Source organism: Promicromonospora sp. NPDC050880 (genome assembly GCF_044456525.1).
GTDB lineage: Bacteria > Actinomycetota > Actinomycetes > Actinomycetales > Cellulomonadaceae > Promicromonospora.
Genome location: NZ_JBITFV010000004.1, coordinates 228,062 through 285,011, shown reverse-complemented (window position 1 = coordinate 285,011; position 56,950 = coordinate 228,062). Strand labels below are relative to the sequence as shown.

Genomic DNA, 56,950 nt, shown 5'->3' with positions numbered 1-56,950 from the left:
TCCTGGTGGATGATCACCACGCCCCGCGCCTCGGAGTCGTTGATCGTGCCGAACTGGGCGATCTCGCCGTCGAGCACGATGTCGCCCTCGTAGGAGCCGAACGGGTAGACGCCCGACAGCACCTTCATCAGGGTCGACTTGCCCGCCCCGTTCTCGCCGCAGATCGCGTGGATCTCGCCCCGGCGGACGGTGAGGTTGACGTCCTGGAGCGCTTTGACCCCAGGGAATGTCTTGGTGATGCCGCGCATCTCGAGGATGTCGGTCGGCGCCGAATCGGCCATGCCAGTCCTTGTCGCGTACTTGTCGCCAATAGTGATGGTGCGGAGGGTCGACCTCCGCGTGGTCCTGGCCGACGGCCGGTGGCCGGGCTCGTGGAGACGGATCTCTGGGAGCGCGACCACCGACCGGCGGACGGGACGTCAGCGGTGTCGACCGGACCTACGAGGCGTCAGGCCTACTCGTCGACCTGACCCGAGGCGACCTCTTCCTCGGTGAGGTAGCCGGTGTCGATCAGTTCCTTCTGCAGGTTGTCCTTGGTGACGATCACCGTGGGCAGCAGGTACGACGGCACGACCTTGTTGCCGTTGTCGTACGTCTCGGTGTCGTTCGCCTCGGGCTCGTCGCCCTCGAGGAAGGACGTGGCCGCGACGACGGCCTGCTCGGCCAGCAGGCGCGTGTCCTTGAAGATGGTCGAGTACTGCACGTCGTCCTGGATCAGCTTGGCCGACGCCGCCTCGGCGTCCTGCCCGGTGATCACCGGCATCGGGAGGTCACCCTCGCCGTAGCCGACGTTCTGCAGGGCGGTGATGATGCCGCGCGAGAGCACGTCGGCCGGAGCCAGCACGCCGTCGACGGTCTTGTCACCCTTGGTGTACGTCGAGGTCAGCAGGTCGTCCATGCGGCTCTGGGCACGCTCCTGCTCCCAGCGCTGGATCGCGACCGTGCCGAACTCGGTCTGGCCCGACGGCACCTCGAGGGTCTTGTCGTCGATGTACGGCTGGAGCACCGACATCGCGCCGTCGAAGAAGAACCCGGCGTTGTTGTCGTCGGGCGAGCCGGCGAACAGCTCGATGTTGAACGGGCCCTCGGGCGCGTCCGCGGCCTCCTCGCCGTTCTCGTCGAGGATGCCCAGGCCGGTCAGCAGCGAGGTGCCCTGCTGCACGCCGACCTCATAGTTGTCGAACGTGACGTAGAAGTCGACGTTGTCCGAGTCGCGGATCAGGCGGTCGTAGGAGATCACCGGGATGTCCGCGGCAGCGGCGGCCTCGAGCTGGCTGCCCAGGGCGGTGCCGTCGATCGAGGCGATGATGAGCGCCTCGGCGCCCTTGTTGATCATCGCGTCGATCTGCTGCTGCTGGGTCGGGATGTTGTCGCCCGCGAACTGCAGGTCGACCTCGTAGCCGGCCTCCTTCAGCCCGTCCTCGACGGCAGCACCGTCGACCTTCCAGCGCTCGTAGGTCTCGGTCGGCATCGCGACGCCGACGAGACCGCCCGCCTCACCGTCCCCGCCACCGTTCCCGCCGGCACCGCCACCGCCGGCGCCGCCACCGCCGCACGCGGCGAGCGACACGGCCACAGCGCCCGTTGCCAGCGCGGCCAGACCACGCGTAGCCCACAGCTTCCTTGCCATGACTTCTCCTCTTCGAGTGTGTGCCCGGGCACGTCTCTGCAACCCCGGCCGACTTCACTTTGTGAACGCAACAGATTGTGAACGCTCACAAGCCCGTTGGTCAAAACCGCGTCGGCTGAAAACCGCCACGGCCGTTGGTGACGGGGATCACGGTAGCCGTGGTAGGGCCTGAGTATGGAGAACTTCCTGGATGGTTACGGCATCGATACAGTCAACTCTTGGATCAACTCTTGAATCCGGCGCACCGGTGCCGGACGGTCAGGCCCAGGTGAGGTCGGCGACGACCGGCTCGGTGCCGCCCTTCTGCACGCCCACCACCTCGCCGCCCTCGCCGGTGGACTCCCGGCCCACGATCCGCGAGTCCGGCACCACCCTGCGGAACGGCGCGGGCTCGCCCGTCGCGGCGATGCGCTCCAGCAGCAGCTCGACGGCGGTGTGCGCGATCTGGTCACGCCCCGGGTCCACCGACGAGAGCGCGGGCACCGAGTAGCGGGCGTCGTCGACGTCGTCGAACCCGATGAGCGCGACCTGCCCCGGCACGTCGATCCGGTGCGCGTGCAGGGCGTGCAGGGCGCCGAGCGCGAGCGCGTCGTTGAGAGCGAAGACGGCGTCGATCTCCACGCCGTCGTCGAGCAGGCGGCTCATGGTCTCGGCACCGGTCTGGCGGTGCCAGGGCACGGCCTCCCCGACCAGCGCCGGGTCGAACGGCAGCCCGGCCTCCTCGAGCCCCGCGCGATACCCCTCGGTGCGCAGCGCGGCCGAGCCGACCCGCTCCTCCGCGTGCGCCCCGATCAGCGCGATCCGGCGTCGACCCAGCGAGGCGAGGTGCAGCGTCGCGGCCTTGGCCGCGGCCACGTTGTTCATGGTCACGTGGTCGGCGGGCGCGCCGAACACCCGCTCGCCCAGGACGACCAGCGGGAAGTCCACGGAGAACAGGGGGAGGTCGTCGGGCCCGAGCGCCAGCGGCGAGAAGATGAGCCCGTCCGTCAGGTGCCGGCGACGGCCCGACAGCACCTCGGTCTCCCGCTCACGGCTGGCACTGGTCTGCTCGATGAGCACGGTCCAGCCGGCGGCGTCCGCCGCGGAGATGACGGCGTCGGCGAGCTCCGCGAAGTACGGGAGCGAGAGCTCCGGCACGGCGAGGGTGATCAGTCCGGTGCGCCGCGTGCGGAGGTTCCGGGCCGACATGTTGACGCGGTAGCCCAGCTCCTCGATCGCGGCCTCGACGCGCTCCTTGGTGGCGGCGCGGATGTACGGGTAGCCGTTCACCACGTTGGACACGGTCTTGATCGAGACGCCGGCGCGTTGCGCCACGTCGTGCATCGTCACGGCCACGCTGCCAGCCTCCGGTCGGGCGAGTTTTTCCACAGGGTAGAGGACGGGCATCGCTGCGCCGTCGCACATCCGCTAATGTGCAACGTTGTAGAACCGCTCCGACACATCAGCGAGGAACAATGACGACCTCACCCACCCGCGTCCTGCTGCACCCCGACTTCACCGTGGGCACGGTCGACCGCCGCCTGTTCGGCTCCTTCGTGGAGCACCTGGGCCGCGCGGTCTACACGGGCATCCACGAGCCCGGCCACCCGACGTCGGACGAGCACGGGTTCCGCCGTGACGTGGCCGACCTGACCCGCGAGCTGGGCGTCACGACCGTCCGGTACCCCGGCGGCAACTTCGTGTCGAACTACCGCTGGGAGGACGCCGTCGGGCCGGTGGAGCAGCGCAAGCCGTTCCTCGACCTCGCCTGGCGCACCGTGGAGCCCAACCTGGTGGGCACCGACGAGTTCCTGCAGTGGGCCGAGCGTGAGGGCATCGAGCCGATGATGGCCGTGAACCTCGGCACGCGCGGCGTCGAGGAGGCCGTGGCCCTGCTGGAGTACTGCAACGGCGAGGCCGGCACCCGCTGGGCCGACCTGCGTATCGCCAACGGGCGGGAGAAGCCCTACGGGGTCAAGCTCTGGTGCCTGGGCAACGAGATGGACGGCCCGTGGCAGATCGGCCACAAGGACGCGCACGAGTACGGCAGGCTGGCCCGGAACGCCGGCGCCGCGATGAAGCTGGTCGACCCGTCGATCGAGCTCGTCGCCTGCGGTTCGTCGTCCATGCAGATGCCCACGTTCGGCGAGTGGGAGCGCACCGTCCTGGAGTACACCTACGACCTGGTGGACCACATCTCGATGCACGCCTACTACGAGGAGGTCGACGGCGACCGCGCGTCGTTCCTCGGCTCCGGCACCGCGATGGACCGCTTCATCGAGCGGGTCGTGTCCTCGGCCGACGCCGTGGGAGCGCAGCGCCGCTCGGACAAGAAGATCACCATCAGCTTCGACGAGTGGAACGTCTGGTACCTCACCACCCGGTTCCCCGGCGAGGAGAACCTGCCGATCCAGCGGGACGCCCCGCGCATCATCGAGGACGTCTACTCCGGCCTCGACGCCGTGGTGGTGGGCGACCTGCTGGTCACGCTGCTGAACCACGCCGACCGTGTGCCGGTGGCCTGCCTGGCCCAGCTCGTCAACGTGATCGCGCCCATCATGACCGAGCCTGGCGGCGAGGCGTGGCGGCAGCCCACGTTCCACCCGTTCGCGACGACGGCGCGGCTGGCCCAGGGCGAGGCGCTCGACCTGCGCGTGTCCACGCCGACCCTCACGACCAAGGCCCACGGCGAGGTCCCGGCGGTGACCGCGGCGGCCACGCTGGCGGACGGGGCGGTGGCGCTGTTCCTGACCAACCGCTCGCCCGAGCCGGTCGACGTCGAGGTGGCCCATCCGGGCGCGGCGCTGGAGATCACCGAGGGCTGGTCCATGACCGCGGACCACGAGCCCGCCGTCGCCGGGCCGGAGCACGCCGCAAAGGTGACCGAGCACCACTGGGGAGCGTTCGACGTCGCCGCACAGGTGGCCGCCGGGGTCGGCGGTACCAGCACCACGGTGACGCTGGCCCCCGAGTCCTGGACGGCCCTGTCCGGGACGCTCGTGCCGCGCTGACCGAGTCAGACGTACGGGCCGCCGAACGTGGCCCGTACGTCTGACAGGTGAGCTGCTCCGGCAGGATCAGCCGCGCAGGTGCGTGCAGAACGTCGAGCTCGCGTTCGGCACGAACGCCATCTTCGTCCCGGACGTCGTCTTGGTCCCGTTCTGGTTCCTGGTCACCTTGTAGAAGATCTGCGTGCCCAGGGGATAGGCGCGGAGCACCGGCCGGCTCGACGTGATCTTGGCACTGCAGCTCACACTCACCGTCCGGGAGCTCGCCTTCGAGATGTTCAGCTCGCCGGCGACGAACCCCCGCGAGACCCCGAGCGCGAGATCGATCCGGCGCTCGGCGGTGACGCTGCGCTGGATGCGGCACACGGTGCCCGGCGTCCCCGAGCAGGACGCGATCATGTCGTTCATGTTGACCATGCCGGTGGACCGGCTGATCTCGGTCACCGTGTAGGTGGTCCACGCCGAAGCGGGGGCGGCGACGGACACACCGCCGAGCACCACCGCCATCGCAGAGGCCATCGTGGCCATGGTCCTGAGAACGGTCCTCACGGCACGCTCCTTCACGTCGTTGCGGTACGAGGCCATCAGCCGGCCACGCTCGACAGCGCGCAGCGGACGCCCTTGGGGTCGTACGCGCGCTGCTTGGAGTTGATCGTCTGCACCAGCTTGCCGGTGTTGTAGTCGTACTTCTTCGTCCGCACCGTGTACGACCAGACGTCGTTCACGACATAGGCGTTGAGGTACGGGTAGGTCGTGGTCGTCTTGCGCTCGCAGCTGATTCGCAGCGACACCGTGCGCGCGCTGCTGATGCCGAGCTTGCCCGCGACGAACGCGCGGGAGGTCCCGGCCGAGACGCCGATGCTCCGGGTGGTCGACCTCGTCTCGCTGATCTCGCAGGCCACCGTCCGCGACGGCGTGCCGCAGGTCGCCAGGACCTTGCCGTAGTTGGTCACGCCACGGCTGACGGACTTGTCGACCACCGAGACCTCGTAACGGTAGACGGCCTGCGGCGCGTTCTCCCCCGCCGGCGCCGCGGTCGCGACGGGCGCCAGAGCGACCGACGCCAGAAGGAGTCCCATGACACCCGCTGCGATGCGGTGTGCCCCATGAAGTCGTTGCATCCCTTACCCCTTGCCTGTCTCTCCCTCGAGCCCCGGCCGAGCCCCCTCGGCTCCACCTCGCGATCCGGGATTCCTGGGAAACGTAACAGGATGACGACACAGGTGAGCGCCTGTTCAGACCTTCCGAAAGATCCTTGCGCGCCCCGGGATCCTGTGCGTCTGCGGGCTCAGCGGTCGGCCTGGAACCCGAAGCCCCCGTCGGCCTCCGCTGCCCGCCAGAAGTCGCGCAGCATCTCCTCGGGGGTGTGCAGGTTGTGCCGGCTCGCGACGGGTTCCTCGTCGCCCGAGATGGCCTTGACCTCGTCGTGGATGCGCTCCATCGAGGTGTCCAGCGACCAGGCGACGTCGGCGGCGAGCTTGAGCGAGTCGGTGAGGTGTCGCGGCACGTCGCCGTCGTACTTGTAGTAGATCTTGTGCTCCAGGCTCGCCCAGAAGTCCATGGCGATGGTGCGGAGCTGGATCTCGACGATCACCTTCTCCACCCGGTCGGAGAGGAACACGGGAATCTGCACGATGAGGTGCAGCGACTTGTACCCGGTCGCCTTCGGGTGCTTGATGTAGTCGCGCTCGTCCAGCAGGGTCATGTCCGACTGCGCCAGGAGCATGTCGCGGACCAGGTAGATGTCGTTGACGAAGCTGCACGTGATGCGCACGCCGGCGATGTCGAACATCTGCTCGCGGACGCCCTCCGGCGTCAGCGGGATGCCCTTGCGACGGCACTTGGCCACGATCGACTCGAACGACTTGAGCCGGGAGCCCACGTGCTCCACGGGGTTGTAGTTCTGCATGTGCCGGAACTCGTCGCGCAGGATCGAGATCTTGGTCATGACCTCGTCGATCCCGAACTTGTAGGTCAGCACCAGGCGGCGCAGCTCGGCGACGAGCTGCCGCAGCTCGTCAGGATCAGGCATCGGGCGTTCCCGGACGTCCTCGGGCAGCTTGCTCACGGGTCAACCGTACGGGCTGGGGGGCGTCCCGTGGGCTCGAAGCGCGGGTGGCGCCCGACATCCCGCCCCGGCGCACCCGGACGGCGAGCCGGTCACGTGGCTACGTGCGGCGGAGGCTCAGCACCCGCTGGAGGGCGACGAAGATCAGCAGCAGCACGCCGATCACGATCTTGGTCCACCAGGAGCTGAGGGTGCCCTCGAAGGTGATGATGGTCTGGATCAGGCCCAGCACCAGCACGCCCAGCACGGAGCCGAGCACGAACCCGGTGCCGCCGGTCAGCAGCGTGCCGCCGATGACGACGGCGGCGATGGCGTCGAGCTCCATGGCCACGCCGGTCAGCGAGTAGCCGGACCGGGAGAACATCGCGAACAGCAGCCCGCCCAGCCCGGCGCACGTGCCACTGACGACGTAGGCGAGCACCTTGGTGCGGGCCACGGGCAGGCCCATGAGCAGCGCTGACTGCTCGCCGCCGCCGATGGCGTACACCGTGCGCCCGAACCGCGTGAAGTGCAGCACCAGAAAGCCGAGGCCCACGACGATCAGCGCGATGAGCACGCTGGAGGTCATGCGCCACTCGCCGAAGATCTGCACCCAGCTCGCGAGCGCCACGAACGACGGGTCGTCGATGGCGATGGACTCGGGCGCGATGAGGAAGCAGAGCCCGCGCGCGAGGAACATGCCCGCGAGCGTGGCCACGAACGGCTGCACCTGGAAGTAGTGGATCATCACGCCGTGCGCCAGGCCGATCACCGTCCCGGCACCCACGGCGAGCGGGATCACCACGGCCACGGGCAGCCCGGCCTGGAGCAGAGCCGCGGTGATCACCGTGGACAGCGCCAGCACCGCACCGACCGAGAGGTCGATGCCACCCGTGAGGATCACGAAGGTCATGCCCACCGCGAGCACGATGAGGTGCGCGTTGTTGATGAACAGGTTGGAGATCACGGCGGGCGTCAGGAAGTTCTCGTACCGGGTGCCGCCCACGACCAGCATCAGGGCGAGCACCACGAACGTGCCCAGCACCGGCAGGTAGCGCCGGTCCAGCCGGGCGGGGAGCCGCAGCCCGCGGCGGATGCGCGGGGTACGGGCGGGGGCCGACGTCGTCATCAGGCCTTCACCTCCGTCGAGTCGGGAGCCGAGTCGGGAGCCGAGCCAGGATTCGAGCCAGGTGTCGGGCCGGGTGTCGGGCCAGGACGGGCGGCGGACGGCGGCCCCGCCGGCGCCATGACCTGGCGGCGGCGCGCGGCCGTGAGCCGCTCCCGCATCCGGGGCGACTGGAGCAGCGTCACCGCGATGACGACCAGCGCCATGAACAGGGGCGTGACCAGCGGCGAGATGCCGAGCACGGTGACGGTCCGCTCCAGGGTGGCGATCACCAGCGCGCCCACCAGGGTGCCCGACAGGTTGAACTTGCCGCCCGAGAGCGCCGTCCCGCCGATCACCACCGCGAGGATGGCGTCGAGCTCGATGAACAGGCCGGCGTTGTTGGCGTCGGCCGCCATCGTGTCAGCGCTGATCAGCAGCCCGGCCAGGCCGGCGAACAGGCCCGACGCCGTGTACACGGTCCAGGTCAGCGTGCGGGACCGCACGCCGGACAGCCGGCTCGCGGCCGGGTTGATGCCCGTGGCCTCCAGCAGCATGCCGAGCGCGGTGCGCCGCACCACGAACGCGACCACGGCGAACACGCCGAACGCGAGGACTGCGGCGGCGGGCAGGCCGAGCCAGAACCCGGAGCCCAGCGTCTTGAACGGCGCGCTGTTGACGGTGGTGATCATGCCGCCCGTGATGAGCATGGCCACGCCACGGCCCGCCGTCATGAGGATCAGCGTGGCGATGATCGGCTGGATGCCGAGCACGGAGACGAGGAATCCGTTCCACACACCCAGCAGCAGGCACAGCACCAGGGCCAACGCGACAGCCGTGAGCACGGTGACCGGCGAGTCCGGGCTCGGCGACGACGCGATGTGCGACAGCGCGACCGCCCCCGAGACCGCGACCACCGCACCGACCGAGAGGTCGATGCCGCGCGTCGCGATGACCAGGGTCATGCCGAGCGCGACGAGCAGCAGGGGCGCCGTCGTCCGCAGGATGTCGATCGGGGCGCCGAAGAGGTGGCCGTCCCGGACCGTGACCGCCAGGAAGCCCGGCCGGGCGACGGTGTTGGCCACCAACAGCGCGACCAGCGCCGCGACGGGCCAGAACAGGTGGTGGCGCAGGACGTCCCTCATTCCCGGCCACCCCCTGCGATGAGGTCGACCACCTGGTCCATCGTCGCTCCCGCCCCGTCGATCTCCGCCACCTTGCGGCGGTCGCGCAGCACCGCGATGCGGTGCGAGATGCGCAGCACCTCCTCCAGCTCGGCGGAGATGAAGACGACGGCCATGCCGTCGGCGGCCAGCTCGGCCACCAGCTTCTGGATCTCCGCCTTGGCGCCGACGTCGATGCCGCGGGTCGGCTCGTCCAGCACGAGCAGCCTGGGCGCGGTGGCGAGCCACCGGGCGAGCAGCACCTTCTGCTGGTTGCCGCCGGACAGGTTGCGCAGCAGCGCCTCCGGGTCGGCAGGTCGGATACCGAGCTGCTGGATGTACGTCGCGACCAGCTCGTCGACCTGCTTGCGCGGCAGCGGCCGCATCCAGCCGCGCTCCGCCTGGAGCGCGAGCACGATGTTCTCCCGCACGGTCAGGCCGTCCACGACGCCCTCGCCCTTGCGGTCCTCGGACGTGTACGCGATCCGGTGGCGCATGGCCGCGCGCGGGTTGCGCAGGCGCGTCGCCCGGCCGGCCACGCGGGCCTGTCCGGCGTCGGCCCGGTCGGCACCCGTGAGCAGGCGGGCCAGCTCGGTGCGGCCCGACCCCAGGAGGCCGGCCAGGCCGACCACCTCGCCCTCGTAGAGGTCGAGGTCGAACGGCTGCACCGAACCCTTGCGACCCAGGCCCACCACCTGCAGCAGCGGGGTCGCGTCAGCAGGCCGATCGGCCTGCTCCAGCACCTCCTCCGCGGCCTCCAGCACGTCCATGGACCGGCCGATCATGTGCTGCACCAGCTCGGCCGCGGGCAGGTCCGCGGTCACGAACTCCCCCACCCGGGCACCGTTGCGCAGCACCGTCATCCGGTCGGACACCTCGTAGACCTGGTCCAGGAAGTGGCTCACGAACAGGATCGCGACGCCGTCGTCGCGCAGGCCGCGCATGACGTCGAACAGCCGCGCCACCTCGTCGGTGTCCAGGCTGGAGGTGGGCTCGTCGAGGATGAGCACCTTGCAGTCCCCCACCGTGGCCCGGCAGATGGCGACGAGCTGCTGCACCGCGAGCGAGTGGGAGCCCAGCGAGGAGCCCGGGTCGATGTCCAGGCCCATCCGCCGCAGGTGCGTGGCGGCCTGCCTCCGGATCGCCCGCCAGTTCAGACCACCGAGCACGCGCGGCTCGGCGCCGAGCATGATGTTCTCCGCGACCGTGAGGTTCTCGCAGAGGTTGACCTCCTGGTACACGGTGCTCACGCCGTGGGCCCGGGCGTCGGCAGGGCCGGAGAACCGGCGCTCGGCACCGTCCACGCGGATGGTCCCCGCCGTCGGCGCATAGATGCCCGTGAGGGCCTTGATCAGGGTGGACTTACCGGCGCCGTTCTCGCCCATGAGGGCGTGGATCTCGCCGGGGCGGAGGCTGAGGTCGACGCCGTCGAGGGCCGTGACCGGCGGGAACTCGACGCTGATACCGGTCATCTCGACGACGGGTGGTGTGGTCTGCTGGGTCATCCTCGACCTTCTGTCTGGCGTGCTGCGACCTGCCCTGCGGATGCCGGGGCGAGGCGGGCGCCGCGACACCCGCCCCACCCCGTCGAACGGTCAGTACTCGCGGGTGGGCAGCGCCTCCTTGGCGGCCTCCTGGTCGAACGCCTCGTCCTGGACGACGATGCGCTTCTCCACCTCCTCGCCGGCGATGACCTTCTGGGCGATCTCCGCCAGGTCCGGCCCGAGCAGCGGGTTGCACTCGACGATGTAGTTGATCTTGCCGTCGGCGAGCGCCTGCATGCCGTCCTTGACGGCGTCGATCGTGATGATCTTGATGTCCTCGCCCGGCGTCAGGCCGGCGGCCTCGATGGCCTCGATCGCGCCGAGCCCCATGTCGTCGTTGTGCGCGAACACGAGGTCGATGTCGTCGTGGGCGTTGAGGAAGCCCTCCATGACGGTCTTGCCCTCGGCGCGCGTGAAGTTGCCGGTCTGGCTGTCGATGATCTCGATGTCGGAGCCCGCGATGGCGGACTCGAAGCCCTCCTTGCGGTCGATCGCGGGCGCGGCGCCGGTGGTGCCCTGGAGCTCGACGGCCTGGTAGCCCTCGCCGTCGTACTGCTCGACGGCCCACTCGCCGGCCATCTCCCCTTCCTTGACGAAGTCCGAGCCGATGAACGACTCGTAGAGGGTCTCGTCGCTGGAGTCGACGGCGCGGTCGGTGAGGATCACGGGGATGCCCGCGGCCTTGGCCTCCTGGAGGACGGCGTCCCAGCCGGTCTCGACCACCGGGGAGAACGCGATGACGTCCACGCCCTGCGTGATGTACGAGCGGATGGCCTGGATCTGGTTCTCCTGCTTCTGCTGCGCGTCGGAGAACTTGAGGTCGAAGCCGTTCTCCGCGGTGAGCGTGTCCTGGATCGACTTGGTGTTGGCGGCGCGCCACCCGGACTCGGCGCCCACCTGGGAGAAGCCGAGGGTGATGACGCCGTCGTCGGCGGCGTCGGTCTCGCCGCCGCCGGTGGTTCCGGTCCCGGCGTCCGAGCTGCACGCGCCGAGGGTGAACAGTGCGGCCACCGACACGGCGGCCAGAACGGTACGGGTCAGGGTCCTGCGTGCCATGTCTCCTCCTTGAGATCTCGCACGGCATCGTGCGAGGGCTAGCGGCGTAGTGCCCGACGAGATGTTAGCGCTCACATCGGCGTCACCGACAGAGTGACCCACGTCACATTCCAGTAACGAAACCGCCCTTCCCCCCAGAACCAACGCGGGCAGCACAGGGCGAGGCAGCACAAGGAGCGAGAACTGGCGCGAGACAGAACCAGGGCGAGACGGAACGCGGAGCGCGTGAGCGCGCCTGGGTCCCGTCTCGCCCTGGTTCTGTCTCGCCCAGGTCCTGTCTGGCGGGGGAGGTCAGAGGGACTGCGACAGGCGGTAGTAGGCCGCGTTGTGGCGCACCTGGTCGGCGAAGCCGCGGCGCGTCGTGTCCTCGTCGATGACCAGCAGCTCGGTGCGCGCGATGTCCGCGAACACCTCGAACGCCTCGATGCCTGCGGCGGTCGACATGACCGTGTGGTGCGCACCGCCCGCCGTCAGCCAGGACTCGGCCGAGACCTCGAACGACGGCCGCGGCGCCCACATCGCCCGCGCCACCGGCAGGTTCGGCAGGTCGCGCGGCGGCGTGACGACGTCGACCACGTTCGCGGTCAGGCGGAACCGGTCGCGCATGTCGGCGAGCGAGACCACGACGGCACCCTCGGCGGCGTCCGCCGAGAACACCATGCGGACCGGGTCCTCCTTGCCGCCGATGCCGAGCGGGTGGATCTCGATGCGCGGCGTCGAGGTGGTCAGCGTGGGGCAGACCTCCAGCATGTGCGCGCCGAGGATGAGCTCTGAGCCCGGCGTGAGGTCATAGGTGTAGTCCTCCATCAGCGACGCGCCGCCCGGCAGGCCCAGCCCCATCACCTTGGCCGCGCGCACGAGCACCGCCGTCTTCCAGTCGCCCTCGGCGCCGAAACCGTAGCCCTTCTCCATGAGGCGCTGCACCGCGAGGCCGGGGAGCTGGCGCAGCGCGCCGAGGTCCTCGAAGTTGGTGGTGAACGCCTTGGCGCCGGCCGCCTCCAGGAAGCCCTCCAGCGCGATCTCCTGGCGCGCGGCGTACCGCAGCGAGTCGTGCCGCTCCGCACCGGCGCGCAGCTCGGGGGCGACGTCGTACTTCGCCTCGTACTCGGCGACCAGGGCGTCGATCGCGGCGTCCTCGACGGCGTCCACGGCCGTGACCAGCTCGTTCACGCCCCAGGTGTTCACCGAGACGCCGAACCGCAGCTCGGCCTCGGTCTTGTCGCCCTCGGTGACCGCGACGTTGCGCATGTTGTCGCCGAACCGGACCAGCGTGAGCTCGTGCGTCGCGGCCCAGCCGGCCGCCCCGCGCACCCAAATACCCACCCGGCGGGTCACGGCCGGGTTGGAGACGTGCCCCGCGACCGTGGTCCGCGCGACGCCGAGCCGCGTGGCGATGTACGCGTACTCACGGTCGCCGTGCGCGGCCTGGTTGAGGTTCATGAAGTCCATGTCGATCTCGTCCCAGGGGAGCTCGACGTTGGCCTGCGTGTGCAGGTGCAGCAGCGGCTTGCGCAGGGCGTCCAGGCCCGCGATCCACATCTTGGCGGGGCTGAAGGTGTGCATCCAGGTGATGACGCCGAGCACCTTGTCATCGCCGTTGGCGTCGAGCATGGCGCGGCGGATCGACCCGGAGTCCTTGAGCACCGGCTTCCACACGATCGTGACCGGCACGTCCGAGGACGCGTCCAGCGCCCGGGCGACCTCCTGGGACTGCTCCGCGACCTGGGCCAGGGTCTCCTCGCCGTAGAGGTCCTGGCTCCCCGTGAGGAACCAGACCTCGCGGTCCGCGTAGGGCTTGGTGCTCATGCCTGTCCTTCCGTGGTGACACCGGCCTGCTGGCCGTAGACGTTCTGGTAGCGGTCGTAGAGGGAGTCGACGTGCTGCTGCTCGATCGGCAGGGGGTCGCCCAGCTGACGGGCGACGTGCACCGTGCGAGCCACCTCCTCGACCATGACGGCCGCCTTGACGGCGGCGCGCGCGTCCTTGCCGATGGTGAACGGGCCGTGGTTCTGCATCAGCACGGCGGGGCTGCGGTGGCCCTTCAGGGTCTCGACGATGCCCCGCCCGATCGAGTCGTCACCGATGATCGCGAACGGCCCCACCGGCACGGGACCGCCGAACTCGTCGGCCATCATCGTCAGCACGCACGGCACCTCCTCGCCGCGCGCGGCCCAGGCGGTCGCGTACGTCGAGTGCGTGTGCACGACGCCGCCCACCTCGGGCATGTGCGAGTACACGTAGGCGTGCGCCGCGGTGTCGGACGACGGCGACCGCGTGCCGTCCACGAGCGTGCCGTCGAGGTCGCAGACCACCATGTCCGCCGGGGTGAGGTCGTCGTAGGACACGCCCGACGGCTTGATGACGAACAGGTCGGCGCTGCCGTCCGGCACGGCGGGGTTGGGCACGCGCTGGGACACGTTGCCCGCCGTCCAGACCACCAGGCCCCAGCGCGGCAGCTCGGCGTGCAGGTCCGAGACGACCACGCGGACGCGCGCCACCTCGTCCCGTACCGCCTGCGGGTAGTCGGTCAGGGTCTTGCCGGTCATCAGTCGTTCTCCTGTGTCGTCTCTCGGGTACGGAGGGCGGCGACGGCGGCGCGCTCGATCGCCAGACCGGCGCTGTAGCGCTCCAGGAAGGCGGTGAAGCCCGCCACGTCGCCGGCGTCCGGCTCGACGACGTCGAGCTCGGCGTCCGCGAACACTTCGGCGGCCAGCCAGGCGCCCAGGTCCTGCGCGGGTGCGGGCGCACCCTGTGCGGCCGCCCGGTAGGCGGCCAGCACCGCGATCCCCCAGGCGCCACCCTCGCCCGCCGTGCGGCCCACGGCCACCGGGGCGCCCAGCGCGGCGGCCAGCAGGCGCTGGGCCACGCCCTGCGTCTTGAACATGCCGCCGTGCGCGAACATCGCGTCCAGCCCCACCTGCTCCTCGGCCAGCACGCGCATGCCGAGGCTCAGCGTGCCGAACGCGCTGTAGACCTGGGTCCGCGCGAAGTTGGCCAGCGTGAGCCGGCTGTCGGGTGTCCGCGTGAACAGCGGGCGCCCGGCCTCCAGGTGCGTGATGGGTTCGCCGGACAGGTAGTTGTAGGCGAGCAGGCCACCGCCGTCGGCGTCGCCGTCCAGCGCGGAGCGCAGGAACGCCTCGAAGACGGCGCCCGGGTCGGCGGGCTGCCCGAGCGCGGCCGCGAACTGGCCGAACATCTCGGCCCAGGCACCCAGCTCGCTGGCGCCGTTGTTGCAGTGCACCATCGCCACGAGATCACCCGCGGGCGTGGTGACCAGGTCCAGCTCCTCGTGCACCCGCTCCAGCGGACGCTCCAGGACGACCATCGCGAAGATGCTCGTCCCGGCGCTCACGTTGCCGGTGCGGGGCGCCACCGAGTTGGTCGCGACCATGCCGGTACCCGCGTCACCCTCGGGCGGGCACAGCGGGATGCCCGGCCGGAGGGTGCCGGTCGGGTCCAGCAGCGCGGCGCCCTCCTCCGTGAGCGCGCCGGCGTCGGCGCCGGCGGGCAGGACCCGCGGCAGCAGGTCGGCGACGGCCGGCAGGGCGGCGACGTCGGCGTCCGTGCCGCGTCCGGCCACGAGCTCGTCGAACTGCGCCAGCATGCGGGCGTCGTAGTCCGTGGTGGCCGCGTCGACGGGGAACATGCCGGACGCGTCGCCGACGCCGAGCACCTGCTGCCCGGTCAGCCGCCAGTGCACGTAGCCGGCGAGCGTGGTGAGGTGCCGCACCCGCGGGGCGTGCGGCTCCTCGTCGAGGATCGCCTGGTAGAGGTGCGCGACCGACCAGCGCAGCGGGATGTTGTACCCGAACAGGCTCGTCAGCTCGACGGCGGCCCGCTCGGTGCTCGTGTTGCGCCAGGTGCGGAAGGGCACCAGCAGCTCGTCCGCCTCGTCGAACGCGAGGTAGCCGTGCATCATCGCCGAGACGCCCATGGCGCCGAACGTGGTGGGCCGCACGCCGTACTGCCGCTCGACGTCGTCCAGCAGACCGGACACGGCGTCCCGCAGACCGGACCAGACGGCGTCCAGCGAGTAGGTCCACACACCGTCGACGAGCTGGTTCTCCCAGTCGTGGCTGCCGCTGGCGAGCGGCGCGTTGCCGGGACCGACCAGGCATGCCTTGATCCGGGTGGAACCGAGCTCGATGCCGAGGGCGGTCCGTCCCTGCTCGATCGCCTCCCGGAGACCGGTGAGCCCCGCCGCGTCGTCCTGCCGCTCCGCCATCGTTGGCCGCTCCGTCCTGCCCGCACCGTCGCGGGGCGTCGTTCGTGTGGTCGTCGTTCACCACGGCGAGAGCATCCCGCCGAGGGCGATGTTAGCGCTCACACGATACGTTACGACAGCCGGCCCGCAAGAATCGGGACAGGGTGGGGCGCAGGCCCTGGCACCCCGTGGCCGGCGGCACCAGGGGCGACCGGAACCTGGGGTGACCGGAACCTGGGGTGACCGGAACCCGCCCTGCTGAGATCGCCCGTTCCTGCTGAGATCGGCACGTTCCCGCCCGAGATCGGCCCGTTCCCGCTGAGATCGGCCCGTCGCGGCCCCCGCTGCCACCAGTTCGGCCGTCTGCCTCGAGATCGGTCCATCAAGTGACCGATCTCGAGGCAGAGGGCCGAACCGGCCGGGGCCGCCCCCGCAAGGGATCGACCTCAGCCCGGCGCGAGCGGCGTCAGCCGTTGACCGTGAACCCCTGCTCCTGCCCGTACCGCACGTTCTCCTCCTGCCACGCCGCGAGCCCGTCGAGCAGCGACGACTTGTCGAGGTACGCCTGCCCCACAGTGTCCGAGAAGATGCTGTTCGCGTACGACTGCCACGGCAGGTACTGCCAGCCCTCCACCACGTCGCCCGCGCCGGCCGCGAGCACCTCGTTGATCTTCTGCCCGCCGAAGTACTCCGACTCGTAGCCGAGGAACTCCTCGGAGCCCAGCTCCGCGACCGTGGCGGGGAACCCGCCCGTGTCCAGGAACGCCTGGATGCTCTCCGGATCGGTGTTGAGCCACTGGAGGAAGCCCGCGGCAAGCAGCTTGTCGTCGGCGCCGGCCGGGATCACGTCGGCCGATCCGCCGTTCTCGGCGTTGACCGGCGTGCCGTCGTACGTGGGCATCGGCGCCACGCGCCACGCGCCGGCCCCGCCGGGCACGCCGTCCTCGAAGATGCCGGGCATCCACGCGCCGACGATCGTCGACGCGATGGTGCCGTCCCCGAGCGCCTGGTACCACTCGTCGCTCCAGCCCGTGATGTCCGACATCAGGTCCTCGTCGAGGAGCTGCTGGTACGTCTCCGCCCACTTCTGCGTGCCCTCGTCGGCGAGGTCGATCGTGACGGTGTCGCCGTCCACCTGGAACGGCTTGCCGCCGGCCTGCCAGATCATCGAGGTGACGCCGCCCGGCCCGTTGCCGTCGTCGTTGAACAGGAACTTCTCGGGGTCGGACTGCTTCAGCTTCCGCGCCTGCTCGACGTACTCGTCCCAGGTGGTCGGCACCACGAGGTCGTTCTCCTCGAAGACGTCGGCGTTGTAGAACAGGGCCATCGGGCCGGAGTCCTGGGGCAGGCCCCACAGCCCGTCGGCCAGCGCGACCGCGCCCCACGTCGACGGCGTGAACAGGTCCTCGTGCTCGCCGAGCCCGTAGGCCGTCAGATCGGTGAGCTGACCCGGGAGCTGGAACTGGGGCACCGACTGGTACTCGAGCTGGGCCACGTCGGGGATGCCCTTGTCGGCGGCGATCGCGTTCTGGAGCGCCGTGTTGTGCTCCTCCGCGCCCTGGGTGTCCGTGAGGTTCACGGTCATGTTCGGGTAGGCCGCCTCGAAGGCCTCGATCTGCTTCTCCGCCTGCGGCGTCCACGTCCAGTAGTCGATGGTGCCGCCCTCCTGGAGGGCCGCCTCGATCTCCTCGGCGGTCGCGCCCTCGTCGGACCCGCCGCCACCGCCGCCGCCTGCCGAGCAGGCCGTCAGGGACGTGGCCAGCACGGCGACGACGGCTCCTGCCGTGATCCGCCCGTTCCGTGTGATGCTCATGAGTCCTCCTCCTTGAGGTCCTTGACGCAACCGTTCATCCCTTCACACCCCCGGCTCCCAGACCGGACTGCCAGTAGCGCTGCAGCAGCAGGAACGCCACGACGATCGGCAGGATGGTGAGCACCGCACCCGTGATGACCAGGTGGAAGACCGGTGTGGCGCCCACGCCGGTCGCATCCGCGTTCCAGCTCGCGAGCCCGATGGCGAGAGGGAACAGGTCACGGTCGGAGAGCATGATCAGGGGCAGGAAGTAGTTGTTCCACGTCGCGACGATCGCGAACAGCGCGACGGTGACGACGCCGGGTGCCAGCAGGCGCAACGAGATGGTGAAGAACGTGCGCCACTCGCTCGCCCCGTCGACGCGGGCGGCCTCCAGCAGCTCCGTGGGGATGGCCTCCGTGGCGAACACCCACATCAGGTAGAGGCCGAACGGGGAGACCAGGGTGGGCAGGATGACCGACCACATCGTGTTGGTCAGCCCGAGCTCGCTGAACATGAGGAACGTCGGCACCGCGAGGGCCGCGCCCGGCACGGCGACCGCGCCGATGATCGTCGCGAACACCGCCGACCGGCCTTTGAACCGGTACTTCGCCAGGCCGTAGCCGCCGAGGGTCGCCAGCAGCGTGGCGCCGCCGGCACCGGCCACGACGTAGACCACCGTGTTGCCGAACCAGCGCACGAAGACGCCGTCCTGGTAGGTGAGCACCGCGGCGATGTTGTCGAACAGGGCGAACGGCCCCGCGAACCACAGGCCGAAGGAGCCGGCCAGCGCCTCCTGCGTCTTGGTCGAGCTGACCAGCAGCCACCAGAGCGGCGCCAGTGAGTAGACGACGAGGCCCGCCATCAGCACCGTGAGGACCACCGACCTGCGCGGCCGCGCGAACGAGTGCGCCATCAGCCCTCCCTCCTCGTGCCGCGGAGCTGCACCACGTAGGCGATCACCGCGGTGAGCACGCCCATGATGATCGCGACGGTCGCCGCGTAGTTGACCTGCTGGCCCAGGAAGCTCAGGTTGTAGGCGTACATGTTGGGCGTGTACGACGACGAGATGAGCGTCGGCGCCAGGACCTTGAGGATGTTCGGCTCGTTGAAGAGCTGGAAGCTGCCGATGATCGAGAAGATCGTCGCGATCACCAGCGCGCCGCGCAGCGCCGGGAGCTTCACCGCGGTGATCACCCGCCACTGCCCGGCGCCGTCGATCGCGGCCGCCTCGTAGAGCTCGCCCGGGACGGTACGGAGCGCCGAGTAGAGGATGAGCATGTTGTAGCCCACGAACTCCCAGGTCACGATGTTGCCGATCGAGACGAGCAGCCATGGCCTGGAGAACGGGGCCAGCAGGTCGGAGCCCAGCGCGTCGTTGATCCACCCGACGAGCCCGATCCGGTCGCCGTACAGGAACCCCCACATGAGCACGGCGACGACGCCGGGCACCGCGTAGGGCACGAACAGCGCGATCCGGGTGAAGCGCTTGCCGAAGAGCCGCCCGCTGTCGATGACGAGCGCGGCGGCGAGGGCCACGGCGAGCATGATCGGCACCTGGACCACCAGGAAGAGCAGCACGCGGCCGGCGCCGTCCCAGAACTTCGGGTCGGTGAGCGCGGCCGAGTAGTTGTCCAGGCCCACGAAGCGGTTGCCGCCCATGAGCTGGTTGCGGAAGAGGCTGAGGTAGAGCGAGTAGAGCACCGGCGCGAGGAACGCGAAGGCGAAGGCCGCCAGGAACGGCACGACGAAGGTCCAGCCCGCCGCGGACACGCGGCGGCTCGGCAGGCGACGACCAGGCACCGGCACCCCCTTTCTCCGGACGACAGTGTCCGGACTCACCTGGACGTCGATGTCCGGGAACATCGGGCGACATCACCCGATAGCGGAATGTGAACGTGAACATCCCGTGGCCCGCGACTCTGCCACTGCCTCGCGGACGTGTCAACGCCCCGTCGGCGGGCTCGTCAGCGCGCCGGACGGACGCCCGGCAGCCCGGCGCCCGGCAGCCGGACGCCCGGCAGCCGGACGCCGGGTGCCGTCGTCCTCACCGCCGCGGTGCCGCTGCGCTCCGGCGGACCACGAGCTCCGGCGCGATGAGCTCGGCCGCCGGGTCGCCGCCGTCGACGGCGGCGAGGAGCAGTGCGACGCTGCGCCTCCCGAGGGCGACGAACGGCTGCCGCACGGTGGTCAGCGGCGGGATGAAGTGACCGGAGCCCGCGACGTCGTCGAAGCCGACCACCGACACGTCGTCGGGCACCGACAGGCCGGACTCCCAGAAGGCTCGCAGCAGCCCGAGCGCGAGCTGGTCGTTGGCCGCGAAGACCGCCGTCGGGCCGTCGCCGGCCTTGATGCGCTGCGCGAGGTCGATCCCCGTCGTGTAGCCGTTGTCCGCGGTCCAGCTCGCGACCACTGGTTCGGGCACGGGCAGGCCGTGCTCCACCAGGACCGCACGCCAGGTGTCCTCGCGCTGCACGGCGTCCAGCCAGTCCCGGGGTCCGGCGACGTGCAGGATCCGCTGGTGCCCGAGCTCGACCAGGTGCTCGACGGCGAGCCGCGCACCCGCCCGCTGGTCGACGGCCAGCGGGATCACCGGCACGTCCGGCCGCAGCTCGCGGGCGGCGATGAGGACCACGGGCACGGGCGCCCGGAACGACTCCACGGCCTCGGCCACGTCGGTGTGCGGCGCGATGACCACGATGCCCTCGACCGCCTGGTCCATGAAGTGCTCCAGCGCGTCGTGCAGGGTCGCGGCGTCGTACCGGCGCAGCGTCGCGACGCTGACGTACCAGCCCTGCTCGCGCGCGGCCTCCTCGACGGCGATCAGCGTGCTCGACGGGCCGAACAGCGGCGACCCCGTGGTCACCACGCCCACCGTGGTCGACCGTGCCGTGACCAGCGCCCGCGCGGCGCTGTTGCGGCGGTAGCCCAGCTCGGCGATGGCCTCCAGCACCTTCTCGCGCGTCTCCGGGCGCACGCTCCGGTGCCCGTTGAGCACCCGGGAGACGGTCTGGTGGGACACGCCCGCCAGCGCGGCGACGTCGGCCATGGCCGGCGGCCGCGTCGTCGCGGGTCGAGAGATGGTCACGGCGGAATCATCCACCCAGCTGCCGGGCGCGGTCACGCGCCGCGGCAGCGGCTGCCAGGAACGACGCGCGCACGCCGCCGTCGTCCAGCGCCCGCAGCGCGGCCGCCGTCGTGCCCCCCGGTGACGTGACGCGCTCCCGCAGGAGGACCGGGTGCTCGCCGGACTCCTCCATGAGCCGCGACGCGCCGAGCAGCGTCTGCGTCGCGAGCCGGCGCGCGACGTCGCGCGTCAGCCCCAGCAGCACGCCGGCCTCGGCGAGCGCGTCGGCCACGTAGAAGACGTACGCAGGGCCGGACCCGGAGATCGCGGTGACGGCGTCGAGGTCCTTCTCCGCCGCGCGCACCACGGCGCCCGTGCCCGCGAGCAGGTGCTCCACCGCGGCGAGGTGCGCCTCGGTGGCTGCCGCGCCCGGGGCGATCGCCGTGATGCCGGCGCCGATCGCGGCGGGCGTGTTCGGCACGGTCCGCACGACGGCGGTGCCGGCGGGCAGCCGCTCCTCGTAGAACGTCGTGGGGTGCCCGGCCGCGACCGTGACGACCACGGCCGCCGGGTCGAGCGCCGGGGCGACCTCGTCGAGCAGCGCACCGACGTCCTTCGGCTTCACGCCCACGAGGACCAGGCCGGCACCCCGCACCGCGGCGACGTTGTCGCTGGTGGTCGCCACCTGGTACGTCTCACGAAGATGCTGGGCGCGGGTCTCGGTCCGCACCGTGGCCACGACGTCGGACGCCGCCCAGCCCGCCGACAGTGCCCCCGCGAGCACCGCCACACCCATGTTCCCGGCACCGAGCACCGCAAGTCGCTGGTTCACACCGTCATTCTCCCCCAGCGGGGTCACAGCGGGAACGCCGCGTAGAAGTCCTCCATCGTGTCGGCCGGGCCCGTGGCCTGCAGCACAGCGGTCCCGTTCTGCCAGACGACCACGGCCGTGCCGCCGTCCGCCGGCACGATCGCGTACTGGCCCACGACCTTCTTGCCGACCTTGACGTCACCCTCGCGGTCGGCCTCGCCCGCAGCCTTGGTCCAGGCCGCGGCCGCCGTGGCCGCCTCCTCGGACGTGGCCCACTGGCCCGCGACGAGCGCCACCTCGCCCTGGTCGCCGTCGGTGTACTCGGCGTTCCACGCCTCCAGCGCGCCCTGCTCCTTGGGCTCCTCGGCCTCGCCGAGGGACCCGAGCGCGAACTGCAGCACCGACGACGGCAGCGCCTTCTGGAAGGCGGTCTCGTCGGAGGCGCGCTCCATCGCCTTCACCGTCGGGGTGGGGACCGGGGCGGTGACCGTCACGGTGGGCACCGGCTGCGGCGTCTGCTCGGCACGCCAGAAACCCGGCCAGACGAAGCCGGCAACGAACACCACCGCGAGCACGACGACGAGCAGGCCGACCACGACGACGAGCCGACGACGGCGGTACACCGCGGGCGACGCCTTCCTGGGCGCGACCGATGCGGTGGCACCGGTACGCGGCGACCTCACACGCTGGTCCGTCATGTCTGGCTCCCCTGCACTCCTGCCGCTGTGCCCCTGCCGCCGGGCACGGCGCGGGCTCAGTCGGCACCTTATGTCGCGGCACCGACATTCGCGCGGAGGCACGCGGCCGGGACCCCGGGCCCGCACGCGTGCCCGTCCCGGCCCGTGTCAGTGGTGGCACGTACCGTGACGCCGTGACCTCATCGACCTCCAAGCGGGCCCGGCCCGCGTATCGCTGTACCGAGTGCGGCTGGACCACCGTCAAGTGGGTGGGCCGCTGCGGGGAGTGCCAGGCGTGGGGCACGGTCAGCGAGGAGGGGGCGGCGCCGTCGGGCCCGCGCACCGCTGCCGTGTCCCCCGCACGCGAGCCTGCACGGCCCATCGCCGACATCGACGTCGAGTCGGCGCGCGCCAACCCGACGGGTGTGGGCGAGCTCGACCGGGTGCTGGGCGGCGGCCTGGTACCCGGCGCCGTGATCCTCCTCGCGGGCGAGCCGGGCGTCGGCAAGTCCACGCTGCTGCTCGCCGTCGCCAGCAACGTGGCCGACGGCGCCCTGGGCCGCGACGGCTTCGAGTCGCCGCGCACCGTGCTGTACGTGACCGGCGAGGAGTCGGCCGGCCAGGTCCGGCTGCGCGCCGAGCGCATCGGTGCGCTGTCGCCCACCCTGCTCCTCGCGGCCGAGACCGACCTGGGCACGGTGCTGGGCCACCTGGAGGCCAACCAGCCGGACATGCTCATCGTGGACTCGGTGCAGACCATCGCGTCCGCGCAGGTGGACGGCGCCCCCGGCGGGGTGTCGCAGGTCCGGGAGGTCGCCGCCGCGCTGATCGCCGTGGCCAAGGAGCGCCAGATCCCGACGATCCTGGTGGGGCACGTGACGAAGGACGGCTCGGTGGCCGGGCCGCGCACCCTGGAGCACCTGGTCGACGTGGTCTGCCAGTTCGAGGGCGACCGGCACTCCCGCCTGCGGATGATCCGCGCGGTGAAGAACAGGTACGGCCCCACGGACGAGGTGGGCTGCTTCGACCTGTCGGAGGACGGCATCGTCGGGCTGCCCGACCCGTCGGGCCTGTTCCTGTCGCACGCGGGCTCGGGGATCGCGGGGTCGTGCATCACGGTCACGCTGGAGGGCCGGCGTCCGCTCGCCGTCGAGGTCCAGGGTCTCGTGGCGCCCAGCCCGCTGAACAACCCGCGCCGCGCGACGAGCGGCGTGGACTCCAGCCGGCTCGCGATGATCCTGGCGGTGCTGCACCGGCACGGCGGGCTGCGGCTCGCCGACCAGGACGTCTACGCCTCCACGGTGGGCGGCGCCCGGATCACGGAGCCGGCGTCGGACCTCGCCGCTGCCCTGGCCCTGGTGTCCGCACGGACCGGACGGCCGCTGCCCGGTGCCACCGTCGCCATCGGCGAGGTGGGCCTGGCCGGGGACCTGCGCCCGGTCGCCGGTCTGGAGCGCCGGCTCGGCGAGGCCGCGCGCCTGGGGTTCGAGCACGCCGTCGTGCCGCACGGCACCGGTGTCAAGGCACCCGACGGGCTTCGCCTGGTCGAGGCGGCGCACATCCGCGACGCCGTGGAGTGGGCCCAGTCCACGGGTCGCGGAGACGACAGGAGGATGGACGGGGAGTGACCGGTTCGTGAAACGAACTGCTTGTGACCCAGCGCACAGCGTAGGATTTCTTCGTGGCCACGACCTCCTCGCACCCTGACGAGCTGCTCCGGGAGACCCTGGCCGCCGTCGCGCCCGGGACCGAGCTCCGCGACGGACTGGAACGCATCCTGCGCGGCCGGACCGGAGCGCTCATCGTGCTCGGCCTGGACCCGATCGTGGAGCAGATCTGCTCCGGCGGTTTCGCGCTCGACGTCGACTTCTCCGCGACGCGCCTGCGCGAGCTGTCCAAGATGGACGGCGCGGTGGTGCTCGACCGCGGCGCCACCCGCATCCGGCGCGCGGCCGTGCAGCTCCTGCCCGACCCGACGATAGAGACCACCGAGTCCGGCACCCGGCACCGCACGGCGGAGCGGGTGGCCAAGCAGACCGGCTTCCCGGTGATCTCCGTGAGCCAGTCGATGCGGATCGTCGCGCTCTACGTGGGTGGCCAGCGGCACGTGCTGGAGGACTCGGACACCATCCTCGGCCGCGCCAACCAGGCCCTCGCGACGCTGGAGCGCTACCGGGCCCGCCTCGACGAGGTGTCGGGCACGCTGTCCGCGCTGGAGATCGAGGACCTGGTCACGGTGCGCGACGTCTGCTCCGTGGTGCAGCGCCTGGAGATGGTGGGGCGCATCTCGGACGAGATCGCCGGCTACGTGATCGAGCTCGGCGTGGACGGCCGCCTGCTGGCGCTGCAGCTCGACGAGCTCATCGGTGACGTCGGCTCCGACCGGGAGTTCGTGATCCGCGACTACGTGCTGGGCCGCAAGGACCGCACGCTCGCCGACGTGCAGTCCGAGCTGTCCGCGCTCACGTCGCAGCAGCTCCTCGACATGAGCCAGATCGGCCGCATCCTGGACCTGCCCGGCGGTGGCGACGCGCTCGACGCCGCCGTCGCGCCGCACGGCTACCGGCTGCTGTCCAAGGTGCCGCGGCTGCCGAGCTCCACCATCGAGCGGCTCGTAGGCCACTTCAGCAGCCTGCAGAAGCTTCTCGCGGCCAGCGTGGACGACCTCATGTCGGTCGACGGTGTGGGCGAGCAGCGCGCCCGGACGATCCGCGAGGGGCTGTCACGCCTCGCAGAGTCGAGCATCCTGGAGCGCTACGTCTGACGCGGCGGGGACCGCCGGACCAGCGACCTGACCTGCCGCGTCCCGGCGGCGATCCGGCCGGACGGTCCGGAGCGGTTCAGGACTGGGCCGGCTTCTCGCTCGATCCTGCGTCCCTCTTCGAAGAGTCCCCCTCCGACGCGTCGGCCTCCGACGCGTCCCCTTCCGACCCGGCGTCCTCGCCCGGCTTCGTTCCCGCCTCTCCCGGCTCGGTTCCCGCCTCTCCCGCCTCGCTCGCCGACGCCGACGGCGACGGCGACCCCGACGGCGACGCCGACGCCGACGCCGACCCGCTGGGTTCCGGCACCGTGTACGTCAGCCGCACGACGTCGCTCGTCGCACCCTCCACGTCGGCGAGCGTGACCTGCGCGGTGTACTCGCCGGCGGACAGCCGGGGCTGACCGGGCTCGCAGCCGGGCACGGAACGGGCGTCGGACCAGCTCGTCTCGGTGACGTCCACGTCGCCGGGGCCGAGGAGCAGCAGTCGTTCCTCCTCGGCGTCGGCGCAGTCGGCGGACGACCACACGCGCTTCGCCGTGGCCTCGCCCACCTCACCCTGGTAGACGGTCACGGCGAGGCTCCGCCGGGGAGCGTCGACGAGGCACTGCACCTCGCCCTCGTTCCGCACCGACACGGTGAACCGCACCGGCTCCCCCGGCGTGACCGCGAGGCGGTCGGCCGCGAGCCCGACGTCGAGGTCCTCGGCCGTGCAGGGCGACGCGGCGGCGTTCGGGTCCACGGGGGACGGCGGGTTCACCTTGTCCGACACGATGGACGGTTCGGCGCGCGGCCACGTGACCGCGACCCCGACGCCGCCGAGCGCGAGCACCGCCAGCACGGCGATCACGCGTCCGCGCCGGCGCGGACGCCTGCCCCCGGGCCCCTGGTCCATGTCCGGGCCCGGAGCCCGCTCGGCCCGCTCCGGTGCACTGACCACCTGCTGATCCCCCTGCTGATACGTCCTGACGTGCGATGACGCTCCGCGTCACCACGATCCGTGCCTCCAAAATACGACGCCGCCCGCGGCCCGGGTCGCAGCCGCGCCGCCGAGTCGGTCACGTGTCCTACTTCACCTGGTACCGGATGAAGCCCCGCGCAGGGTCACCCGGACGTCGCGCACGGTGCGTCGTGCGGCAGGATGAGGGCTCGTGACGGTTGTGGAGGAGACACGGCACGACGAGCTGCGTTCCGGCGTCGTGCGCTGGTTCGACGGCGCGGCGCGGGACCTGCCCTGGCGCGCGCCCGACCGGACGCCGTGGGGCGTGCTGGTCAGCGAGGTCATGCTGCAGCAGACCCCGGTGGTCCGGGTCGAGCCGGCCTGGCGGGCGTGGCTGGAGCAGTGGCCGACGCCGGCGCACCTCGCGCAGGCCCCGACCGCGGACGTGCTGCGGGCCTGGGGTCGTCTCGGCTACCCGCGCCGTGCGCTGCGGCTCCAGGAGTGCGCGAGGGCGATCGTCGAGCGGCACGGTGGCGCGGTGCCGCATACGGAGGACGAGCTGCGGGCGCTGCCCGGCGTCGGCGAGTACACGGCCGCCGCCGTGCTGGCGTTCGCATACGGCAGGCGGTCGGTCGTGGTGGACACCAACGTGCGGCGGGTGCTGGCCCGGGCGGTGGGTGGGGTGGCGCTCCCCGCGCCGTCGTACACCGCGGCCGAACGCGCGCTGGCGACCGCCCTCGCGCCGGACGACGACGCCGGGGCCGCGCGCTGGGCCGCCGCCTCGATGGAGCTGGGCGCGCTGGTCTGCACGGCGAAGGCACCGCGGTGCACGGCCTGCCCCGTCGCCGGGCTGTGCGCCTGGCGCAGGGCGGGCTCGCCGCCGGACGCCCACGCCGACAAGCGTCGCACGCAGGCCTGGGCGGGTACCGACCGGCAGGCGCGCGGGCGGGTCATGGCCGAGTTGCGCCAGGCGGACGAGCCCGTGGCCCGGGCCCTGCTCGCGACCCTGTGGCCCGACCGGGCGCAGCTGGACCGCGCGATCGCGGGCCTCGTCGAGGACGGGCTCGCGGAGCAGGACGACGCCGACCGCCTCCACCTGCCGCGGTAGCCCCGCCCGCCGGGGCGCCGGCCCCTGTGGCGGTCAGAGCTCCAGGAGCATGCGCGAGTTGCCGAGGGTGTTGGGCTTGACGCGTGCCAGGTCGAGGAACTCGGCCACGCCCTCGTCGTACGAGCGCAGCAGCTCGGTGTAGACCTCCGGCGTCACGGGGGTGCCGTCGATCTCGCGGAAGCCGTGCGCGGCGAAGAACTCGACCTCGAAGGTCAGGCAGAACACCCGCCGCAGCCCGAGCGCACGGGCCCGCTCGACGAGCGCCTGCAGCAGGGCGTGACCCACCCGGCGGCCGCGCCAGTCCTCGTGCACCGCGAGCGTGCGCACCTCGGCGAGGTCGTCCCACATCACGTGCAGCGCCCCGCACCCGACGGCGGGGGCGTCCGCGGGCGCGGCCGGGTCGGTCGCCACCAGGAACTCCTGCACCGCCTCGTAGTAGCCGACCATCTCGTACGGCCGCAGGATGCGACGGCGGCTGAGCGGCTCGACCAGGTCGCGGATCGTCCGCACGTCGGCGGGGAGAGCAGGCCGGATCACGGGCGCAGCGGGCGCCTCGGGTGTCGTCACGGCGCCACACTACGGCCGGGGCGCCACACCGCGCCGCACCGCTGCCGTCCCCACCGCCCGCCGGCGCACAATTCCAGGCAAAACGCCTGGCGAAAACCCGCCCTGAACAGGAAGTGAGCAAGAGAACATCCCACCACACCCCGACCCGCAGGGCAAAGGTCTTGCCAAGTAGCGGAATGCGTGGTGAGTTTGGCGCATGGCATCCACACGCCTGACCGCAGATGCGAGGGCGCAAGCGCTGGCGGCCCTCGAGGCCAGCGTGAGCCCCTCGGCCGAGCTCGACGTCCTGGTGATCGGGGGCGGCGTCACCGGCGCCGGCATAGCGCTCGACGCCGTCACGCGCGGGTTGTCCACCGCCGTGGTCGAGGCGCAGGACTGGGCGCAGGGAACGTCCAGCCGCAGCAGCAAGCTGGTCCACGGCGGCCTGCGCTACCTCCAGATGCTCGACTTCGAGCTGGTCCACGAAGCGCTCACCGAGCGCGACCTGCTCCTCCGGGACCTCGCACCGCACCTGGTGCGACCGGTCCCGTTCTTGTATCCGCTGGAGCACCGCGTCTGGGAGCGGGCCTACGTGGGCACGGGCATCGCGCTGTACGACGTGCTCGCGACGCTCACCCCGGGCCGCCGTCCGATGCCGTTCCACCGGCACCTGAGCAAGGCCCAGATGGAGGCCAAGTTCCCGGACCTGGCCCACGACGCCGCCGTCGGCGCGGTGCAGTACTGGGACGCCTCGGTCGACGACGCCCGCCTCGTCGCCACCCTCATCCGCACGGCCGCAAGCTACGGCGCGCACGCCGCGAGCCGCACGCAGGTCGTGAGCCTCACGCAGGGTGCGACGGGTGCGGTGAACGGCGCCGTCGTCGTGGACCTGGAGAGCGGCAAGGAGATCACCGTCCGGGCCCGCTCGGTCATCAACGCGACGGGGGTCTGGACCGAGGACACCGAGGCCCTGGCCGGGTCGGAGGGCGGCCTGCGGGTGCTCGCCAGCAAGGGCGTGCACCTCGTCGTCCCGCGCGAGCGCATCCGCGGGAACGCCGGGCTCATCCTGCAGACCGAGAAGTCGGTGCTGTTCGTCATCCCGTGGAGCCGGTACTGGATCATCGGCACCACGGACACGCCGTGGGACCTCGACCCGACCCACCCCGTGGCCACCAGCGCCGACATCGACTACGTGCTGGACCACGCCAACGCGGTCCTCGCACACCCGCTGAGCAGGGAAGACATCATCGGCACCTACGCGGGCCTGCGTCCGCTGCTCCAGCCGGGCACCAAGGCCGGCACCAGCAGCGCGAAGGTGAGCCGCGAGCACACGGTGGCTTCCCCGACGCCGGGCCTGACCGTCATCGCGGGCGGCAAACTGACCACGTACCGGGTCATGGCCAAGGACGCGGTCGACTTCGCGATCGGTCAGCGCGCGGCCGCCCTCCCGTCGATCACGCACCAGATCCCGCTCACGGGCGCGGTCGGGCTGCGTGCCGTGCAGCGCCAGGCGCGCACCTGGGGCAAGCGGTTCGGCTGGGCTCCTCCGCTGCTGGACCACCTGCTGCACCGGTACGGCGCCAACCTGGCCGAGATCGTCGAGCTGTGCGACGCCGACCCGTCGCTCGCCGTACCGCTGGAGCACGCCCCCGCGTACCTGCGGGCCGAGGTGTACTACGCGGTGAGCCACGAGGGCGCCCTCCACCTGGAGGACGTGCTGTCGCACCGCACCCGCCTGGTCTACGAGGTCCCCGACCGCGGCACGGAGGCCGCCGAGGAGGTCGCCTCGATCGTGGCGCCGCTGCTCGGCTGGGACGTGTCCGACACGGAGCGCGAGGTCCGGTCGTGGCAGGCGCGGATCGAGGCCGAGCGGCACGCGGAGGAGGCGCCCGACGACGAGGCCGCCGAGCAGGCACGTCAGACGACCCCGGACGTGGCGGCGATGCAGCCGCTCCGGGGCTGAGACACCCCGGGACCACGCGCCCCGGGGTCACGCAAGCAACCAAGGAGACCGACCAGTACATCCCCACTAGTCCGCCGACGAGCTACCCCTGTGGAGCCGCCGGGTTCACCCCCGTACGCCGACAGCGTTGTCGGCAGAGAGCGAGTCAGCGATGAACGCATTCACGGACATCGTGGTGCCCGAGTTCCTCGGCACCATGATCCTGATCCTCGGTGGCGCCGGCGTGGTGGCCAACGCGATCCTCCCCAAGACCAAGGGCTTCAACGGCGGCTGGCTGATGATCAACTTCGGGTGGGGCCTCGCGGTCTTCGCCGGTGTGTTCGTCTCGCTGAAGTCCGGCGCACACATCAACCCGGCGGTGACGCTCGGCATCCTCACCAGCGGCGCCGAGGAGTTCGGTCCCGGCATCGCCGCCACCTTCGGCAACCTGCTCGTCTACTGGGCCGCGCAGCTCGTCGGTGCCTTCGTGGGCGCCGTCCTCGCGTACCTGGCCTACAAGCAGCACTTCGACCTGGACGCCGACCCGGCGGTCAAGCTCGGCGTCTTCTCGACGGGTCCGGAGATCCGGTCGTACGCCTGGAACTTCGTCACCGAGGCCGTCGCGACGTTCATGCTGGTCTTCGTCATCCTGTCGTTCGCGAACTGGCCCGGGGACATGGGGCCGCTGGCCGCCGCGCTCCTGGTGCTCGGTATCGGTGCGAGCCTCGGTGGCCCCACGGGGTACGCCATCAACCCGGCGCGTGACTTCGGTCCGCGCATCGCCCACTTCCTGCTGCCCATCCCGGGCAAGGGCGGGAGCGACTGGGCCTACTCGTGGGTCCCGGTGCTCGGCCCGCTGGTCGGCGGCGCCCTGGGCGGACTGCTCATCGCGGCCCTGTAGCCGCACCCTCGACACGGACCACGACATGGACAAGGGAGTCTCTTCCGATGGCTGACTACGTACTCGCGATCGACCAGGGCACCACGAGCACCCGGGCGATCGTGTTCAACCACGCCGGGACCATCGTGTCCACGGGCCAGATCGAGCACGACCAGGTCTTCCCGAAGGCCGGCTGGGTGGAGCACAAGCCCGACCAGATCTGGGACAACACCCGTCAGGTCGTCGGGCTCGCCCTGACCAAGGCGAACCTCAACCACACCGACCTCGCCGCCGTGGGCATCACCAACCAGCGCGAGACCACGGTGGTGTGGGACAAGACCACGGGCAAGCCCGTCTACAACGCGATCGTGTGGCAGGACACCCGCACGCAGGCGATCGTCGACGAGCTCGGCGGCTCCGAGGGCCCCGACAAGTACAAGTCGGTGGTGGGCCTGCCGCTCGCCACCTACTTCTCCGGCCCCAAGGTGAAGTGGATCCTCGACAACGTGGAGGGCGCCCGCGAGGCGGCGGACCGCGGCGACCTGCTGTTCGGCAACACGGACGCGTGGGTGCTGTGGAACATGACCGGCGGGCCCGACGGCGGCGTGCACGTCACCGACGTCACGAACGCGTCGCGCACCATGCTCATGGACCTCGACACGCTGTCCTGGCGCGAGGACATCGCCGCCGACATGGGCATCCCCCTGTCGATGCTGCCGGAGATCCGCTCCTCCTCCGAGGTGTACGGCAAGGGCCGCCCGCGCGGCATGGTGCCCGGTGTCCCCATCGCGGGCATCCTCGGCGACCAGCAGGCCGCGACGTTCGGCCAGGCGTGCTTCGACGTCGGCACCGCGAAGAACACCTACGGCACCGGCAACTTCATGCTGCTCAACACGGGCACGGAGAAGGTGCCCTCCGAGAACGGCCTGCTCACCACGGTCTGCTACAAGATCGGCGACGCCGCGCCGATCTACGCCCTGGAGGGGTCCATCGCCGTCACGGGCTCGCTCGTGCAGTGGCTGCGCGACAACCTGGGCCTGTTCGCGGACGCGCCCGACGTCGAGTGGTACGCCCGCAAGGTCGAGGACAACGGCGGCGCCTACTTCGTGCCGGCGTTCTCCGGCCTGTTCGCGCCGTACTGGCGGCCCGACGCGCGCGGTGCGCTGGTGGGCCTGACCCGGTACGTGAACCGCAACCACATCGCGCGTGCCGCGCTGGAGGCGACGGCGTTCCAGACCCGCGAGGTCATGGACGCCATGAAGGCCGACTCCGGCGTGGACCTCACGGAGCTCAAGGTCGACGGCGGCATGGTCGCCAACGAGCTGCTCATGCAGTTCCAGGCCGACCAGCTCGGCGTGCCCGTCGTCCGCCCGGTGGTCGCCGAGACGACGGCGCTCGGCGCCGCCTACGCGGCCGGTATCGCCGTCGGCTTCTGGCAGGGCGAGTCGGACGTGATCGCCAACTGGGCCGAGGACCGGCGCTGGGAACCGGCGATGGACGAGGCCGAACGGGACCGCCTGTACCGGAGCTGGAAGAAGGCCGTCACGAAGACCTTCGACTGGGTCGACGAGGACGTCCAGTAGCGAGGACGCCCGGTAGCACCGCCAGACGCCCAGGCCACCCCGGTGGCCTGGGCGTCTGGCACGTCAGGGGGCCAGGAAACGGCGGGCGGCGTCGACCAGCGTCTCCGTCTCGGCCTCGACCGTGAAGCCGTCCTCCGACGCCGCACGGCCGAGGAACCCGTCGGTGAGCAGGTAGAGCCACGAGACGATCCGCTCGGGCCCGAGGTCGGCCCGGATCTGGCCCGCCCGCTGCGCCCGCTCGACCCACGGCAGCATCAGCTCGCGCTGCGCCCGGGCGTCCTCCTCCAGCATCGCCGCGACGTCCGGCTGCTGCATGATGCCGCCCACCGCGCGCACGAACCCGGGCATCCGGGGGTCCGCCGCATCCTCGGCGCCGCGCCGTACGACGTCGAGGAGCACGCCGAGCGCATCCGTCCGTCCCGCATAGGCTTCGGCGCGCTCCCGCACCTCGGCCACGCCGAGCGTCAGGATCGCCAGCAGCACGTCCCGCTTCGTCGGGAAGTAGTGGAAGAACGTGCCCGACCCGATGCCCGCCTGCCGGCAGATCGCGGCGGTGGTGGCGCCGTCGTACCCCCGCTCGGCGAAGACGGTGAACGCGGCGTCGATGATGACGAGCCGGCGAGCCTCGTGCCGTGCGGGGTCAACGGTCCGTGCCACGCGAACCCCCAGCGGCCGACGCCGTGCGACGGACCTGGAGCCGGTCGTCCCGGAGCCGCGCCACGAGCCCGAGCGCGTCCAGCTCCTCGTCCGCCGCCCGGCGTGCGACGGCGTCCTTGCGCTCCGCGAGCCGACGGCGCAGCACCTCGTGCTCGGCCGCCGTGAACCCCGGCCGGCCGTCGACCCAGCGTTCGAACCGCTGCTCGTGCGGGTCGGCCTCCGACCACGGCCAGCCGTGCTCCGCCAGTGCGTCGCGCACCCGGGCGGCGGGCAGGGTGTCGACGTCCAGCCGGGCACGCAGCCCGCCGTCGGGCCGCAGCAGCACCAGGTCGCTCCGGTCCCGGAACGCGGCTCCGACGTCCGAGCGCTCGACCCAGACGGCCCGCTCCTCCTGCTCGTGCTCCAGGTGGTCGCGCGCCACGGTCAGGTCCGGCGCCTCGCCCACGGTGACCATGGCGAGGAAGGCTCCGCCCACGAGGCCGAGGCCGCCGAGGATGCCGAGTGTCCAGGGCAGGGACAGCGACTCGACCAGCCGGAGCACCCCGGGCACCGGCAGCGGCGTCGCGTCGATCAGCCCGGCGAGCCCGCCCGCCAGGGGCGACGCGAACCAGCCCAGCACGACGCCGAGCGCGAGCGTGCCGAGGCCGATCAGGACGGGGAGCGCGGGCGGCTGGCGTACCCGGGTGGTGGTCGTCATACTCAATTATTAGAGCAGCCACTCTACTTTTGCAATGCTCACCCATCCCGGTCGACGAGCTGCTCGATCATCTGCGGCACGCGTTTCTCCAGCGCGCGCCACACCAGCTCGTCGTCCACGCCGTCGTAGACATGTGCGATCACGTTGCGCATCCCCCTGAACGCCGGCCAGCCGACGTCGAGGCCGGATCGACGCAGGACCCCGACGGGTCGTGGTTGAAGGATCCCCGCGCCCCGATACCGTTGCCCCGTGCCCATCAGCTACTCCCTCCCCGGCGTCCACGTGACCGACCACTCCGTCGACGTCCCGCTGGACTGGTCCCAGCCCGACGGCTCCCCCGCCATCTCCGTCTTCGCCCGCGAGCTGGTGGACCCGGCCCGCCGCACCGAGGACCTGCCGCTCCTCGTCTTCCTCCAGGGCGGCCCGGGCGGCAAGGGGCCACGCCCCACCGGCCCCGAGGGCTGGGTCGGCGAGGCGCTCAAGCGGTTCCGCGTGATCCTCCTCGACCAGCGCGGCACCGGCCGGTCCACACCGGTCCGGGCCGCGACGCTCGGCGCGCTCGGCTCGGCGCAGGACCAGGCCGAGTACCTGTCGCACTTCCGCGCCGACAACATCGTGCACGACGCCGAGCACGTGCGGCAGGTCCTGTTCGACGGCCGGCGCTGGACGTCGCTCGGGCAGTCGTACGGCGGGTTCATCACCATGACGTACCTCTCGTTCGCCCCCGAAGGCCTGGCCGCGAGCCTCGCCACCGGCGGCCTGCCCGGGCTGACGGCGTCGGCCAGGGAGGTCTACGAGCGCACCCAGCCGCGCGTGGTGGCCAAGAACGAGCGGTTCCGCGCGCGCTACCCGCACGCCGTGAAGACCCTCGGGCAGATCGCCGACCGGCTCGCCTCGGGCGGGGTCACGGAGCCCGGCGGGGACGTCCTGACCACGCGTCGCTTCCAGACCCTCGGCATGGACTTCGGCATGCAGCCCGGTTTCGAGCGGGTCCACTGGATCGTCGACGAGGCGTTCGACTCCCCGCACGGCGGCCCGCTCAGCGACACGTTCCTGGCCACGGTCGCGGCCGAGACCTCGTTCGCCACCAACCCGCTGTACGCGGTGCTGCACGAGTCCATCTACGCCCAGTCCCACACCGGCCCGACGGCGTGGGCCGCCCAGTCCGTGCGCGACGCCGATCCTGCGTTCGACGAGTCGGCCCGGCCCCTGCTGCTGACCGGCGAGATGATCTACCCCTGGATGTTCTCCGAGATCAAGGCCCTGCGGCCGTTCGAGGCGGCCGCCCACGCGCTCGCGGAGCGGCAGGACTGGCGCGACCTGTACGACCTGCACCGGCTCGCGGAGAACGAGGTGCCCGTCGAGGCCGCCGTGTACTTCGACGACATGTTCGTCGACGCGTCGCTCTCGCTGGAGACCGCCGCGCACGTGGGCAACGTGGAGCCGTGGGTCACCAACGAGTTCGAGCACGACGGGCTGCGGCTCGGCGACGTGCTGCCCCGGCTCCTGGACCGCCTGGACGCCCGAGGCGGCCCGCTGCGCGGCTGAGCCGTGCCAGGCGTACGGATCCCTCAGGCGACCTGTACGCCTGACACGTGCCGGTCGGGAGGATCAGTAGGTGTAGGTGTTCAGGGTCGCCACCGCCGTGGCCGGGTCGCCCACGTCGTAGCGGTCCACGGCGAGGTAGGTCGGCTTCTTGCGGGCTGCCGGCTGGCAGAACCGTTGCGCCCGGTTGAGCAGCCGCTCGTTGTCCGTCCGGGCCGTGGCCGCGACGGGGACGTCCCGGAAGTGGTTCATCACGAACAGCGGCCGGAACCCGGAGCCGGGCTCCGTGAGCGGGATGTTCGTGCCCGCGTCGTACCACCGGCTGTAGCAGGACCAGTCCGAGTCGCCGATGCCGGGCCCCATGGACCAGTAGTTCTCGACCGTCCACTCGCGCTGGTACAGCACCCCGAAGCTGTCCCGCGTGAGCCCGGCGGACTCGTCCGCGGACCGGCTGTGGTCGCTGAAGATCAGGAGCCGGTCGTCGTCCGCGACGAGCCGCTCCATGGTGGGCCACCCGTGCTCACGGACCCCGGTCAGGTCCGGACGGTAGAGCACGTCCGCGAGGCCGGTCACCCGGTCGAGCTCGGCGCGCAGCACCTCCGGGTCCACGTAGTCCTCCAGGAACACGGTGACGAACTGGTCGGGGTGGGCCGCCAGGAAGTCCACCATGCGCTGGAGGTCGACCCACAGCGCGACCGGGCTGCCCACCAGCGTGCAGCTGTTGTGGCAGAGGATCGCGCCGTCCGGCGTCTGGTGGACGTCGAGCTGGAACCCGCGCACGCCGTCCGCGAGCTGCTGCTCGATGCCGCGCACCTGGTTGGGCGCGAGGTTGACGAACGGCGGTGCGAAGCCGCCGTCCACACCGTTCGCGTACGCGTTGTGTGCCGTGAGGAACGTCATCTGGTCGAGGGTGCGCTCGCCGGCCGGTGGCGCCGGGTTCGTCACCGGGCCCTCCGGGGTCAGGTACCACTCCGCGAGGGTCCCGGACGCGCCCACCGTGAGCTGCGCCGGGTAGCCGGCCCCGCTCGGCCGGGGACCGACGGCGAGGTAGCCGTCCGTCCCGGGAGCCCTGAGCCGGTAGCGGTCGGCGCCGGCGTCGACGATCTCCCAGGCCGCCTCCGCCGTGCCGCACGCGACCGTCCGGGCCTGCGTCCCGGACCGGCCCAGGCAGCGTCCCGCCGTGTCCACGCTCTCCAGCACGGTAGCGGACCCCTCGGCCCGCAGCCTCCAGCGCTGGTGGTCCTCGTCGCCCCGGGGGCGGTGCTGCTCCACGGCACCCGCCGCGTCGGCCGCGTTGAGCCCGGTCGTGACGCTCTGCACGTAGTACGTCCCGCCGGGCGGCGCGGCGGACACGACGTGGGACACCGCGGACGCGGCCGGCGGCGTGGCGGGCGCGGGCGGTGCGGCGGCGGCGGACACGGCGGTGACCGGCACTGCAGCGGCCGGCACTGCAGCGGCCGGCACAGCAGCGGCCGGCACAGCAGCGGCCGGCACAGCAGCGGCCGGCACAGCGACGGCCGACACAGCGGTGACGACGGCGACGAGCGCCGCGGTGGTGCCGGCCAGGGCTCGGGAGGTGCTCATCGGGCGGGGCCTTCCTCTCGGGCTGGGATCCGGGGGGCAGGCCGCACGTGCACCGGCCGGACGCCATCACACCAGGGGGCCGCACCCGTTGTCATCAGTGATTTCCCCACCCCTCCCGGGCGGGCACCCCGGCCGCCGTCGGGGTCAGCGCAGCGACGGGATGGACGCCACGACGTAGCCGTCGATCTCGAGCACGTCGCCGGGAGCCAGGCGCGGCTCGCCGACGGGCACGCAGAGCGTCACCTGGAAGCCGTCGGTCTGCACGCGGGCGGCGGTGAAGCCCTGGCCGGTCCGGCTGACGGACCGCTCCTCGACGGCCAGGACGACGCCGGTCAGGTGCGCCGTGGCATCGGTCGAGGCGGCGTAGGCCCCGGTGGGCTCGAAGACCAGGCCGGGCGGGACGCCGTCGGCCCGGCCGGTGACGTGCACCGTGTTGCCGAGCACCACCACGGACACCGGGGCCTCGATCGGAGGCTCCGCAGAGCCGAGCAGGGCGAGCTCCTCGAGCTGGCAGGCGATCTCGGTGAAGACCTCGTCCTGGTCGTTCACGAGCTCGGCGAGCACGAGCCCGCCGTCGACCGCCTGCGGCTCGGACATGACGGCGCCGGGGGCGGCGTAGAAGGTGGGCGTGACCACGCGAACCAGGTCGCCCTCGGTGGTGATGACCAGCCGGGCACCGGACGCGTCGGTCCAGATATGGACGCCGACCTCGCCGTCCTTGGCGATGGTCTCCGCCTCCGAGCGGGCCGCCGCCACCATGTCGCGAAAGTCGCTACGCCGCCAGACGTTCAGTCCGATACATGCCAGGTTGGATGCCACGGTTGCCTACGCTAACCCGGCGACGCCCGGAGGACTCGGCGGAATCGGACCCCCTGGACCTGTCCGACATTCGGGTCAGTCGGGGGCGTGCTTGTCGAGGAACGCGTAGACCTCGGCGTCGTCCACGCCGGGAAAGGCGCCGCGTGGCAGGGCCGCGAGGATCTGCTGGTGCATGCGGCCGGACGGCCACGCCTCGCCGGACCACCGCTGGGTGAGCTCGGGCGCCGGGCGCTGGCAGCAGGCCGGGTCCGGGCAGGTGGACGTACGCCGCACCTGCGTGTCGCGGCCGCGGAACCACCTGGCGTGCGCGTAGGGCACGCCGACGGTGATGGAGAACGCGCCCGACCCGCCGTCCGGCCCGCCCGACGGCGACATGGAGCCGGTCTGGGTGGAGCACCAGAAGGTGCCCGCGGGGGTGTCGGTGTACTGGTAGAACTCGGTGGCCCGGTCGCGCCGCTCGAACGCCTCGCGGGCCGCCCACCGCCGGCAGATGAGCTGCCCCTCGATGGCCCCCGTGACGTCCTGGGGGAACGGCAGGCCGTCGTTCGCGTAGCCGCGGAAGAGGGCGCCGTCCGCCCCCACGCGCAAGAAGTGCAGCGGGATGCCGAGGTGGTGCGTGGCGAGGTTGGTGAGCCGCATCGCCGCCGCCTCGTGCGTGATGCCGAACGCGTCGCGGAAGTCCTCCACGGCGAGGTCGCGCTCGCGCTTGCGGTCCTGGAGGAACGGCACGGCCACGAACTGGGGCGCGAGGCAGGCGGCGGCGAAGTACGTGATCTCGACGCGCTGGCGCAGGAACTCGCCGTACGAGCTGGGCCGGTCGTGCTCCAGCACACGGTGCGCGAGCGCCTGGAGCGCGAGCGACCGCAGCCCGTGGCCGCCCGGGGTCGATGCCGGGGGCAGGTAGATGCGTCCGTTGCGCAGGTCCGTCACCGACCGGGCGGACCGGGGCAGGTCGTCGACGTGCAGCAGCGTGAAGCCCATCTGCTCGGCCATCCGGGCCACGGTGCGGTGGGTCAGTGCGCCGCCCGTGTACCCGGCGGCCTTGACCATCTGCTCCGCGACGGCCTCGAACTGCGGGTAGTGGTTGTCGCGGGCCTCCCGCTCCAGGCGCAGGTCGGTGTTGGCGCGACGCGCCTCCTCGGGCGTCGCGATGGCGAGCTGCTCACGGCGGGCCAGCTCGTCGTGCAGCCCCACGAGCTGCTCCAGCACCGGCGTGGGGAGCTTCTGGCTCGGCTTGACGGCGGGCACGCCCAGGGTGGTGAACAGGGGCGAGCGCTGCGCGCGGTCGAGCGCGATCTCCAGGGCCGCGCGGCGCGACGGCGGCTCGGGGCTGAGCAGCTCGCCCATCGGCACGCCGAGGGCCTCGGCGATCGACCGGAGGAGCCCGAGCCGGGGTTCGCGCCGGCCGTTCTCCACGAGCGAGAGCAGGCTGGGTGCCGAGCCCACCTGCTCGCCCAGCGCGTCCAGCGTGAGCCCGCGTGCGGTGCGCAGGTGCCGGATGCGCCGCCCCAGCGTGATCAGGTCGGTCTCCCCGCCGGTGCTCGTGTCGCTGGTGCTCGGCATGGCTCGCTCTCCCTCCGTCCGCTGCGCCGGGGCCGACCGGCCGCCCCGTGCCGTGACCGGGCAGCAGGATCCCGCTCCTTCACACTACGTGAAGATCAGCGATTCTTGACAGCCGGAGGGCTGGAATTCCGGGCGATCCGCACATGAGAGTGGAAACAAGCCCGCCACCGTGGCCCGCTTTTGACGATCGGAGCGCACATGTCCGTCCTCGCGAACCCCCGCCGAACCCGGCTCGTCGCCGAGCTCGTCTCCGACGTGACCACCGAGCAGGGCTCCGCCCCCGCCGACGCGGACGCCCGGGCCGCGCGCCGCGACACGCAGGAGGCCGGACGGCAGGACGTGCGTGCCTGGGTGGCGAGCGTCGCCGAGCTCACCCAGCCGGACCGGATCGTGTGGTGCGACGGCTCGGCTGCCGAGAAGCAGCGCCTGATCGACCAGATGCTGGCCGCCGGCACGCTCGTCGGCCTGAACCCGGAGAAGCGGCCGGGCTCGTACCTGGCCCGCTCCAACCCGGCCGACGTGGCCCGTGTCGAGTCCCGCACCTTCATCTGCTCGGAGCGGGAGGAGGACGCCGGCCCCACCAACAACTGGGTGGCACCGGCGGACATGCGCACCGAGCTCGAGGGCGTGTTCGCGGGTTCGATGAAGGGCCGCACCATGTACGTGGTGCCGTTCTCGATGGGCCCCGTGGGCGGCCCCATCTCGCAGGTGGGCATCGAGATCACGGACTCCCCGTACGTCGTGGTGTCGATGCACGTCATGACGCGGGTCTCGGACGAGATCCTGCGCCTGATCGACGCCGGGCAGCAGTGGGTCCCCGCCGTGCACTCGGTGGGTGCGCCGCTGGCCGAGGGTGAGGCGGACGTCGCCTGGCCGTGCAACGACACGAAGTACATCGTGCACTTCCCGGAGAGCCGCGAGATCTGGTCGTACGGCTCCGGGTACGGCGGCAACGCCCTGCTCGGCAAGAAGTGCTTCGCGCTGCGCATCGCCTCGGCGATGGCACGCGACGAGGGCTGGCTCGCCGAGCACATGCTGCTGATCCGCATCACCTCGCCCGAGCAGCGTCAGTACCACCTGGCCGCGGCCTTCCCGAGCGCGTGCGGCAAGACCAACCTGGCGATGCTGCAGCCCACGATCCCGGGCTGGACGGTCGAGACCCTGGGTGACGACATCGTGTGGATGCGCCCCGGCCCGGACGGCACGCTGCGCGCCATCAACCCGGAGGCCGGCTTCTTCGGTGTCGCACCCGGTACGGGCATCGACACCAACCCGACGGCCGTGGCCACGTTCGACCGCGACACCATCTTCACCAACGTGGCGCTCACCGACGACGGCGACGTCTGGTGGGAGGGCCTGACACCGGAGCCCCCGGCGCACCTGACCGACTGGCAGGGCAACGACTGGACGCCGGACTCCGAGACCCCTGCGGCGCACCCGAACTCCCGCTTCACCGTGGCCGCCGCGCAGTGCCCCACCATCGCGGACACCTGGGAGGACCCGGCCGGCGTGCCGGTCGACGCGATCGTGTTCGGTGGCCGCCGCGCCACCAACGTGCCCCTCGTGGCCCAGTCGTTCGGCTGGGAGCACGGTGTGTTCATGGGCGCGACCATCTCCTCGGAGCGGACCGCCGCCGCCGAGGGTGCCCTGGGCGAGCTGCGCCGCGACCCCTTCGCGATGCTCCCGTTCTGCGGCTACAACATGGCCGACCACTGGGCGCACTGGCTGGAGGTCGGCGCCGGCATCGAGGAGTCGAAGCGCCCGAGGATCTTCCAGGTCAACTGGTTCCGCAAGGGTGACGACGGCCGCTTCCTGTGGCCCGGGTTCGGCGAGAACTCGCGTGTCGTCGAGTGGATCGTGGGCCAGGTCGAGGCCGGCCGGGGCCTGCGCGAGGACACCTCGGTGGCCACGCCGGTGGGCAGCATCCCCGCGCCCGGCACGCTGAACCTCGACGGGATCGACATGCCCGACGCCGACCTGGCGGCGCTCTTCGACGTGCCGACCGGGCCGTGGCAGGCCGAGGCCGACCTGACCGAGGAGTTCTTCGCGCAGTTCGGCGACCACACGCCGGCCGCCCTGCGCGACCAGCTGGACGCCCTGCGGGAGCGTCTGGCCCGATGATCTCGGGCGGCTGACGGCGCGACATCCACGGGTGGCTACCCGTCGCGCCGTCCGCCGTCCGGACAGGTTTCCCCGGCCGGGTTATTGAGGCATCCCGGCCGGGGATCTCCTTTGTCCACAGGCCTGTTCGTCCACAGGCCTGTGGACTCAGTAGCGCATCCCCATCAGCATGCGGACGTCGTCCAGGGTGCGGTCCGCGATCTCGTTCGCCCGCGCGTTGCCCCGGGCGAGCACCTCGTCGAGGTACCGCGGGCCGGCCGAGGCAAGCTCCCGGCGTCGGGCACGGAGGGGGCGCAGGCCCTCGACGACCGCCTCGGTGACCAGCGCCTTGAGGCGTCCCGCTCCCCCGGCGCCCACCTCGTCGGCGAGCGCCTCCGGGGTGGTCCCGGTGAAGTACGCGCCGATCTGGAGCAGGTTGGCGATCTCGGGCCGTCGCTCGGGCTCGTGGGTGATGGTCCGCTCGGCATCGGTCTTGGCGCGCTTGAAGAACGTCGCTGTGTCGTCCTCCGAGGCCTGTAGCTCCAGCGCGTTGCCGCGCGACTTCGACATCCGGCGGCCGTCGTCGCCGAGCACGGTGGTCGACGGCGCGATGAGCGCGTCCGGTTCGGGGAAGTACGGGCGCGCGGCGGAGTACCGCTGGTTGAACCGCCGCGCGACGGTCCGGGTGATCTCCAGGTGCGGTAGCTGGTCCACGCCCACCGGCACGAGGTTGCCGTGGCAGAACAGGATGTCGGCGGCCTGGTGCACCGGGTAGGTGAGCAGCAGGCCCGAGATGCTGCGCCGCTGCCGCAGCACGGCCGCCTCCGCCTCCGACTTCACGGTGGGGTTGCGCTCCAGCTCGGCCACGGTGACCAGCGACAGGAACGGCAGCAGGAGCTGGTTCAGGGCCGGCACGGCCGAGTGCGTGAAGACGGTGCTGCGCTGCGGGTCCAGGCCCGCCGCCAGGTAGTCGAGCAGCACCTCGCGGACGGTGCCGTGCAGGTCGCCGGCGTCGTCCCGGTCGGTGATGACCTGGTAGTCGGCGACGATGAGGAACACCTCGACGCCCAGGTCCTGCAGGCGTACGCGGTTCGCGACGGTGCCCAGCAGGTGCCCCAGGTGCAGGGCTCCGGTGGGGCGGTCGCCGGTGAGCACCCGGTACTCGCCCGGGTTCCGGGCGATGCGCTCCTCCAGCACCGCGGTGCGCTCGCGCGCCGCCACTGCGGAGCGGGTGGTGCTGCGCCTCTCGCGGGCAGCTTCGAGGTCGATGAGCGAGCCGGGGGCGGACGACGTCGGGGCCGCCTCGGGCGGCAGTGTCATGGACATGCTGGGACTCCTTGGTCAGGGAGCCGCCCGCGCACGACGTCGGGCACAGAAAAGTCCCGGGCTGCGACGGGCAGCTCGGGACTTCTGTGCGGGTGGGCGCGTCAGGTCACGGCTGCGGGTGCAGCCGCCACCAGTTCAGCCCGTGCGTCATGGGGCCAGGGTAGGCGGGGTTGCCCGACGGCGGCAAGGACGACGCCGTGCCGTCGGACAGCGAGAATGGACCCGTGCCGCAGCAGCCTGACGCCCCCATGCCTGAGAACCCCCTGGCCCACATCGTGTACTTCGAGCCGCGCATCCCCGGGAACACCGGGTCCGCGATCCGGCTCGCCGCGGTGACGGGAGCCCGCCTGCACCTGGTGGAACCGCTGGGCTTCGACCTGTCGGAGGCCAAGCTGAAGCGCGCCGGCCTCGACTACCACGACCTTGCCGTGATGGACGTGCACCCGTCGCTCGACGCTGCCCTCGACGCCCTGCCGGAAGCCCGCGTGTTCGCGTTCACGACCCGCGCGACCACCCGCTTCACCGACGTCGAGTACCGCCAGGGCGACGTGCTGCTGTTCGGCCCGGAGCCCACGGGGCTGCCGCCGGAGGCTCTGCAGCACCCACGGGTCGCCGACGAGCTGCGGATCCCGATGCTGCCCGGGCGCCGGTCGCTCAACCTGACCAACGCCGCGTCGATCGCGATCTACGAGGTGTGGCGCCAGGCGGGGTTCATCGAGGGGGCGTGAGGTGAGGGTCGACCCCTCGACCGATCGCAGAAGTGATGCCGAGATCCTCGAAGAAGCTCTCGGGCACCTCGGCGCGAGCTGAGGCGCGGCTACGGCCGCACCACCAGCACCCGCCCCGGGGCCAGCGCGTACCGACCGGGCACGACGCCGGGGCTCGCCGGCCCCGCCTGCGCGACGACCGTGACAGGCGGCTCGGCCACCACGCGGTCCGTCGTCGGGAACCACGTGCGGCCCGCGCTGACCAGGATGAGCATGCCGTCGATGTGACCGGCCGGGCTGAACGTCGCCGACCCGTCCGGGTAGCGACCGATGCCTGCCTCGGCGAGCCGGTCGGCGGCGTCGACGACGTCAGGCACCGCGATGCCCACCTCGCTCACGGACAGCAGGTTGCCCGGCCCGAACGGACCCGACAGGTCTGGCTGGGTGCCGGGCACGGGCGGGCTCGAGGCCTTCGCCCCCGCGCCGCGTCCGGCACCCAGGTCTCGGGGAAGATCACGGCGCGCGATGACCTCCAGGACGGAGCGGTCCGGTCCCGGGAAGTACAGCGACCGCGCGTTCCAGGCGTCCTGCGCCTCGAACTCGGTGCGGTCACCGTCGCTCAGCAGGCCGGGTCCCGCCGTCAGGAACTCGCGTGCGGCGTCGAACCGCGCGTCGTCGACGAGGAAGGCGTAGTGCTGGTCGCCCTCGGCGTCGGCGTCCTCGCGGAAGCGCAGGACGGTGCGCCCGACGGTGACCTCGACCGCACCGATCTCCTTGCGGACCGGCAGGCCGAGCACCGTCTCGTAGTACGCGGCGGTCTCGGCGAGCGATCGGGTCACCGTGTCGACGCTGATGATCTCCATGCGCCCCAGCCAACAACCTCAACAAGGGTTGAGGTCAAGGGGGCGTCGTCCTACGACAGCAGCCAGGCCGCCGCCCGGCGCAGCAGCTCCTGGTGTCCCGCGGAGGCGTAGGAGCGGACGTCGTGCCCCAGTGCCGAGTACACAGTCCGCCCGCCGTACGCCTCGTTGACCCACAGGACCGGGTGCGGCGCGCCGTCGTCGTCCCGCGTGGTGCCGACCACGCGCGACTCCGGCGCGACGCTCAGGTGGCAGTACCGCTCGTCGAAGGCCTCGACCACGCGCAGGCCGTCGGTGACCGGGTGGCCCTGCACCAGCTCGAACCGGGCGTCGCCGATCGGCGGGTGCATCGACTCGCCGGGGATCCAGCGCCCGCCCAGCACGGCCTCCCAGCCCGGCGCGTCGTAGAACGTGTTCGCCGCCTGGTGCAGGCCCAGCACGGCACCGCCGTCCCGCGCCCAGGCGACCAGCCGGTCGTGGAACCCGAGCCAGTCGTCGTCCGCCCCGTCGAAGCCCGGGTCACGACGGCCCGTGCCGCCGTTGACCACCAGCAGGTCCACCGCGTCGAGGTCGTCGAGCGCGTCGCGGAACAGCCCGCGCACCTCGACGTCGCCCTGGCCACCGAGGATGCCTGCGACCACGTGCGACGTCGCCGCGTGGTCGTGCCAGGGGTCCTCGTAGCGTCCGCGGCCGGCAAGGACAAGGATGCGACGTCGCGTCATGCACCCGATCCTGCCATCCGCGCTGTGGGCACCGGGCGGAGGGTCCATCGCCCGAACGGCTCTCCTGCTGCGACGATCTCTCCGTTCGACGGCCTACGGAGTGATGAGGAGCTTGCCGCGGGCGGCGCCCGAGGCCAGGTGGCGGAAGGCCGCCACCGCCTCGTCGAGGCCGTACCGCCGGTCGACGCGGGGGCGCAGCGCGCCGGAGGACAGCAGCCCGGCCAGCTCATCCAGGTCGGCCCGCTGGTTCGGCCGCCAGGCGAAGCTGCCCATCCGGACGCCGGTGAGCGCACCCACCACCGGCCCGAGCAGCGCCTTCTCCGCGAACGAGCCGATCCGCCGCGCGACGAGCACGTACCGGCCGCCCGGCGCCAGGCACCGGCGCGCCGCCACGAGGGACCGGGTGTCGGCGATGTCCACCACGACGTCGAAGCGGCGTCCGCCCTGCATGACATCGTCGCGCGTGTAGTCGACCGCCTCGTCCGCGCCGAGCTCCCGGAGGAACGGGAGCTTGTCCCCGTGGTCGACAGCGGTGACCACGCCACCGCGGGCCTTCGCCATCTGCACCGCGAACGGGCCCACGCAGCCGCCCGCACCGTTGACCAGCACCCGCTCGCCGGGCCGCACGGGCCCGACGTAGCGCAGGCACTGCAGCGCCAGCGACCCGGAGTGCGGTGTGGTGGCGGCGACGTCGAACGGCACGTCGTCGGGCAGCCGCGTCAGCGCCGACGCCGGGACCCGGACCCGGTCGGCGAGCGCGCCGTGGCCGCTGTCGAACAGGTCGGCCCAGACGCGGTCGCCCGGGCGCAGCGTGGTCACGTCCGCGCCGACGGCCTCGACCGTGCCGGCCAGGTCGACCCCGACGCTCCGGTTCACCGGGCGCACGAGGCCCGTGGCGACACGGGCCACCCGGGGACGGCCCAGGAGGTGGTCGAGATCGGCCATGTTCAGGGAGGTCGCGGCGACCCCGACCACGACCTCACCCGGTCCCGGGACCGGCGCGTCGAGGGTGGCGACGCGCAGGACGCCGGGCGTCCCGTACCGGTCGCGGACGACGGCCCTCACCGACCACCGTCCGACCGGACGGGCGCCGGATCCAGCGCGAGGAAGTCCCTGACACGGAACAGCCGCACCACGCGGCGCTGTCCGGCGGAGAGGTAGGGCAGCGCCTCGGCCGGCTCGACGAGCCGCGGGGTCACGCGGTGCGCGTGCCCGTCGGTCACGAGCTCCGCCGTACCCGCCGCCCGGATGTTGCGCACCCAGTCGGCGCCGAGCCCGTACGGGAGGAAGACGAGGAAGCCCTCGCCCATCGGGTAGACGCCGATCGGGGTCGCGTACGGCTTTCCGGACCGGCGCCCCACGTGCCGGATCACCGAGCTGCCCGACCCGGGCTCACCGGCGTCCCGCATCGCGCCGCGGTTGGTGAACCGCCGGTTGAACCGACGCACCAGCGCGAGGCCGCGGGGGTTCTTGTAGCGCATCGACAGCACGATCACGAGGGCCCAGGCCAGCGCGAGCACCACCAGCCCGCCGAGCACCCCGAGGATCCAGCCCCACATGACGTACCGCCTTCCGGTTGCGAACCTTACGCTGTAAGCCTTACGACGTAAGGTAGAACCGGCGAGCCGCCGGGTCAAGGGTGAAGGGCGACGTAGGATCGCGGGACGATGACTTCCCGGCAGAGAGCGGCAACCGCACCACGCAGCGCCCTGACGCGCGCCCGCGTGCTCGGCTCGGCCGTCACCCTCGCGGACCGCGACGGGCTCGGGGCGCTCACGATGCGCAGCCTCGCCCGGGAGCTCGGCATCGAGGCGATGTCGCTGTACCACCACGTCTCGAACAAGGAGGATCTGCTCGACGGCGTCGTCGACGTCGTCGCCGGGGAGATCCAGGAGGCGGTGGGCCGGCTGGACCCGCTGCCCGACGACGCGCCGCCGTCCGCCTGGCGGTCCGCCGTGCGCCGGCAGATCCTCACGGCGCGCGCCGTGCTGCTGCGGCACCCGTGGGCCACGACCGTCCTGGAGTCGAGGACGTCGTTCAGCCTGCACGTGGTGCGCTACTACGACTCGCTGCTCGGGCTGATGCGGCGCGGCGGCCTCTCGTACGACCTGATCCACCATGCCATGCACGCCCTCGGCAGCCGCGCCCTCGGGTTCTCACAGGAGCTCTTCGAACCGGACGGCGCCACGGCGGGCTCCGCAGCCGGTGGCGCCGCCACCCAGGGTGCCGACGCCACCGCTACCGCACTGCTGGAGCAGATGGCCGACCAGGTGCCCCACATGGTGGAGATGCTGGCAGAGGTGGGCCATGAGGAACCCGGCCAGACCCTGGGCTGGTGCGACGACCAGACCGAGTTCGAGTTCGGCCTCGACCTCATCCTCGACGGGCTGGAGCGGCTCGCCGCGGACCAGCGGTGAGCCGCCCCGGCCCGCTCACCGCAGCGGGTCGAAGGGCAGGATCTCCTGGGGCGTCCGCCCCGTCGTGATCTGCTCCGCCAGCGCCCGCCCGGTCGCGGGCCCCAGCACCATGCCCCACATGCCGTGACCGCCGGCCACGTAGACACCCGGGGCGGCCGTCCGGCCCACGAGCGGCAGCCCGTCCGGGGTCACCGGCCGGGAGCCCACCCACTCGTCGGCCCGGGAGTCCAGGTCCACGCCCTCGAACAGATCGCGGACCGAGCGCACGATCGCCCGGACACGGCCGGGCTGGAACGGCTCGTCCGGCCCGCGGAACTCCATGGTGCCCGCCACGCGCAGCCGTCCCTGGTACGGCGTGCAGGCCACCCGCCGGGCCGGGAAGTACACGGGGTGGTCGATCGGCGGCCCCTCCACCGGCACGCTGAACGAGTAGCCCCGCCCCGCCTGCACCCGGGTCCGCACGCCCAGCGGACGCACCAGCTCGGGGAGCCATGCCCCGGTGGCGACCACGACGGCGTCGGCCCGCACCGTGTCGTGACCGTGCACGGCGACCTCGGTGCCGCCCGGCACCGCGCGCACGGCCGTGACGCGGGCGTCGGTGAGCACCTTCGCCCCGCGGGCGCTGACCGACGTCGCGAGCGCCTCCACGTACGGCCCGGGCTCGATGTACCGCTGCCCCTCGAGCGACCAGATCGACCGCACCGCTCGGGAGAGGTGCGGCACGCGGACGCCGTCGGGCACCCGGGAGAGCCGCACCTCCTGGCCGGCCTTGGCCACGTTGCGCAGCTCGTGCACGAACGGGACCGACTGCCGCTCGTGCTCGAACGCGACCACCCAGCGGCTGGGGTAGGACGTCGCGTGCACGCCACCGGCCTCGAGCTCGTCGTACGCCTCGAGCGCCACCCGGTCGATCGGCGTGAGGGCGGCCATCGCGCGCTGCCACGCGCCGGGCGTCGCGTGCGCCATGAACCGCGCGACGAAGCTCCACAGGGCACGGTCGAAGCGGAACGGCACGCTGAGCGCGGCGTCGGGGTCGAGCATCGCCCGGGGGCCGTAGGCCCAGAGCGAGGGGTCGGCCAGCGGCATCGCCATGCCGGGCGTGAGCCACCCGGCGTTGCCCCAGGAGGCCCCGGCCGCGACGCCGCGCCGGTCGAGGATCGTCACCTCCACGCCGCGTTCCTGCAGGTGCCACGCGGTGGAGAGACCGACCATGCCGGCCCCCACGATGATGGCGCTCTTCGTCTCGGGCACGCTTGTTGCTCCTTCTCGCGAGTGCAGTACCTGCCAGTACCCCTCCCCGTCGAGCGGCGGTCGCCCTCATCGTCCGCCCGACGGGTCGATTCGGCGCGACCTTCCCGTGAAGTGCGGCCGAACAGGGTGTGTGGGATCGGCGGCGCGGCGCCGGACGACGCCGCGCCGGCCCGTCCGCTCAGCCGAGCGGCTGCGCCAGGGGCTCGATCGCGGCGATCTCGTCGTCACCCAGGGGGCCCGCCGCGAGCGCCGCGACGTTGTCCTCGAGCTGCGCCACCGACGACGCACCGATCAGTGCCGACGTCACGCGCTCGTCCCGCAGCACCCAGGCGAGGGCGAGCTGCGCGAGGGTCTGGCCGCGTCCCGCGGCGATCTCGTTGAGCGCCTTGGCGCGGCTCAGGTAGTCGTCGGTGAGTGCGCGGTCGGAGAGGAACGGCGAGTCGGTGCGCGCCGCCCGGGACCCGGCCGGGGCCGCACCGGCGAGATACTTGCTGGTCAGCAGGCCCTGCTGGAGCGGCGAGAACACGATGGTGCCGACGCCGAGCTCGCCGACGACGTCGAGCAGGGCCTCGCTCTGCACCCCGTCGTAGCCGTCCTCGTGCGCGGGGTTCTCGATGTGCCGGTTGAACATCGAGTAGGACGGCTGGTGGATGAGCAGCGGCACGCCCAGCTCGCCGAGGATCCGCGCGGCGTCACGCGTGCGGGCCGGCGAGTAGTTGGAGACGCCGACATACAGCGCCTTGCCCTGCCGGACCGCCGAGGCCAGGGCACCCATGGTCTCCTCGAGCGGGGTCGAGGGGTCCGGCCGGTGGTGGTAGAAGACGTCCACGTAGTCGACGCCCATGCGGGTCAGCGACTGGTCCAGGCTGGCTAGCAGATACTTGCGCGAGCCGTGGTCGCCGTACGGGCCGGGCCACATGTCGTAGCCCGCCTTCGTGGACAGGACCAGCTCGTCGCGGTAGGACCGCAGGTCGGCGGCGAGGTGCCGGCCGAAGTTCTCCTCGGCGGAGCCGTAGGGCGGGCCGTAGTTGTTGGCCAGGTCGAAGTGCGTGACGCCCAGGTCGAGGGCACGGCGCAGGATGGCGCGCTGGGTGTCGAACGGGCTGGTGTCGCCGAAGTTGTGCCACAGCCCCAGGGACAGCGCGGGCAGGTCGAGCCCGGAGCGTCCGGTGCGGCGGTAGGTCATGGTCTCGTAGCGGTCGTCGGCTGCGAGATACCGGGGTGCGAGAGGCATGGGGCCATCGTGGCACGAAGACCGTGGCGGTCTGGACATCGGCCGGGCGGCTCGGGTCGGCCGGGTCGGCCGGGTCGGCCGGGTCGGCCAGGCCGGCCGGGTCGGCCGGGCCTGCTCGGACCGGCTCGGACCGGCTCGGACCGGCTCGGACCGGCTCGGACCGGCTCGGGCCGGCTCGGAGAACTGACCATGCGGTTGCTGCCAGGACGGGTCTTGATCTGGCAGCAACCGCATGGTCGGCAGGGGGTCAGCAGTAGAGGTTGCCGCCCGGGTCCACGCCCAGGGCGCTCGTGAAGCGCAGGTAGGTGTCGACCCGGCTCTGGACCTGTGCCGGGTTGCCGCCGTTGCACTCGATGGCGCCGTTGATACTGCGGATGGTCTCACCGAAGCCCGCGCCGTTGACGATCGCGTTGTGTGGCGTCATGGTGCCCGGACCGTTCTGCGTGTTCCAGTACCAGAGGCCGGTCTTCCAGGCGATGGCCGAGTTGGTCTGCACCAGGTTCGGGTTGTTGAGCAGGTCGATGCCGAGGGCGTCGCCCGCCGCCTTGTAGTTGAAGTTCCAGCTGAGCTGGACCGGGCCACGGCCGTAGTACTTGTCGTGGCCAGCCGGGCAGCCGTAGGGCTGGGTCGTGTCGCAGTAGTGCGGGTAGTTGGCGGTGTTCTGCTCGACGATGTGCACCAGACCGCCGGTCTCGTGGGAGACGTTGGCGAGGAAGGCGGCCGCTTCCCGCTTCTGGACGGTCTCGCTGCCGCTGTTGGCGAACCCCGGGTACGCGCTGAGCGCGTCGACGAGGCCCGCGTAGGTGTAGAACGAGTTCCGGTTCGGGAAGAACGAGTTGAACTGGGCCTGGCTCACCGGGAACGCGTCGGTGCCGGGCGGGTCGACAGGCGGCTCGCCGCCGTCGCACGTGCCGACGCGCTCCCAGACGCCCCACTCACCCGTGGTGCCGGGTGTCTCCCCCTGGGTCCACCACTTGGCGCGCCAGGCCGCGCCGCCGTAGGTGACCAGGTTGCCGCCGACATAGACGGCGCTGCTGCTCCAGGCGGCGGCGGTGCAGTCGGCGACCGCGGCCGGGGCGGGAGCCGGGGCGTCGGCGACGGGCGCGGCCGCACCGGGGACTGCCACGGCACCTGCGGTGAGGAGCGCGGCGACAAGGCTGGTGACGAAGAACGGTACGCGACGAGATCTCATGGGGAACCACCTCGCTTCGGGTCCTGGGCCGCCGCGGACGACGGCGACCGATTTGTTCAGGAACCTAGCAAGGTACGTCCAGCCGGGTCGTGAGGGATTCCCACACGGGTACCCGTACGTGCCGGGCGGGAGACAACAGCGCGGGGTTCGGTCAGCTGCCGCCCGGTTCGGTCCGTTGTCCGTTGCCCCGGACCGGTCTGCTGCGGCGGGTTCGGTCGGTTGCCGCAGGTTCGGTCTACTGCCGCAGGTTCGGTCAGTTGCCGCGGGTGGTGTTCGGTCGGCTGCCGCGTGTCGGCCTGCCGTCGCGCGTGTTCGGTCGACTGCCGCGGGTGGTGTTCGTTCAGCTGCCGCGTGCTCGGTCTGCCGCCGCGCATGTTCGGTCAGTTGCCGCGCATGTTCGGTCGGCTGCCGCACGTATTCGGTCAGTTGCCGCGCATGTTCGGTCGGCTGCTCCGAGATCGGTCCATCGACGGGCCGATCTCGGGGCAACGGACCGAACACGCCACCGTTGCGGCCAGCATCACGCCCAGCAGCCCACAGCACCACGCCGCCACCGCCACCGCCGCCGCGACCGCCGCGACCGCCGCGACCGCCGCACGACGCCGCCACCGCGTCCAGCGCCCAGCACCGCACCCAGCACCCAGCACCCAGCACCCAGCACCCAGCACCCAGCACCCAGCAGCAAACACACCACCAGGCCCCCACCCGCCTGGAGCCCCCACCCGCTCACGCCGAGTCCCGCACCACCAGCGTCGGCTCGAAGATCGACGAGCGCACCGCCGGCTCGTCGGCGTCGATCTGCTCCAGCAGCATCCGCGCCATCTCCTGGGCCATCTGCTCCACGGGCTGGCGGACGGTCGTCAGCCGAGGCCGGGTCTGCACGGCGACGGGGCTGTCGTCGAACCCGACGATCGCGACGTCGTCGGGCACGCGCCGGCCGTTGGCCTGCAGCACGTGGATCGCACCCTGGGCCATGAGGTCGTTCGAGACGAAGATCCCGTCCAGGTCCGGGGCCACGGTGAGCAGCTCGGCCATCGCCGCCTCACCGCTCTCGAACGTGAACGACCCCGCGACGCTCGGGACGAACGCGTGCCCGCGCCGGGCCGCCGCGTCGCGGAAGCCCTCCAGGCGGTCCCGGGCGGAGGGCACGTCGAGCGGCCCCGAGATCACGCCGAGCGCGCGGCGGCCCCGGTCGAGCAGGTGGTTCGCGGCCAGGCGGGCGCCGTCGGCGTTGGCCAGGTCGACGTAGCTGGCCGGGATCGGGTGCCCGGGCCGCGCGAAGAGCACGATCGGGCGGCCGGTGCCGATCAGCCCCTCGGGGAGCGGGTCGTCCGCGTAGGTGGAGACCAGCAGGGCGCCGTCCGCGTTGCCGAACCGCAGGTAGGAGACGACCTGGGCCCGGGTCTGCTCGTCGTCGGCGAACATCAGGACCGGGTGCACGTCGTGCGGGCGCAGCGTCCGCACGAGCGACCCGACCACCCGCCCGAAGAACGGGTCCGAGAAGACGCCCGAGAGGTCGAGCTCCCCCTCGGGATCGGCGTCCGCGCCCGAGATGACGACGGCGACCGTGCCGGTGCGGCGCGTCACCAGGGACCGCGCGGCCCGGTTGGGCACGTAGCCCGTCTCGGCCACCGCCTCCAGCACGACCTCCTGGACCGCCGGCGCCACCTTGCGCTTGCCGTTGATGACGCGGGACACGGTCGCGCGCGAGACGCCGGCGACCTTCGCCACGTCCTCCAGGGTCGGCGCCGCACGCCGCGGGTCCTTGCTCACAGGCCGACGGTAACAGAGTAAGAGCGCTCTCCGAGCGAGCCGCGCCGGGTGACCTCTCCACTCAGCCTGGGATGCAGCAAGGTGCACCAGACGCCAACAAAACAGGTAATGAAGCCGATAAACAGAGACGGCCAAGGGGGCCCAGACCCTTGACGCTCGACCGAGCACGGGTCGAGGATGAGCCGGGTAAGAGCGCTCTCCCACTCGTGACGCACCGGAGCGTCGCGCTCGCAGGCTCAACGACGAACCGCGCCACGGCCGCTCTGCCCGGCCGAGCAGCGGACGGAGAGGAACACCATGACCACCACCGGATCACCCGGTACGCCGGTCGCCGGCCCCCGACGCACCACGCACGCCACCCGGACCAGGCACGGGCGCGCCACCGTCGCGGCCCTGGCGGCCGGGCTGCTGGCCACGGCGGCGCTCGTCGTGCCCGCCACGACGGCGCAGGCCGAACCGGTCCTGCTGTCGCAGGGCCGGCCCGCGACGGCGTCGTCGGTGGAGAACCCCGACTACACGCCCGCGAGCGCCGCCGTCGACGGCGACCTGACCACCCGGTGGGCCAGCGAGTTCAGCGACCCGCAGTGGATCCGGGTCGACCTGGGCCGCTCGGCCGCGCTCGACCGTGTCGAGCTGGTGTGGGAGGCCGCGTACTCGACGGCGTACCAGTTCCAGGTCTCGGCGGACGGCACCGCGTGGTCCACCGTGTACTCGACCACGTCGGGCGACGGCGGCACCGACGCGTTCGACGTCGAGGGAACGGCCCGGTACGTGCGGCTCCTGTCGACCGCCCGCTCGGGCGGGTACGGCAACTCGCTGTGGGAGCTGCGTGTCTTCGGCGAGGCCGGTGGCAGCACCGATCCGGGCGGGCCGGCCTACGTGGACCCGGGCCACCCGAACGTCCCGGTCCGGGACTCGGGCCCGAGCACCGTCGAGGTGGTGGGCGGCAGCGGTGACTGGGACCTCCAGGTGGACGGGCAGCCGTACACGGTCCGCGGCTTCACCTGGGGCCCGGCGTTCAGCACGGCCGACCACTACATGCCGACGCTCACGGCGATGGGCGCCAACACGATCCGCACCTGGGGCACAGGGGCGGACACCCGCCAGCTCCTGGACTCGGCCGCGGCGCACGACGTCCGCGTCGTGATGGGCTTCTGGCTGCTGCCCGGCGGCGGCCCGGGGTCGGGCGGCTGCATCGACTACCGCACCGACGCCACCTACAAGGCGAACACCAAGGCGGACATCCTCAGTCAGGTCGCGGCGTACAAGGACCACCCGGGCGTGCTCATGTGGAACATCGGCAACGAGTCGCTGCTCGGCCTGCAGAACTGCTACTCGGGCACCGACCTGGAGCAGATCCGCAACGCGTACGCGGCATTCGTCAACGAGGTGAGCGTGGCCGTGCACCAGGCCGACCCGAACCACCCGACCACGAGCACGGACGCCTGGGTGGGCGCCTGGCCGTACATCGAGCGCAACGCCCCCGACCTGGACCTGCTCTCGGTCAACGCGTACGGCGACCTGTGCAACGTGCCCGCGGCCTGGGAGGCCGGCGGCTACGACCGGCCGTACCTCATCACGGAGGGCGGCGCGGCCGGTGAGTGGGAGGTGCCGGACGACGCCAACGGCGTCCCGGACGAGCCCACCGACCTCGAGAAGGAGCAGGCGTACGTCGACTCGTGGCGCTGCCTGCGGGAGCACGACGGCGTCGCGCTGGGCGCCACGTTCTTCCACTACGGCATCGAGGGCGACTTCGGCGGTGTGTGGTTCAACGTGATCCCCGGTGACAACCGGCGCCTCGGCTACTACTCGATCGCCCGTGCCTGGGGCGTCGACACCTCCGGCATGAACACCCCGCCGCGCATCACCGCGATGAACGTCCAGGGCGCGACGGCAGTGTCCGCGGGCGAGGAGTTCACGGTCAGCGTGGACGTGACCGACCCCGACGGCGACCCGATCGACGCCAACGTGATGCTGAACAGCAAGTACGTCAACAACGCGGGCGGCATCGCGCAGGCGCAGTTCACGCAGACGGCGCCGGGCACGTTCCGGGTCACGGCACCCGAGATGCTCGGCGTCTGGAAGGTCTATGTGTTCGCCGAGGACGGGCACGGCAACGTGGGCGTGGAGACGAGGTCGTTCCGCGTCGTCGCGCCGCCGGTCGACGGGACGAACATCGCGCGCGGCAAGACGGCGACGGCCTCGAGCTTCGACCCGTGGAACGGCGACTGGACGCCCGGCCGCGCCGTCGACGGCGACGCCACGACGCGGTGGGCCAGCGAGTGGGGCCCGTCGGCGTGGTGGCAGGTGGACCTCGGGTCGGTGCAGTCGTTCGACCACGTGCAGCTCGTCTGGGAGACGGCCTACGGCAAGTCGTACCAGGTGCAGACGTCGAACGACGGGAGCACCTGGACCACGGTCCGGACGGTCACGGGCGGCAACGGCGGCGTCGACAGCCTCGACGTCCAGGGCAGCGGCCGGTACGTGCGGCTCAACCTCACCGAACGCGGCACGGAGTGGGGCTACTCGCTGTACGAGGTCGGCGTCTACCAGCAGTGACAGATCAGCAGTGACAGATCAGCAGTGACAGATCAGCAGTGACAGGTCAGCACGGCACACCTGCGAAGAAGGAGGAACCATGCGCACGACCCTCAGCAGACCCCGCGTGCTCGCGGGCGCACTCGCCACGGCCCTGCTCGCCTCGACCCTGAGCGCGGCGGGCACGATCGGCGCCACCACCGCCGTCGCCGAGCCGAACACCCTGCTCTCGCAGGGTGCGCTCACGGCCGCGTCCAGCTCGGAGTCCGCGGGCCTCGGCCCGCGCTTCGCGGTGGACGGCGACCGGTCCACCCGCTGGGCCAGCGCCCCCACGGACGACGAGTGGATCCGGATCGACCTGGGGCAGTCCTACGCCCTGGACCACGTCGCCCTGGAGTGGGAGGCAGCGTACGGCGCGGCGTTCACGATCCAGGTCTCGGCCGACGGCGCCGCCTGGACCACCGTCGTCACCGAGGGTGCCGGGACCGGCGGCACGGAGGTCTACGACATCACCGCGACCGGCCGCTACGTGCAGCTCGTCGGCACGGCCCGAGGCACCGGCTACGGCTACTCGCTCCTGGAGCTCCAGGTGTTCGGCGACGGCGAGGCGGGCGGGCCGGAGGACCCGCCGCCGTTCCCCGGCGACGAGGTGACCCACCACGAGTTCCAGGCGAACTGCACCTTCTCGCACTTCCTGCCGGACGACTCGATCGTCTACCCGAACCAGCCGGGCCGGTCGCACCTGCACACGTTCATCGGCAACCGCTCGACGGACGCCTTCACCACGCCGACGAGCCTGCACGCGATGCCGGAGAGCACCTGCACGGTGCCCCAGGACCACTCCGCGTACTGGTTCCCGGCCATCACCAGGGCGGGCGTGCCGGTGGAGCCGAACATCCCGCTGACCGTCTACTACAAGTCGGGGATCGACGACTACCGCGACGTGGTGCCGTTCCCGGAGGGGCTCCAGTTCGTGACCGGCGACATGATGGCGACGGTGGACGAGTTCCGCACCGCGCCGGGCGCCGTCGAGGGCTGGGAGTGCGGCGACATCTCCAAGAGCTGGGAGATCCCGGCGTACTGCCCCGAGGGGACGCAGCTCAACATCCGGTACCAGGCGCCGAGCTGCTGGGACGGGATGCACCTGACGCCGGAGGAGTCGGCGCACATGGGCCACGGCTCGCACATGGCGTACCCCGTGGCGGGCCAGTGCCCGATGAGCCACCCCGTCGCGGTGCCGATGCTGGAGTTCAAGATCGCGTGGCCGGTCAGCGGCGACATGTCCGACGTCGCGCTGGTGAGCGGGTCAGACCAGTCGTGGCACTACGACTTCGTCAACGCCTGGGACCCCGAGGTGCTGCGCCGGCTGGTGGAGCACTGCATCAACGGCGGCCTCCAGTGCAACCCGCGGGGCTACGACCTGTACAAGCCGCACCGGGGCACCGTGCTCGACGAGAACTACGAGCTGGTACCCGAGACCACGGCAGCGCGGGAGGAGGTGGCGTCGTGAGGGCCGTCCCCAGCGGTGCGCACCGGGCCGGCACACGGGCCTGGCTGGCTGCCGCGGCGGTCGCGACGTGCGTCGCGGCCCCGCTGACGGCGGCTGCCGCGCCGGTTCCCGGGGCGACGGCGCGGCCGGCGTCGGCGTCGGTCCGGGCGCCGGTCCCGGCGTCGGTCCAGGCACCCGTCCCGGCGTCAGTCCCGGCGTCAGGGCCGGACCAGGCGGCGGCTGCCGCCTGCGGGAGCACGAACGTGGCGCTCGGGCGGCCGGCGACGGCATCGTCGACGGAGGGTCCGTTCGGCGCGGCGTCGGCCGTGGACGGCGACCCCGGTACCCGCTGGGCCAGCGAGTTCAGCGACCCGCAGTGGATCCGCGTGGACCTCGGTTCCGTGCAGGACCTGTGCCGTGTCGACCTGTCCTGGGAGGCCGCGTACGGCAAGGGGTTCCGGATCGAGGCCTCGGACGACGGCTCCGCGTGGCGCACCCTGACGACGGTCACGAACGGGACCGGCGGCAACCAGTCGCTGGAGATCACGGGGTCGGGCCGGTACGTACGGCTCACCGGCACGGAGCGGGGCACGGGGTACGGCTACTCGCTCTGGGAGCTCAAGGTGTTCGCCGGCG

50 protein-coding genes (2 of these 50 cut by a window edge) are annotated in these 56,950 nt (G+C 72.0%); 14 read left to right on the top strand and 36 right to left on the bottom strand.

Annotated elements, in window-relative coordinates:
- The 3 genes from mmsA to ACIBBF_RS10330 all read right to left on the bottom strand — a co-directional run.
- Positions 1-281 carry the beginning of a multiple monosaccharide ABC transporter ATP-binding protein gene (mmsA, locus tag ACIBBF_RS10340; protein WP_397412992.1) on the bottom strand. Its footprint begins 1,291 nt before the window's first position, so the window shows 281 of its 1,572 coding nt (coding positions 1-281); the start codon lies at positions 279-281; the stop codon falls past the left edge of the window.
- Between the two features lie 173 nt (positions 282-454).
- Entirely contained in the window at positions 455-1,630 is a 1,176-nt protein-coding gene (gene chvE / locus ACIBBF_RS10335; RefSeq protein WP_397412991.1) for a multiple monosaccharide ABC transporter substrate-binding protein, read from the bottom strand.
- 258 nt (positions 1,631-1,888) lie between these two features.
- Positions 1,889-2,965, bottom strand: coding sequence for a LacI family DNA-binding transcriptional regulator (locus ACIBBF_RS10330; protein ID WP_397412990.1), 1,077 nt, complete (start codon positions 2,963-2,965; stop codon positions 1,889-1,891).
- Between the two features lie 119 nt (positions 2,966-3,084).
- On the opposite strand from ACIBBF_RS10330, the gene ACIBBF_RS10325 reads away from it, so the two are divergent.
- Positions 3,085-4,620: an alpha-N-arabinofuranosidase gene (locus tag ACIBBF_RS10325; protein ID WP_397412989.1), complete on the top strand. Its 1,536-nt coding sequence runs from the start codon at positions 3,085-3,087 to the stop codon at positions 4,618-4,620.
- 66 nt (positions 4,621-4,686) lie between these two features.
- On the opposite strand, the gene ACIBBF_RS10320 is transcribed toward ACIBBF_RS10325, so the two are convergent.
- The 16 genes from ACIBBF_RS10320 to ACIBBF_RS10245 all read right to left on the bottom strand — a co-directional run bounded on the left by ACIBBF_RS10320 (position 4,687) and on the right by ACIBBF_RS10245 (position 22,104).
- A complete protein-coding gene (locus ACIBBF_RS10320) occupies positions 4,687-5,166 on the bottom strand; it encodes a hypothetical protein (protein ID WP_397412988.1) in 480 nt (159 codons plus the stop codon).
- Between the two features lie 35 nt (positions 5,167-5,201).
- The gene (locus ACIBBF_RS10315; RefSeq protein ID WP_397412987.1) at positions 5,202-5,696 is read right to left on the bottom strand and encodes a hypothetical protein; all 495 of its coding nucleotides are present in this window, start codon (positions 5,694-5,696) and stop codon (positions 5,202-5,204) included.
- Positions 5,697-5,905: 209 nt separating this feature from the next.
- Complete coding sequence (locus ACIBBF_RS10310) at positions 5,906-6,685, bottom strand: GTP pyrophosphokinase family protein (protein ID WP_397412986.1); 780 nt, start codon at positions 6,683-6,685, stop codon at positions 5,906-5,908.
- A 100-nt stretch (positions 6,686-6,785) separates the two neighbouring features.
- Positions 6,786-7,793, bottom strand: a complete 1,008-nt coding sequence (yjfF, locus tag ACIBBF_RS10305; protein ID WP_397412985.1) for a galactofuranose ABC transporter, permease protein YjfF — start codon at positions 7,791-7,793, stop codon at positions 6,786-6,788.
- Positions 7,793-8,914: an ABC transporter permease gene (locus tag ACIBBF_RS10300; protein ID WP_397412984.1), complete on the bottom strand. Its 1,122-nt coding sequence runs from the start codon at positions 8,912-8,914 to the stop codon at positions 7,793-7,795. Before ACIBBF_RS10300 ends, yjfF begins: the two co-directional genes overlap by 1 nt.
- Positions 8,911-10,437, bottom strand: a complete 1,527-nt coding sequence (locus ACIBBF_RS10295) for a sugar ABC transporter ATP-binding protein (RefSeq protein ID WP_397412983.1) — start codon at positions 10,435-10,437, stop codon at positions 8,911-8,913. Before ACIBBF_RS10295 ends, ACIBBF_RS10300 begins: the two co-directional genes overlap by 4 nt.
- A 90-nt stretch (positions 10,438-10,527) precedes the next feature.
- The gene (locus tag ACIBBF_RS10290) at positions 10,528-11,532 is read right to left on the bottom strand and encodes an ABC transporter substrate-binding protein (RefSeq protein ID WP_397412982.1); all 1,005 of its coding nucleotides are present in this window, start codon (positions 11,530-11,532) and stop codon (positions 10,528-10,530) included.
- 291 nt (positions 11,533-11,823) lie between these two features.
- Positions 11,824-13,338: an L-arabinose isomerase gene (gene araA, locus ACIBBF_RS10285; protein ID WP_397412981.1), complete on the bottom strand. Its 1,515-nt coding sequence runs from the start codon at positions 13,336-13,338 to the stop codon at positions 11,824-11,826.
- The gene (locus ACIBBF_RS10280) at positions 13,335-14,078 is read right to left on the bottom strand and encodes an L-ribulose-5-phosphate 4-epimerase (protein WP_397412980.1); all 744 of its coding nucleotides are present in this window, start codon (positions 14,076-14,078) and stop codon (positions 13,335-13,337) included. Before ACIBBF_RS10280 ends, araA begins: the two co-directional genes overlap by 4 nt.
- Positions 14,078-15,757, bottom strand: a complete 1,680-nt coding sequence (locus ACIBBF_RS10275) for a xylulokinase (RefSeq protein ID WP_397412979.1) — start codon at positions 15,755-15,757, stop codon at positions 14,078-14,080. Before ACIBBF_RS10275 ends, ACIBBF_RS10280 begins: the two co-directional genes overlap by 1 nt.
- Before the next feature lie 445 nt (positions 15,758-16,202).
- The gene (locus ACIBBF_RS10270) at positions 16,203-17,549 is read right to left on the bottom strand and encodes an ABC transporter substrate-binding protein (RefSeq protein WP_397412978.1); all 1,347 of its coding nucleotides are present in this window, start codon (positions 17,547-17,549) and stop codon (positions 16,203-16,205) included.
- A gap of 34 nt (positions 17,550-17,583) precedes the next feature.
- Complete coding sequence (locus tag ACIBBF_RS10265; RefSeq protein ID WP_397412977.1) at positions 17,584-18,444, bottom strand: carbohydrate ABC transporter permease; 861 nt, start codon at positions 18,442-18,444, stop codon at positions 17,584-17,586.
- Entirely contained in the window at positions 18,444-19,394 is a 951-nt protein-coding gene (locus ACIBBF_RS10260; RefSeq protein ID WP_397412976.1) for a carbohydrate ABC transporter permease, read from the bottom strand. The genes ACIBBF_RS10265 and ACIBBF_RS10260 overlap by 1 nt, the downstream gene beginning before the upstream one ends.
- 181 nt (positions 19,395-19,575) lie before the next feature.
- Complete coding sequence (locus ACIBBF_RS10255; RefSeq protein ID WP_397413059.1) at positions 19,576-20,577, bottom strand: LacI family DNA-binding transcriptional regulator; 1,002 nt, start codon at positions 20,575-20,577, stop codon at positions 19,576-19,578.
- Positions 20,578-20,623: 46 nt separating this feature from the next.
- Positions 20,624-21,427 carry a pyrroline-5-carboxylate reductase gene (proC, locus tag ACIBBF_RS10250; RefSeq protein WP_397412975.1) on the bottom strand — a complete coding sequence of 268 codons (804 nt, stop codon included), beginning with the start codon at positions 21,425-21,427 and terminating at the stop codon, positions 20,624-20,626.
- A 23-nt stretch (positions 21,428-21,450) separates the two neighbouring features.
- A complete protein-coding gene (locus ACIBBF_RS10245; RefSeq protein WP_397412974.1) occupies positions 21,451-22,104 on the bottom strand; it encodes a hypothetical protein in 654 nt (217 codons plus the stop codon).
- Positions 22,105-22,277: 173 nt separating this feature from the next.
- Between ACIBBF_RS10245 and radA the strand changes: the two genes are divergently transcribed.
- Positions 22,278-23,711: a DNA repair protein RadA gene (gene radA, locus ACIBBF_RS10240; RefSeq protein ID WP_397412973.1), complete on the top strand. Its 1,434-nt coding sequence runs from the start codon at positions 22,278-22,280 to the stop codon at positions 23,709-23,711.
- A 53-nt stretch (positions 23,712-23,764) separates the two neighbouring features.
- Complete coding sequence (disA, locus tag ACIBBF_RS10235; protein WP_397412972.1) at positions 23,765-24,847, top strand: DNA integrity scanning diadenylate cyclase DisA; 1,083 nt, start codon at positions 23,765-23,767, stop codon at positions 24,845-24,847.
- Positions 24,848-24,923: 76 nt separating this feature from the next.
- Here the strand turns inward: disA and ACIBBF_RS10230 are convergent, their stop codons facing one another.
- Positions 24,924-25,781 carry a hypothetical protein gene (locus ACIBBF_RS10230; RefSeq protein ID WP_397412971.1) on the bottom strand — a complete coding sequence of 286 codons (858 nt, stop codon included), beginning with the start codon at positions 25,779-25,781 and terminating at the stop codon, positions 24,924-24,926.
- Positions 25,782-25,992: 211 nt separating this feature from the next.
- Here ACIBBF_RS10230 and ACIBBF_RS10225 point away from each other — a divergent pair, with 211 nt between their 5' ends.
- Positions 25,993-26,889, top strand: a complete 897-nt coding sequence (locus tag ACIBBF_RS10225; RefSeq protein WP_397412970.1) for an A/G-specific adenine glycosylase — start codon at positions 25,993-25,995, stop codon at positions 26,887-26,889.
- A gap of 33 nt (positions 26,890-26,922) precedes the next feature.
- On the opposite strand, the gene ACIBBF_RS10220 is transcribed toward ACIBBF_RS10225, so the two are convergent.
- A complete protein-coding gene (locus ACIBBF_RS10220) occupies positions 26,923-27,456 on the bottom strand; it encodes an amino-acid N-acetyltransferase (RefSeq protein ID WP_397412969.1) in 534 nt (177 codons plus the stop codon).
- Between the two features lie 196 nt (positions 27,457-27,652).
- Between ACIBBF_RS10220 and ACIBBF_RS10215 the strand changes: the two genes are divergently transcribed.
- The 3 genes from ACIBBF_RS10215 to glpK all read left to right on the top strand — a co-directional run bounded on the left by ACIBBF_RS10215 (position 27,653) and on the right by glpK (position 31,840).
- Positions 27,653-29,398, top strand: a complete 1,746-nt coding sequence (locus ACIBBF_RS10215; RefSeq protein ID WP_397412968.1) for an FAD-dependent oxidoreductase — start codon at positions 27,653-27,655, stop codon at positions 29,396-29,398.
- A gap of 151 nt (positions 29,399-29,549) precedes the next feature.
- Positions 29,550-30,278, top strand: coding sequence for an MIP/aquaporin family protein (locus ACIBBF_RS10210; RefSeq protein ID WP_397412967.1), 729 nt, complete (start codon positions 29,550-29,552; stop codon positions 30,276-30,278).
- 47 nt (positions 30,279-30,325) lie between these two features.
- Positions 30,326-31,840: a glycerol kinase GlpK gene (gene glpK / locus ACIBBF_RS10205; RefSeq protein ID WP_397412966.1), complete on the top strand. Its 1,515-nt coding sequence runs from the start codon at positions 30,326-30,328 to the stop codon at positions 31,838-31,840.
- 63 nt (positions 31,841-31,903) lie between these two features.
- Here glpK and ACIBBF_RS10200 read toward each other — a convergent pair whose 3' ends face one another.
- Genes ACIBBF_RS10200 through ACIBBF_RS10190 form a run of 3 tightly spaced genes read right to left on the bottom strand, consistent with a single transcriptional unit; the run spans position 31,904 to position 33,451 of the window.
- Positions 31,904-32,497 carry a TetR/AcrR family transcriptional regulator gene (locus ACIBBF_RS10200; protein ID WP_397412965.1) on the bottom strand — a complete coding sequence of 198 codons (594 nt, stop codon included), beginning with the start codon at positions 32,495-32,497 and terminating at the stop codon, positions 31,904-31,906.
- Entirely contained in the window at positions 32,481-33,194 is a 714-nt protein-coding gene (locus tag ACIBBF_RS10195; protein WP_397412964.1) for a hypothetical protein, read from the bottom strand. Before ACIBBF_RS10195 ends, ACIBBF_RS10200 begins: the two co-directional genes overlap by 17 nt.
- 38 nt (positions 33,195-33,232) lie before the next feature.
- Entirely contained in the window at positions 33,233-33,451 is a 219-nt protein-coding gene (locus ACIBBF_RS10190) for a DUF86 domain-containing protein (protein ID WP_397412963.1), read from the bottom strand.
- Between ACIBBF_RS10190 and ACIBBF_RS10185 the strand changes: the two genes are divergently transcribed.
- Positions 33,444-34,742, top strand: coding sequence for an alpha/beta fold hydrolase (locus ACIBBF_RS10185; protein ID WP_397412962.1), 1,299 nt, complete (start codon positions 33,444-33,446; stop codon positions 34,740-34,742). The two genes, ACIBBF_RS10190 and ACIBBF_RS10185, sit on opposite strands and share 8 nt — an antisense overlap.
- A gap of 63 nt (positions 34,743-34,805) precedes the next feature.
- Here ACIBBF_RS10185 and ACIBBF_RS10180 read toward each other — a convergent pair whose 3' ends face one another.
- The 3 genes from ACIBBF_RS10180 to ACIBBF_RS10170 all read right to left on the bottom strand — a co-directional run bounded on the left by ACIBBF_RS10180 (position 34,806) and on the right by ACIBBF_RS10170 (position 38,705).
- Positions 34,806-36,323: a hypothetical protein gene (locus tag ACIBBF_RS10180; protein WP_397412961.1), complete on the bottom strand. Its 1,518-nt coding sequence runs from the start codon at positions 36,321-36,323 to the stop codon at positions 34,806-34,808.
- 144 nt (positions 36,324-36,467) lie between these two features.
- The gene (locus ACIBBF_RS10175; protein ID WP_397412960.1) at positions 36,468-37,142 is read right to left on the bottom strand and encodes a hypothetical protein; all 675 of its coding nucleotides are present in this window, start codon (positions 37,140-37,142) and stop codon (positions 36,468-36,470) included.
- 75 nt (positions 37,143-37,217) lie between these two features.
- Positions 37,218-38,705 carry a helix-turn-helix domain-containing protein gene (locus ACIBBF_RS10170; protein ID WP_397412959.1) on the bottom strand — a complete coding sequence of 496 codons (1,488 nt, stop codon included), beginning with the start codon at positions 38,703-38,705 and terminating at the stop codon, positions 37,218-37,220.
- A 198-nt stretch (positions 38,706-38,903) separates the two neighbouring features.
- Here ACIBBF_RS10170 and ACIBBF_RS10165 point away from each other — a divergent pair, with 198 nt between their 5' ends.
- Positions 38,904-40,826 (top strand): phosphoenolpyruvate carboxykinase (GTP), encoded by a 1,923-nt coding sequence (locus ACIBBF_RS10165; RefSeq protein ID WP_397412958.1) that lies wholly within the window; start codon positions 38,904-38,906, stop codon positions 40,824-40,826.
- Positions 40,827-40,973: 147 nt separating this feature from the next.
- Here ACIBBF_RS10165 and trpS read toward each other — a convergent pair whose 3' ends face one another.
- Complete coding sequence (gene trpS / locus ACIBBF_RS10160; RefSeq protein WP_397412957.1) at positions 40,974-42,131, bottom strand: tryptophan--tRNA ligase; 1,158 nt, start codon at positions 42,129-42,131, stop codon at positions 40,974-40,976.
- 248 nt (positions 42,132-42,379) lie between these two features.
- Between trpS and ACIBBF_RS10155 the strand changes: the two genes are divergently transcribed.
- Complete coding sequence (locus tag ACIBBF_RS10155) at positions 42,380-42,859, top strand: tRNA (cytidine(34)-2'-O)-methyltransferase (protein WP_397412956.1); 480 nt, start codon at positions 42,380-42,382, stop codon at positions 42,857-42,859.
- 89 nt (positions 42,860-42,948) lie between these two features.
- Here the strand turns inward: ACIBBF_RS10155 and ACIBBF_RS10150 are convergent, their stop codons facing one another.
- The 4 genes from ACIBBF_RS10150 to ACIBBF_RS10135 all read right to left on the bottom strand — a co-directional run bounded on the left by ACIBBF_RS10150 (position 42,949) and on the right by ACIBBF_RS10135 (position 45,979).
- Positions 42,949-43,701, bottom strand: a complete 753-nt coding sequence (locus tag ACIBBF_RS10150; RefSeq protein ID WP_397412955.1) for a hypothetical protein — start codon at positions 43,699-43,701, stop codon at positions 42,949-42,951.
- 50 nt (positions 43,702-43,751) lie between these two features.
- Entirely contained in the window at positions 43,752-44,420 is a 669-nt protein-coding gene (locus ACIBBF_RS10145; RefSeq protein WP_397412954.1) for a ThuA domain-containing protein, read from the bottom strand.
- A gap of 93 nt (positions 44,421-44,513) precedes the next feature.
- Positions 44,514-45,485 (bottom strand): NAD(P)-dependent alcohol dehydrogenase, encoded by a 972-nt coding sequence (locus ACIBBF_RS10140; protein ID WP_397412953.1) that lies wholly within the window; start codon positions 45,483-45,485, stop codon positions 44,514-44,516.
- Positions 45,482-45,979, bottom strand: coding sequence for a nitroreductase family deazaflavin-dependent oxidoreductase (locus tag ACIBBF_RS10135; RefSeq protein WP_397412952.1), 498 nt, complete (start codon positions 45,977-45,979; stop codon positions 45,482-45,484). Before ACIBBF_RS10135 ends, ACIBBF_RS10140 begins: the two co-directional genes overlap by 4 nt.
- Before the next feature lie 108 nt (positions 45,980-46,087).
- On the opposite strand from ACIBBF_RS10135, the gene ACIBBF_RS10130 reads away from it, so the two are divergent.
- Complete coding sequence (locus ACIBBF_RS10130; RefSeq protein WP_397412951.1) at positions 46,088-46,837, top strand: TetR/AcrR family transcriptional regulator; 750 nt, start codon at positions 46,088-46,090, stop codon at positions 46,835-46,837.
- A gap of 15 nt (positions 46,838-46,852) precedes the next feature.
- Here ACIBBF_RS10130 and ACIBBF_RS10125 read toward each other — a convergent pair whose 3' ends face one another.
- From ACIBBF_RS10125 to ACIBBF_RS10110, 4 genes are all read right to left on the bottom strand, one after another.
- Positions 46,853-48,088: an NAD(P)/FAD-dependent oxidoreductase gene (locus ACIBBF_RS10125; protein WP_397412950.1), complete on the bottom strand. Its 1,236-nt coding sequence runs from the start codon at positions 48,086-48,088 to the stop codon at positions 46,853-46,855.
- Positions 48,089-48,266: 178 nt separating this feature from the next.
- Positions 48,267-49,322 carry an aldo/keto reductase gene (locus tag ACIBBF_RS10120; protein ID WP_397412949.1) on the bottom strand — a complete coding sequence of 352 codons (1,056 nt, stop codon included), beginning with the start codon at positions 49,320-49,322 and terminating at the stop codon, positions 48,267-48,269.
- Between the two features lie 247 nt (positions 49,323-49,569).
- On the bottom strand, positions 49,570-50,514 hold the full coding sequence (locus ACIBBF_RS10115) for a glycoside hydrolase family 19 protein (RefSeq protein ID WP_397412948.1): 945 nt from the start codon (positions 50,512-50,514) through the stop codon (positions 49,570-49,572).
- A gap of 726 nt (positions 50,515-51,240) precedes the next feature.
- Positions 51,241-52,287, bottom strand: coding sequence for a LacI family DNA-binding transcriptional regulator (locus ACIBBF_RS10110; protein WP_397412947.1), 1,047 nt, complete (start codon positions 52,285-52,287; stop codon positions 51,241-51,243).
- 297 nt (positions 52,288-52,584) lie between these two features.
- On the opposite strand from ACIBBF_RS10110, the gene ACIBBF_RS10105 reads away from it, so the two are divergent.
- From ACIBBF_RS10105 to ACIBBF_RS10095, 3 genes are all read left to right on the top strand, one after another.
- Positions 52,585-54,846, top strand: a complete 2,262-nt coding sequence (locus ACIBBF_RS10105) for a discoidin domain-containing protein (protein ID WP_397412946.1) — start codon at positions 52,585-52,587, stop codon at positions 54,844-54,846.
- Between the two features lie 79 nt (positions 54,847-54,925).
- Positions 54,926-56,335, top strand: coding sequence for a DUF1996 domain-containing protein (locus ACIBBF_RS10100; protein ID WP_397412945.1), 1,410 nt, complete (start codon positions 54,926-54,928; stop codon positions 56,333-56,335).
- Positions 56,332-56,950, top strand: the 5' portion of a protein-coding gene (locus ACIBBF_RS10095) for a discoidin domain-containing protein (RefSeq protein ID WP_397412944.1). 1,679 nt of this gene lie beyond the right edge of the window; the window shows 619 of its 2,298 coding nt (coding positions 1-619); its start codon is at positions 56,332-56,334; its stop codon lies off the right edge, out of view. Before ACIBBF_RS10100 ends, ACIBBF_RS10095 begins: the two co-directional genes overlap by 4 nt.

What these genes read in the sequence shown, in the direction of transcription:
- chvE (WP_397412991.1), bottom strand. Translation starts at nt 1,630, where the DNA reads ATGGCAAGGAAGCTGTGGGCTACGCGTGGTCTGGCCGCGCTGGCAACG.
- ACIBBF_RS10325 (WP_397412989.1), top strand. Translation starts at nt 3,085, where the DNA reads ATGACGACCTCACCCACCCGCGTCCTGCTGCACCCCGACTTCACCGTG.
- ACIBBF_RS10315 (WP_397412987.1), bottom strand. Translation starts at nt 5,696, where the DNA reads ATGGGACTCCTTCTGGCGTCGGTCGCTCTGGCGCCCGTCGCGACCGCG.
- yjfF (WP_397412985.1), bottom strand. Translation starts at nt 7,793, where the DNA reads ATGACGACGTCGGCCCCCGCCCGTACCCCGCGCATCCGCCGCGGGCTG.
- ACIBBF_RS10300 (WP_397412984.1), bottom strand. Translation starts at nt 8,914, where the DNA reads ATGAGGGACGTCCTGCGCCACCACCTGTTCTGGCCCGTCGCGGCGCTG.
- ACIBBF_RS10295 (WP_397412983.1), bottom strand. Translation starts at nt 10,437, where the DNA reads ATGACCCAGCAGACCACACCACCCGTCGTCGAGATGACCGGTATCAGC.
- ACIBBF_RS10290 (WP_397412982.1), bottom strand. Translation starts at nt 11,532, where the DNA reads ATGGCACGCAGGACCCTGACCCGTACCGTTCTGGCCGCCGTGTCGGTG.
- araA (WP_397412981.1), bottom strand. Translation starts at nt 13,338, where the DNA reads ATGAGCACCAAGCCCTACGCGGACCGCGAGGTCTGGTTCCTCACGGGG.
- ACIBBF_RS10280 (WP_397412980.1), bottom strand. Translation starts at nt 14,078, where the DNA reads ATGACCGGCAAGACCCTGACCGACTACCCGCAGGCGGTACGGGACGAG.
- ACIBBF_RS10275 (WP_397412979.1), bottom strand. Translation starts at nt 15,757, where the DNA reads ATGGCGGAGCGGCAGGACGACGCGGCGGGGCTCACCGGTCTCCGGGAG.
- ACIBBF_RS10270 (WP_397412978.1), bottom strand. Translation starts at nt 17,549, where the DNA reads ATGAGCATCACACGGAACGGGCGGATCACGGCAGGAGCCGTCGTCGCC.
- ACIBBF_RS10265 (WP_397412977.1), bottom strand. Translation starts at nt 18,444, where the DNA reads ATGGCGCACTCGTTCGCGCGGCCGCGCAGGTCGGTGGTCCTCACGGTG.
- ACIBBF_RS10260 (WP_397412976.1), bottom strand. Translation starts at nt 19,394, where the DNA reads ATGTTCCCGGACATCGACGTCCAGGTGAGTCCGGACACTGTCGTCCGG.
- ACIBBF_RS10255 (WP_397413059.1), bottom strand. Translation starts at nt 20,577, where the DNA reads ATGGCCGACGTCGCCGCGCTGGCGGGCGTGTCCCACCAGACCGTCTCC.
- ACIBBF_RS10245 (WP_397412974.1), bottom strand. Translation starts at nt 22,104, where the DNA reads ATGACGGACCAGCGTGTGAGGTCGCCGCGTACCGGTGCCACCGCATCG.
- ACIBBF_RS10215 (WP_397412968.1), top strand. Translation starts at nt 27,653, where the DNA reads ATGGCATCCACACGCCTGACCGCAGATGCGAGGGCGCAAGCGCTGGCG.
- ACIBBF_RS10210 (WP_397412967.1), top strand. Translation starts at nt 29,550, where the DNA reads ATGAACGCATTCACGGACATCGTGGTGCCCGAGTTCCTCGGCACCATG.
- glpK (WP_397412966.1), top strand. Translation starts at nt 30,326, where the DNA reads ATGGCTGACTACGTACTCGCGATCGACCAGGGCACCACGAGCACCCGG.
- ACIBBF_RS10195 (WP_397412964.1), bottom strand. Translation starts at nt 33,194, where the DNA reads ATGACGACCACCACCCGGGTACGCCAGCCGCCCGCGCTCCCCGTCCTG.
- ACIBBF_RS10190 (WP_397412963.1), bottom strand. Translation starts at nt 33,451, where the DNA reads ATGGGCACGGGGCAACGGTATCGGGGCGCGGGGATCCTTCAACCACGA.
- ACIBBF_RS10180 (WP_397412961.1), bottom strand. Translation starts at nt 36,323, where the DNA reads ATGAGCACCTCCCGAGCCCTGGCCGGCACCACCGCGGCGCTCGTCGCC.
- ACIBBF_RS10170 (WP_397412959.1), bottom strand. Translation starts at nt 38,705, where the DNA reads ATGCCGAGCACCAGCGACACGAGCACCGGCGGGGAGACCGACCTGATC.
- ACIBBF_RS10165 (WP_397412958.1), top strand. Translation starts at nt 38,904, where the DNA reads ATGTCCGTCCTCGCGAACCCCCGCCGAACCCGGCTCGTCGCCGAGCTC.
- trpS (WP_397412957.1), bottom strand. Translation starts at nt 42,131, where the DNA reads ATGTCCATGACACTGCCGCCCGAGGCGGCCCCGACGTCGTCCGCCCCC.
- ACIBBF_RS10155 (WP_397412956.1), top strand. Translation starts at nt 42,380, where the DNA reads ATGCCTGAGAACCCCCTGGCCCACATCGTGTACTTCGAGCCGCGCATC.
- ACIBBF_RS10150 (WP_397412955.1), bottom strand. Translation starts at nt 43,701, where the DNA reads ATGGAGATCATCAGCGTCGACACGGTGACCCGATCGCTCGCCGAGACC.
- ACIBBF_RS10145 (WP_397412954.1), bottom strand. Translation starts at nt 44,420, where the DNA reads ATGACGCGACGTCGCATCCTTGTCCTTGCCGGCCGCGGACGCTACGAG.
- ACIBBF_RS10135 (WP_397412952.1), bottom strand. Translation starts at nt 45,979, where the DNA reads ATGTGGGGCTGGATCCTCGGGGTGCTCGGCGGGCTGGTGGTGCTCGCG.
- ACIBBF_RS10130 (WP_397412951.1), top strand. Translation starts at nt 46,088, where the DNA reads ATGACTTCCCGGCAGAGAGCGGCAACCGCACCACGCAGCGCCCTGACG.
- ACIBBF_RS10120 (WP_397412949.1), bottom strand. Translation starts at nt 49,322, where the DNA reads ATGCCTCTCGCACCCCGGTATCTCGCAGCCGACGACCGCTACGAGACC.
- ACIBBF_RS10115 (WP_397412948.1), bottom strand. Translation starts at nt 50,514, where the DNA reads ATGAGATCTCGTCGCGTACCGTTCTTCGTCACCAGCCTTGTCGCCGCG.
- ACIBBF_RS10105 (WP_397412946.1), top strand. Translation starts at nt 52,585, where the DNA reads ATGACCACCACCGGATCACCCGGTACGCCGGTCGCCGGCCCCCGACGC.
- ACIBBF_RS10100 (WP_397412945.1), top strand. Translation starts at nt 54,926, where the DNA reads ATGCGCACGACCCTCAGCAGACCCCGCGTGCTCGCGGGCGCACTCGCC.